This is a genomic window from Citrobacter sp. Cpo109 (assembly GCF_030332565.1).
Classification (GTDB): Bacteria; Pseudomonadota; Gammaproteobacteria; order Enterobacterales; family Enterobacteriaceae; genus Citrobacter; species Citrobacter portucalensis.
The window spans coordinates 173015-230685 of record NZ_JAOWHQ010000045.1 but is presented as its reverse complement, the minus strand read 5'-3'; the positions used below and the strand labels follow the sequence as shown (position 1 = coordinate 230685).

General features: G+C 53.0%; 57 protein-coding genes, 1 pseudogene and 1 riboswitch (2 of these 59 running past the window's edge). Of the genes and pseudogenes, 33 read left to right on the top strand and 25 right to left on the bottom strand.

Features of this window, described 5'->3' with window-relative positions; translation table 11 throughout:
- Positions 1–31, bottom strand: the 5' portion of a protein-coding gene (yghX, locus tag OGY71_RS05565) for a YghX family hydrolase (protein WP_126957693.1). It extends 857 nt beyond the left edge of the window; the window shows 31 of its 888 coding nt (coding positions 1–31); its start codon is at positions 29–31; the stop codon falls past the left edge of the window.
- 155 nt (positions 32–186) lie between these two features.
- Between yghX and OGY71_RS05560 the strand changes: the two genes are divergently transcribed.
- Positions 187–1227, top strand: a complete 1041-nt coding sequence (locus tag OGY71_RS05560; RefSeq protein ID WP_032945003.1) for an aldo/keto reductase — start codon at positions 187–189, stop codon at positions 1225–1227.
- 67 nt (positions 1228–1294) lie between these two features.
- Here OGY71_RS05560 and OGY71_RS05555 read toward each other — a convergent pair whose 3' ends face one another.
- Positions 1295–1798 carry an ESA_00282 family adhesion-associated protein gene (locus OGY71_RS05555; protein WP_003828365.1) on the bottom strand — a complete coding sequence of 168 codons (504 nt, stop codon included), beginning with the start codon at positions 1796–1798 and terminating at the stop codon, positions 1295–1297.
- A gap of 104 nt (positions 1799–1902) precedes the next feature.
- On the opposite strand from OGY71_RS05555, the gene OGY71_RS05550 reads away from it, so the two are divergent.
- Together OGY71_RS05550 and OGY71_RS05545 are read left to right on the top strand one after the other, a co-directional pair.
- A complete protein-coding gene (locus OGY71_RS05550; RefSeq protein ID WP_003828367.1) occupies positions 1903–2307 on the top strand; it encodes a hypothetical protein in 405 nt (134 codons plus the stop codon).
- Between the two features lies 1 nt (position 2308).
- A complete protein-coding gene (locus OGY71_RS05545) occupies positions 2309–2716 on the top strand; it encodes a hypothetical protein (RefSeq protein ID WP_003828369.1) in 408 nt (135 codons plus the stop codon).
- 76 nt (positions 2717–2792) lie between these two features.
- On the opposite strand, the gene exbD is transcribed toward OGY71_RS05545, so the two are convergent.
- Together exbD and exbB are read right to left on the bottom strand one after the other, a co-directional pair.
- The gene (exbD, locus tag OGY71_RS05540; RefSeq protein ID WP_003828370.1) at positions 2793–3218 is read right to left on the bottom strand and encodes a TonB system transport protein ExbD; all 426 of its coding nucleotides are present in this window, start codon (positions 3216–3218) and stop codon (positions 2793–2795) included.
- A 6-nt stretch (positions 3219–3224) separates the two neighbouring features.
- Complete coding sequence (gene exbB, locus OGY71_RS05535; RefSeq protein ID WP_003828371.1) at positions 3225–3959, bottom strand: tol-pal system-associated acyl-CoA thioesterase; 735 nt, start codon at positions 3957–3959, stop codon at positions 3225–3227.
- 250 nt (positions 3960–4209) lie between these two features.
- Here exbB and metC point away from each other — a divergent pair, with 250 nt between their 5' ends.
- Together metC and yghB are read left to right on the top strand one after the other, a co-directional pair.
- Positions 4210–5397, top strand: a complete 1188-nt coding sequence (gene metC / locus OGY71_RS05530) for a cystathionine beta-lyase (protein WP_286612952.1) — start codon at positions 4210–4212, stop codon at positions 5395–5397.
- A gap of 131 nt (positions 5398–5528) precedes the next feature.
- Positions 5529–6188 (top strand): DedA family general envelope maintenance protein YghB, encoded by a 660-nt coding sequence (gene yghB, locus OGY71_RS05525; RefSeq protein ID WP_003024510.1) that lies wholly within the window; start codon positions 5529–5531, stop codon positions 6186–6188.
- Between the two features lie 90 nt (positions 6189–6278).
- Here yghB and OGY71_RS05520 read toward each other — a convergent pair whose 3' ends face one another.
- Complete coding sequence (locus OGY71_RS05520; RefSeq protein ID WP_032934199.1) at positions 6279–7178, bottom strand: AraC family transcriptional regulator; 900 nt, start codon at positions 7176–7178, stop codon at positions 6279–6281.
- Positions 7179–7372: 194 nt separating this feature from the next.
- Here OGY71_RS05520 and yqhD point away from each other — a divergent pair, with 194 nt between their 5' ends.
- The 4 genes and pseudogenes from yqhD to OGY71_RS05500 all read left to right on the top strand — a co-directional run bounded on the left by yqhD (position 7373) and on the right by OGY71_RS05500 (position 11612).
- Complete coding sequence (gene yqhD / locus OGY71_RS05515) at positions 7373–8536, top strand: alcohol dehydrogenase (protein WP_286612950.1); 1164 nt, start codon at positions 7373–7375, stop codon at positions 8534–8536.
- A 104-nt stretch (positions 8537–8640) separates the two neighbouring features.
- Positions 8641–9468 (top strand): 2,5-didehydrogluconate reductase DkgA, encoded by an 828-nt coding sequence (dkgA, locus tag OGY71_RS05510; RefSeq protein ID WP_003828379.1) that lies wholly within the window; start codon positions 8641–8643, stop codon positions 9466–9468.
- Between the two features lie 188 nt (positions 9469–9656).
- Positions 9657–11112 (top strand): annotated as a pseudogene (locus OGY71_RS05505) (DASS family sodium-coupled anion symporter).
- Between the two features lie 44 nt (positions 11113–11156).
- The gene (locus OGY71_RS05500) at positions 11157–11612 is read left to right on the top strand and encodes an HIT family protein (protein WP_181510211.1); all 456 of its coding nucleotides are present in this window, start codon (positions 11157–11159) and stop codon (positions 11610–11612) included.
- A gap of 102 nt (positions 11613–11714) precedes the next feature.
- Here OGY71_RS05500 and OGY71_RS05495 read toward each other — a convergent pair whose 3' ends face one another.
- Positions 11715–13886 carry a YgiQ family radical SAM protein gene (locus OGY71_RS05495; protein WP_286612948.1) on the bottom strand — a complete coding sequence of 724 codons (2172 nt, stop codon included), beginning with the start codon at positions 13884–13886 and terminating at the stop codon, positions 11715–11717.
- Positions 13887–14085: 199 nt separating this feature from the next.
- Here OGY71_RS05495 and OGY71_RS05490 point away from each other — a divergent pair, with 199 nt between their 5' ends.
- A complete protein-coding gene (locus tag OGY71_RS05490; RefSeq protein WP_020996330.1) occupies positions 14086–15561 on the top strand; it encodes a TrkH family potassium uptake protein in 1476 nt (491 codons plus the stop codon).
- Between the two features lie 16 nt (positions 15562–15577).
- Here the strand turns inward: OGY71_RS05490 and ftsP are convergent, their stop codons facing one another.
- From ftsP to OGY71_RS05470, 4 genes are all read right to left on the bottom strand, one after another.
- Positions 15578–16990, bottom strand: a complete 1413-nt coding sequence (ftsP, locus tag OGY71_RS05485) for a cell division protein FtsP (RefSeq protein WP_008785819.1) — start codon at positions 16988–16990, stop codon at positions 15578–15580.
- A 71-nt stretch (positions 16991–17061) separates the two neighbouring features.
- Positions 17062–17799 (bottom strand): 1-acylglycerol-3-phosphate O-acyltransferase, encoded by a 738-nt coding sequence (plsC, locus tag OGY71_RS05480; RefSeq protein ID WP_003024540.1) that lies wholly within the window; start codon positions 17797–17799, stop codon positions 17062–17064.
- Positions 17800–17994: 195 nt separating this feature from the next.
- A complete protein-coding gene (gene parC, locus OGY71_RS05475; RefSeq protein ID WP_003828391.1) occupies positions 17995–20253 on the bottom strand; it encodes a DNA topoisomerase IV subunit A in 2259 nt (752 codons plus the stop codon).
- Between the two features lie 118 nt (positions 20254–20371).
- Positions 20372–20770 (bottom strand): YgiW/YdeI family stress tolerance OB fold protein, encoded by a 399-nt coding sequence (locus OGY71_RS05470; protein ID WP_003024544.1) that lies wholly within the window; start codon positions 20768–20770, stop codon positions 20372–20374.
- Positions 20771–20920: 150 nt separating this feature from the next.
- On the opposite strand from OGY71_RS05470, the gene qseB reads away from it, so the two are divergent.
- From qseB to OGY71_RS05450, 4 genes are all read left to right on the top strand, one after another.
- On the top strand, positions 20921–21580 hold the full coding sequence (gene qseB / locus OGY71_RS05465) for a quorum sensing response regulator transcription factor QseB (RefSeq protein ID WP_003828394.1): 660 nt from the start codon (positions 20921–20923) through the stop codon (positions 21578–21580).
- Positions 21577–22926 (top strand): quorum sensing histidine kinase QseC, encoded by a 1350-nt coding sequence (qseC, locus tag OGY71_RS05460; RefSeq protein ID WP_286612946.1) that lies wholly within the window; start codon positions 21577–21579, stop codon positions 22924–22926. The genes qseB and qseC overlap by 4 nt, the downstream gene beginning before the upstream one ends.
- A 109-nt stretch (positions 22927–23035) precedes the next feature.
- On the top strand, positions 23036–23617 hold the full coding sequence (locus OGY71_RS05455) for an NAD(P)H-dependent oxidoreductase (RefSeq protein ID WP_003828397.1): 582 nt from the start codon (positions 23036–23038) through the stop codon (positions 23615–23617).
- Between the two features lie 30 nt (positions 23618–23647).
- Positions 23648–23962 carry a putative quinol monooxygenase gene (locus OGY71_RS05450; protein WP_003024557.1) on the top strand — a complete coding sequence of 105 codons (315 nt, stop codon included), beginning with the start codon at positions 23648–23650 and terminating at the stop codon, positions 23960–23962.
- A gap of 106 nt (positions 23963–24068) precedes the next feature.
- On the opposite strand, the gene parE is transcribed toward OGY71_RS05450, so the two are convergent.
- From parE to nudF, 5 genes are read right to left on the bottom strand one after another with little or no spacing between them, the layout of a single operon-like run.
- The gene (parE, locus tag OGY71_RS05445; protein ID WP_003024571.1) at positions 24069–25961 is read right to left on the bottom strand and encodes a DNA topoisomerase IV subunit B; all 1893 of its coding nucleotides are present in this window, start codon (positions 25959–25961) and stop codon (positions 24069–24071) included.
- A 28-nt stretch (positions 25962–25989) separates the two neighbouring features.
- Positions 25990–26571: an esterase YqiA gene (gene yqiA, locus OGY71_RS05440; protein WP_003024575.1), complete on the bottom strand. Its 582-nt coding sequence runs from the start codon at positions 26569–26571 to the stop codon at positions 25990–25992.
- Positions 26571–27398: a 3',5'-cyclic-AMP phosphodiesterase gene (cpdA, locus tag OGY71_RS05435; RefSeq protein ID WP_003828400.1), complete on the bottom strand. Its 828-nt coding sequence runs from the start codon at positions 27396–27398 to the stop codon at positions 26571–26573. The genes yqiA and cpdA overlap by 1 nt, the downstream gene beginning before the upstream one ends.
- A gap of 24 nt (positions 27399–27422) precedes the next feature.
- The gene (locus OGY71_RS05430) at positions 27423–27845 is read right to left on the bottom strand and encodes a DUF1249 family protein (protein WP_003024582.1); all 423 of its coding nucleotides are present in this window, start codon (positions 27843–27845) and stop codon (positions 27423–27425) included.
- Positions 27842–28474: an ADP-ribose diphosphatase gene (gene nudF / locus OGY71_RS05425; protein ID WP_048225550.1), complete on the bottom strand. Its 633-nt coding sequence runs from the start codon at positions 28472–28474 to the stop codon at positions 27842–27844. The genes OGY71_RS05430 and nudF overlap by 4 nt, the downstream gene beginning before the upstream one ends.
- A 199-nt stretch (positions 28475–28673) precedes the next feature.
- Here nudF and tolC point away from each other — a divergent pair, with 199 nt between their 5' ends.
- The 3 genes from tolC to OGY71_RS05410 all read left to right on the top strand — a co-directional run bounded on the left by tolC (position 28674) and on the right by OGY71_RS05410 (position 32143).
- Entirely contained in the window at positions 28674–30152 is a 1479-nt protein-coding gene (gene tolC, locus OGY71_RS05420; RefSeq protein WP_126957673.1) for an outer membrane channel protein TolC, read from the top strand.
- A gap of 147 nt (positions 30153–30299) precedes the next feature.
- Entirely contained in the window at positions 30300–30977 is a 678-nt protein-coding gene (locus OGY71_RS05415; RefSeq protein WP_003024591.1) for a DUF1190 family protein, read from the top strand.
- A 5-nt stretch (positions 30978–30982) separates the two neighbouring features.
- Entirely contained in the window at positions 30983–32143 is a 1161-nt protein-coding gene (locus tag OGY71_RS05410) for a glutathionylspermidine synthase family protein (RefSeq protein ID WP_003828411.1), read from the top strand.
- 85 nt (positions 32144–32228) lie between these two features.
- Here the strand turns inward: OGY71_RS05410 and ygiD are convergent, their stop codons facing one another.
- Positions 32229–33017, bottom strand: coding sequence for a 4,5-DOPA-extradiol-dioxygenase (gene ygiD, locus OGY71_RS05405; RefSeq protein WP_003828413.1), 789 nt, complete (start codon positions 33015–33017; stop codon positions 32229–32231).
- Between the two features lie 147 nt (positions 33018–33164).
- Between ygiD and zupT the strand changes: the two genes are divergently transcribed.
- The gene (zupT, locus tag OGY71_RS05400) at positions 33165–33938 is read left to right on the top strand and encodes a zinc transporter ZupT (protein WP_003024600.1); all 774 of its coding nucleotides are present in this window, start codon (positions 33165–33167) and stop codon (positions 33936–33938) included.
- A 65-nt stretch (positions 33939–34003) separates the two neighbouring features.
- On the opposite strand, the gene OGY71_RS05395 is transcribed toward zupT, so the two are convergent.
- On the bottom strand, positions 34004–34180 hold the full coding sequence (locus OGY71_RS05395; RefSeq protein WP_003828416.1) for a hypothetical protein: 177 nt from the start codon (positions 34178–34180) through the stop codon (positions 34004–34006).
- A gap of 397 nt (positions 34181–34577) precedes the next feature.
- Here OGY71_RS05395 and assT point away from each other — a divergent pair, with 397 nt between their 5' ends.
- The 3 genes from assT to dsbI are packed head-to-tail and all read left to right on the top strand — an operon-like array spanning position 34578 to position 37758.
- Positions 34578–36374, top strand: coding sequence for an arylsulfate sulfotransferase AssT (gene assT / locus OGY71_RS05390; protein ID WP_003828419.1), 1797 nt, complete (start codon positions 34578–34580; stop codon positions 36372–36374).
- 23 nt (positions 36375–36397) lie between these two features.
- Positions 36398–37066: a thiol:disulfide interchange protein DsbA/DsbL gene (locus tag OGY71_RS05385; protein ID WP_063941833.1), complete on the top strand. Its 669-nt coding sequence runs from the start codon at positions 36398–36400 to the stop codon at positions 37064–37066.
- A 14-nt stretch (positions 37067–37080) separates the two neighbouring features.
- A complete protein-coding gene (gene dsbI, locus OGY71_RS05380; protein WP_286612943.1) occupies positions 37081–37758 on the top strand; it encodes a protein-disulfide oxidoreductase DsbI in 678 nt (225 codons plus the stop codon).
- An 84-nt stretch (positions 37759–37842) separates the two neighbouring features.
- On the opposite strand, the gene ribB is transcribed toward dsbI, so the two are convergent.
- A complete protein-coding gene (gene ribB, locus OGY71_RS05375) occupies positions 37843–38496 on the bottom strand; it encodes a 3,4-dihydroxy-2-butanone-4-phosphate synthase (protein ID WP_003828424.1) in 654 nt (217 codons plus the stop codon).
- A gap of 106 nt (positions 38497–38602) precedes the next feature.
- Positions 38603–38752, bottom strand: a riboswitch (FMN riboswitch).
- A 132-nt stretch (positions 38753–38884) separates the two neighbouring features.
- Between ribB and ubiK the strand changes: the two genes are divergently transcribed.
- Complete coding sequence (gene ubiK / locus OGY71_RS05370) at positions 38885–39181, top strand: ubiquinone biosynthesis accessory factor UbiK (protein ID WP_003828426.1); 297 nt, start codon at positions 38885–38887, stop codon at positions 39179–39181.
- A gap of 33 nt (positions 39182–39214) precedes the next feature.
- Here the strand turns inward: ubiK and glgS are convergent, their stop codons facing one another.
- From glgS to OGY71_RS05350, 4 genes are all read right to left on the bottom strand, one after another.
- Positions 39215–39421 carry a cell surface composition regulator GlgS gene (glgS, locus tag OGY71_RS05365; protein WP_008785836.1) on the bottom strand — a complete coding sequence of 69 codons (207 nt, stop codon included), beginning with the start codon at positions 39419–39421 and terminating at the stop codon, positions 39215–39217.
- Between the two features lie 296 nt (positions 39422–39717).
- Positions 39718–41151, bottom strand: coding sequence for a bifunctional D-glycero-beta-D-manno-heptose-7-phosphate kinase/D-glycero-beta-D-manno-heptose 1-phosphate adenylyltransferase HldE (gene hldE / locus OGY71_RS05360; RefSeq protein WP_003828429.1), 1434 nt, complete (start codon positions 41149–41151; stop codon positions 39718–39720).
- Positions 41152–41210: 59 nt separating this feature from the next.
- Complete coding sequence (glnE, locus tag OGY71_RS05355) at positions 41211–44051, bottom strand: bifunctional [glutamate--ammonia ligase]-adenylyl-L-tyrosine phosphorylase/[glutamate--ammonia-ligase] adenylyltransferase (protein WP_164562475.1); 2841 nt, start codon at positions 44049–44051, stop codon at positions 41211–41213.
- Positions 44052–44176: 125 nt separating this feature from the next.
- Positions 44177–45478: a CYTH domain-containing protein gene (locus tag OGY71_RS05350; protein WP_003828433.1), complete on the bottom strand. Its 1302-nt coding sequence runs from the start codon at positions 45476–45478 to the stop codon at positions 44177–44179.
- 241 nt (positions 45479–45719) lie between these two features.
- Here OGY71_RS05350 and OGY71_RS05345 point away from each other — a divergent pair, with 241 nt between their 5' ends.
- Both OGY71_RS05345 and OGY71_RS05340 read left to right on the top strand, forming a co-directional pair.
- Positions 45720–46340, top strand: a complete 621-nt coding sequence (locus tag OGY71_RS05345) for a TIGR04211 family SH3 domain-containing protein (RefSeq protein ID WP_003828434.1) — start codon at positions 45720–45722, stop codon at positions 46338–46340.
- 62 nt (positions 46341–46402) lie between these two features.
- Positions 46403–47638, top strand: a complete 1236-nt coding sequence (locus tag OGY71_RS05340) for a multifunctional CCA addition/repair protein (protein ID WP_206160155.1) — start codon at positions 46403–46405, stop codon at positions 47636–47638.
- Positions 47639–47747: 109 nt separating this feature from the next.
- Here the strand turns inward: OGY71_RS05340 and bacA are convergent, their stop codons facing one another.
- Both bacA and folB read right to left on the bottom strand, forming a co-directional pair.
- The gene (bacA, locus tag OGY71_RS05335; protein ID WP_003828439.1) at positions 47748–48566 is read right to left on the bottom strand and encodes an undecaprenyl-diphosphate phosphatase; all 819 of its coding nucleotides are present in this window, start codon (positions 48564–48566) and stop codon (positions 47748–47750) included.
- Positions 48567–48652: 86 nt separating this feature from the next.
- Positions 48653–49021 (bottom strand): bifunctional dihydroneopterin aldolase/7,8-dihydroneopterin epimerase, encoded by a 369-nt coding sequence (folB, locus tag OGY71_RS05330; RefSeq protein WP_003024659.1) that lies wholly within the window; start codon positions 49019–49021, stop codon positions 48653–48655.
- A gap of 106 nt (positions 49022–49127) precedes the next feature.
- Here folB and plsY point away from each other — a divergent pair, with 106 nt between their 5' ends.
- Positions 49128–49745 carry a glycerol-3-phosphate 1-O-acyltransferase PlsY gene (plsY, locus tag OGY71_RS05325; RefSeq protein ID WP_003828443.1) on the top strand — a complete coding sequence of 206 codons (618 nt, stop codon included), beginning with the start codon at positions 49128–49130 and terminating at the stop codon, positions 49743–49745.
- A gap of 31 nt (positions 49746–49776) precedes the next feature.
- Here plsY and ttdR read toward each other — a convergent pair whose 3' ends face one another.
- Complete coding sequence (gene ttdR / locus OGY71_RS05320) at positions 49777–50718, bottom strand: L-tartrate utilization transcriptional activator TtdR (RefSeq protein WP_286612940.1); 942 nt, start codon at positions 50716–50718, stop codon at positions 49777–49779.
- 213 nt (positions 50719–50931) lie between these two features.
- On the opposite strand from ttdR, the gene ttdA reads away from it, so the two are divergent.
- From ttdA to ureE, 8 genes are all read left to right on the top strand, one after another.
- A complete protein-coding gene (gene ttdA, locus OGY71_RS05315; RefSeq protein WP_003828445.1) occupies positions 50932–51840 on the top strand; it encodes a L(+)-tartrate dehydratase subunit alpha in 909 nt (302 codons plus the stop codon).
- On the top strand, positions 51837–52442 hold the full coding sequence (gene ttdB, locus OGY71_RS05310; RefSeq protein ID WP_003828447.1) for a L(+)-tartrate dehydratase subunit beta: 606 nt from the start codon (positions 51837–51839) through the stop codon (positions 52440–52442). Before ttdA ends, ttdB begins: the two co-directional genes overlap by 4 nt.
- 48 nt (positions 52443–52490) lie before the next feature.
- On the top strand, positions 52491–53954 hold the full coding sequence (locus OGY71_RS05305) for an anion permease (RefSeq protein WP_003828450.1): 1464 nt from the start codon (positions 52491–52493) through the stop codon (positions 53952–53954).
- A 123-nt stretch (positions 53955–54077) separates the two neighbouring features.
- Entirely contained in the window at positions 54078–54902 is an 825-nt protein-coding gene (locus OGY71_RS05300; RefSeq protein WP_196776262.1) for an urease accessory protein UreD, read from the top strand.
- A 10-nt stretch (positions 54903–54912) separates the two neighbouring features.
- Positions 54913–55215: an urease subunit gamma gene (locus OGY71_RS05295; protein ID WP_003024678.1), complete on the top strand. Its 303-nt coding sequence runs from the start codon at positions 54913–54915 to the stop codon at positions 55213–55215.
- 9 nt (positions 55216–55224) lie between these two features.
- Positions 55225–55545 (top strand): urease subunit beta, encoded by a 321-nt coding sequence (locus tag OGY71_RS05290; RefSeq protein ID WP_003828455.1) that lies wholly within the window; start codon positions 55225–55227, stop codon positions 55543–55545.
- Positions 55538–57241, top strand: coding sequence for an urease subunit alpha (gene ureC / locus OGY71_RS05285; protein WP_003828457.1), 1704 nt, complete (start codon positions 55538–55540; stop codon positions 57239–57241). Before OGY71_RS05290 ends, ureC begins: the two co-directional genes overlap by 8 nt.
- A gap of 9 nt (positions 57242–57250) precedes the next feature.
- Positions 57251–57671 carry the 5' portion of an urease accessory protein UreE gene (ureE, locus tag OGY71_RS05280; RefSeq protein ID WP_020996339.1) on the top strand. 38 nt of this gene lie beyond the right edge of the window, so 421 of the gene's 459 nt are visible here — the first part of the coding sequence; its start codon is at positions 57251–57253; its stop codon lies off the right edge, out of view.

The following is a 57671-nucleotide window of genomic DNA, read 5'->3' as shown; positions in this document are numbered from 1 at the left end:
GCGAAAAATCTTTGGCAGTCAAACGCGGCATCGTCGCACTCCTGATTGATGTTTTTTTAAGCAAAGCACAGTGACCTGTTTTTGCCCAGTTTTTCATCTCAGTGTGACCTGGTGAACGGGATATTCACCGTGAACCCGCTAGAATAGAAACGTTGTTTCGAAATTCACCTGCACTAAGGAGATCTCATGGCCTGGTTTGCCAATCCTGAACGTTACGAGCAGATGCTCTATCGCTACTGTGGGCGCAGCGGTTTGCGTTTACCCGCGCTATCGCTGGGTTTATGGCACAGTTTTGGGCACGTTCAGGCGCTGGATTCACAGCGAGCCCTGTTGCGTAAAGCATTTGATTTAGGCATCACGCATTTTGATTTAGCCAATAACTATGGGCCGCCACCAGGCAGCGCAGAAGAGAATTTTGGCCGATTGCTGCGCGAGGATTTTGCACACTATCGCGATGAACTGATTATCTCCACCAAGGCAGGCTATGACATGTGGCCTGGGCCATATGGTTCTGGCGGTTCGCGCAAATACCTGCTCGCCAGCCTCGACCAGAGTCTGAAACGCATGGGTCTCGACTATGTCGATATCTTCTACTCTCACCGCGTTGACGAAAATACGCCAATGGAAGAGACCGCCTCGGCGCTGGCCCACGCCGTGCAAAGCGGTAAAGCGCTGTATGTCGGCATCTCATCCTATTCCCCGGAACGTACGCAGAAAATGGCCGAGCTGATGCGGGAATGGAAAATTCCATTGCTGATCCATCAGCCGTCTTACAACCTGCTTAACCGCTGGGTAGACAGCAGCGGCCTGCTGGATACGCTGGAATCCAACGGTATGGGCTGCATCGCATTTACACCGCTGGCTCAGGGACTGCTGACGGGGAAATACCTTAACGGTATTCCGGAAGGTTCACGCATGCAGCGTGAAGGGAAAAAAGTTCGTGGGTTAACGGAAAACATGCTGACGGAAGAAAACCTTACCAGCCTGCGTTTGCTTAATGAGATGGCGCAACAGCGTGGACAGTCGATGGCACAAATGGCCTTAAGCTGGCTGCTAAAAGACAACAGGGTAACGTCGGTATTGATTGGCGCCAGTCGACCGGAGCAACTGGAAGAGAACGTTCAGGCGCTGGCGAATCTGACGTTCAGCGCCGAAGAACTGGCGCAGATCGATAAGCACGTCGCGGACGGTAAGCTGAACCTGTGGCAGGCCTCATCTGACAAATAACCGTAGGTAATCCCGTGCCGGGTGCAACGTTGTTCTTCCCGGCACGTAATACGGGCCAGCCAGCTCCTCACACCTCTTCTGCTTTGATTTCTGGGCGCTGATATTCCGGCCACACCAGCGCGACAAGTGCAGGATAGGCTTCCAGGCTGAACTCCCTGAAGCACTGACGTAAGTTAAGCACGTCCAGATCGGCATGCGGGACTTTCTCGCCACTCAGGCAGCGTTTTTTAATATTGTCGTAATATTTATACACCGCAGAGTTGAGATCGCTGCAACGCCGCTGTGCATCAAATAGCCCTGGCGTCTCATTCAGCTCCACCATTGTCATCCGTTTGATCGTCGAGTGGATAAAATCGATATATTCGTGATTGACACGCCAATACCAAACCGGAGTAATCGAATTCATCAGTACCGAGAAATGATCTTCACCCTCTTCTTTACTCAGTATTTCCGGCTGGTTTTCAGCGTATCCATTTTCTGCATTACGGTTTTTATTTGCACTGTGCATCAACAAAAGTACCCCGCAAGTCAGCAATAGCAGGGTAATAACAGAATAAAATATACTGTTCATATACTGGCTCCATTTTTTTTGATTTTAAAATTACGCCATGCTATTGTCAACGCGGCATGGTTTATTTAAAACAACATATCATTGGCATCAAAGGATATTTCAACATGCTTCCCGAGCATCTTGTTCCCTCGCGTTTTCACTTATCCAGCTCACCTGACAATACCACCTCTACAGATAATAGTGAAAATTTGACTCAGGGGAAGATAACATTAAGCGATTACGAATCCGATATTTTGATTAGCTCAACCGCTACCGGTCAGTCACGGAATATGCTATTTGAAGAGTGCGACCGCCATTTAAAAGAGCGTCTATTTCGTGCAGCAAAAATTGAGTCATTCTCTCGCCTGCTCAATTCACTACAGGCAGAAGGCGACATTAATGCACAAGAATTAAGTAAAATTTTGACTCAAAAAACAGCCATCATAAATGAACAGGGCAACAAAATTTGGCTTAATTTAATTACCCGTGAAACCAGCGATCCTATTTTTTATTCTCTGGAAGAGAAATAAAATGAAAGATGTTGAGGATAATAATGTTTATTTGGCTTTAGATAACCATAAAAGCGATGAGTTTGTCTTAAAGCAAAATTTAGCCGTGTTGATTGCCAATAAAAACACGACACTGGAAAGCGTTGCTCAGGAGATAGCCTCTATTCCCGCTGCACTGGTGCGGATGAAATGGCAAAATCGCCGTGAAATTTACTCGCTACAGGCTAAAGAAGAGATCTACGGTGCCGCGATCGAAGCCATTATGGAGCAGCAACCAGAACTGCGGGACAAAATCATGGCCCGACTGGAAAGCACCTACCAGCATATACTCGCGCGGGAAACGGCCACCTTACGCCTGACGCGAAAGCTGTCTGAAGGGAACTACGAACCCACCAGAATAACCACGGTCGCGTTAGATGAGAACAGATAAGAACAAGTGTGCGAGGGAGTTGAATCAGGAGAGGCACGCCGGGTAAGGCGGCAACCATTACCCGGCATGATGAGGATTACTTCGCTTTCACAGTCTCTTCGCCAACCAGACCAATCTTCAGGAAGCCCGCCTGATGCAGCGTATCCATCACCTTCATCATGGTTTCATAATCAACGGTTTTATCTGCCCGGAAGAAAATCGTGGTGTCTTTCTTCCCTTCAGTTAGCGCATTTAGCTCGTTAATCATGGTTTCATCCGTCACCTGATTGTTGCCAATAAACATACTCTTATCGGCTTTAACTGACAGGTAAACCGGTTTTTCCGGACGCGGCTGCGGCGTGCTGGTGGAGGCAGGGAGATTCACCTTCACATCTACGGTTGCCAACGGCGCGGCAACCATAAAGATGATCAATAAAACCAACATAACGTCGATAAACGGCGTCACGTTGATTTCATGCATTTCACCGTTATCGTCCAGGTTTTCATTAAAGCTCATTGCCATGGAACATTATCCTACACGTAATTTCTGCGCTGCACGTACCGGATGCGCGGATGCGCTCGCGTTCAGGTCCAGATCGCGGCTTTGCAACAACAGCACCTGTGCCGCGACGTCGCCCAGCATCGCTTTATAGCTGCCAATCTGACGTGCGAAAATGTTGTAGATAACAACCGCTGGAATTGCTGCGACCAGACCGATTGCGGTCGCTAACAGCGCTTCTGCGATACCCGGCGCAACAACGGCCAGGTTGGTCGTTTGGGTTTGTGCAATCCCGATGAAGCTATTCATGATGCCCCATACGGTACCGAACAGACCGACGAAAGGAGAGATAGCCCCGATGGTGGCCAGGTATCCGTTACCGCGGCCCATATGGCGACCTACCGCAGCCACACGACGCTCCAGACGGAAGCCGGTACGCTCTTTAATGCCTTCGTTATCTTCGCTGCCTTCTGACAGTTCCAGCTCGTTCTGCGCTTCGTTAATCAACTGTGCGCCCAGGCTTTTGCCATCGAATCCTGCGGCAATCTCACTTGCCTGATCTAAAGAGCGGGCTTCCGCCAGCAGTTGCTGTTCACGCTTAAGGCGGCGTTTCTGAGTAAAGAACTCAAGGCTCTTACTAAAGAAGATAGCCCAGGTGACCACTGACGCCAAAATCAGCCCAATCATCACGCACTTAACCACGATATCGGCGTGCTGATACATACCCCAGACGGAAAGATCCGTCTGCATCAAATTATTACCCACTCTGTATCTCCAGGACGCAAATCACAAAATCTGAGCGTAATCATATCAAAACGACGTCGAATTGATAGTCGTTCTCATTACTATTTACATATTGCCGCACCTTTGGTTTCTTTTCCTTGCGCTCACGCAGTAAAAAAGTCACCAGAAGCATTTTGAGATTATTTTCTACTGTATGGCCGTTCTGCAGGATGCGTCATCTTTGATTCATGGTAGTTTAGACATCCAGACGTATAAAAATAGGTAAGACAACATGGCAGATAAGCAACTTGAAACCAAACTCGTTCACGCAGGACGCAGTAAAAAGTACACGCTGGGCTCGGTAAATAGCGTGATCCAGCGCGCTTCTTCGCTGGTTTTTGACACCGTAGAGGCCAAAAAACAGGCCACGCACAACCGGGCGAACGGTGCGCTTTTCTATGGGCGTCGCGGAACCCTAACGCATTTCTCTCTTCAGGAAGCGATGTGCGAACTGGAAGGTGGCGCGGGTTGCGCGCTGTTCCCCTGCGGTGCGGCGGCCGTTGCCAACACCATCCTTGCCTTTGTGGAGCAAGGGGATCATTTGCTGATGACCAATACCGCCTATGAACCCAGTCAGGATTTCTGTACCAAAATTCTCGGCAAGCTCGGCGTGTCCACCGGCTGGTTCGATCCGCTGGTTGGCGCCGATATCGTTAAGCACATACAGCCGAACACGAAAGTCGTATTTCTGGAATCTCCCGGCTCTGTCACTATGGAAGTGCATGATGTTCCCGCTATTGTTGCCGCCGTCAGAAGCGTCGCGCCGGATGCAATCATCATGATTGATAACACCTGGGCTGCCGGGGTGCTGTTCAAAGCGTTGGATTTTGGCATCGATATCTCTATTCAGGCAGGCACCAAATATCTGATTGGTCATTCTGACGGCATGGTCGGCACGGCGGTATCTAATGCCCGCTGCTGGGATCAACTGCGCGAAAATGCCTATCTGATGGGGCAAATGCTGGACGCCGATACCGCCTATATGACCAGCCGTGGACTGCGTACGCTGAGCGTTCGCCTGCGTCAGCACCATGAAAGCAGCTTAAAGGTCGCCGAGTGGCTGGCCAGCCATCCGCAGGTCGCCCGCGTGAACCACCCGGCACTGCCCGGCAGTAAAGGCCATGAATTCTGGAAGCGTGATTTTACCGGCAGCAGCGGCCTATTCTCCTTTATATTGAATAAGAAGCTCAATAATGAGGAGCTTGCTGCGTATCTGGATCACTTCAGCCTGTTCAGCATGGCCTACTCCTGGGGCGGTTTTGAGTCGCTGATTCTCGCCAACCAGCCGGAACACATTGCGGGAATCCGTCCGCAAGGCGAGGTGGATTTCAGCGGAACGCTCATCCGTTTACATATCGGTTTAGAGAATGTTGACGATCTGATTGCCGATTTGGCCGCAGGATTTGCCCGAATCGAGTAAAATTGCCACAGATGGACATATATGCAGACACTTCTGGTGGAAAAGTCTGCAATTGTTGCGTCCGGGATCAAGGCATCCCGGGCAATTCAGGAGTACAATCCACACATAAACGCTGTTCCACAGGAAAGTCCATGGTAGTCATTCAAGATATTGTCTCCGCGCTCTGGCAACACGATTTTGCCGCACTGGCGGATCCGCACGTGGTGAGCGTGGTGTACTTCGTCATGTTCGCCACGCTGTTTTTAGAAAATGGCCTGCTGCCCGCCTCCTTTTTACCCGGAGACAGCCTGTTATTACTGGCAGGAGCGCTGATCGCTCAGGACGTGATGAGTTTTTTACCTACCATAGCTATTCTGACGGCCGCAGCCAGTCTGGGCTGCTGGCTGAGTTATATTCAGGGACGCTGGCTAGGCAACACGCGCACGGTGAAAGGCTGGCTGGCGCAATTACCGGAAAAATACCATCAGCGCGCAACCTGCATGTTTGACCAACACGGTCTGATGGCGCTGCTGGCAGGGCGTTTTCTGGCGTTTGTTCGCACCTTGCTGCCAACGATGGCGGGCATTTCAGGGCTTCCTAACCGTCGGTTCCAGTTTTTTAACTGGCTGAGTGGCCTGCTGTGGGTCACCGTCGTCACCAGTTTCGGCTATGCGCTGAGCATGATCCCGTTCGTTAAACGCCATGAAGATCAGGTGATGACCTTTTTAATGATCCTGCCGATTGCCCTGTTAACCGCAGGTCTGTTGGGAACATTGTTCGTGGTGATTAAAAAAAAATACTGTAGCGCCTGAGTATTATCCGTAGCCGGGGTAATCCCCGGCATTTTGCCTGATGGCGCGCAGCTTTATAGCCTACGGTGTACCTGTCAGGCCTACAAGAAATCAACTCCCCTGCATCATACGAATTCTTGCCGCATCTTCCCCCGGCGTTACGCCAAAGAAACGTTTGAACTCCCGACTGAATTGCGATGCGCTCTCATAACCGACGCGCATGGCAGCCGCACTGGCCTTCATTCCATCGTGAATCATCATCATCCGCGCTTTATGCAGGCGATAACTCTTAAGATATTGCAGCGGCGACGTGCTGGTAACCGCTTTAAAATTATGATGAAACGCCGACACGCTCATGTTCGCCTCTGCCGCCAGCTGTTCTACATTGAGGTTTTCGGTGTATTTGGTTTCAATCCGCTTCAGTACCCGGCTTATCAAACTGAAATGCGTCTGGCGACTGACCAGCGCAAGCAAGGCACCGCCACGCGGCCCGGTCAACACATGGTAGAGGATCTCGCGAATAATCTGTTTCCCCAGAATACGCGCATCCAGCGGCCGCTCCATTACATCCAGCAGGCGCTCTGCGGCACAGAGAATTTCGTCAGAGAGCGTCGCAGAGTTAATCCCACTGGCAGCCATGGCGGGCTGGAACAGTTCGTCTTCCCCAATGTCCATCAGCAGCTCCTGCAATTGCAGAATATCGACATTCAGGTAAATACCGGCCAGAGGAACCTCCGGCGTCGCATAGGTTTCACATTCAAAGGGTAAAGGTACGGTTAGCAGCAGGTATTCGTTGGCGTCATAGCGAAATATGCGCTCATTGATGTAACCAATTTTATGTCCCGAAAAGAGAAATATGATGCCTGGCTGATACATGACTGGTGTACGTGCCGCCGGCTCCGTACCGTATAGCAGGCGGACATCTGGCAGCAGTTCGTTAAGTCTATTTTCATTGCTTTTCAGCTGCTTAATTTTATCTGTCAGCAGAAGGCAGATCTCATCACGGTTCATGGAGCACCATTTCATCATCGGTTTTCGACCCTGACATAATGCGCAGATTTATCCGTTTTCTCCAGCAGTCTGTAGAAATGGGCAAGACATCGGCAGAAATGAGCATTGAGAGCAGCGCGGCGGGCGACCACAATGTTCATCATCCGGCAGACACTCTCCTGCCCTCTTTTATTACCCACCAAAGGGAACGAGCAATGAACAACTTTAATCTCCATACCCCAACACGTATTTTGTTTGGTAAAGGCGCGATTGCTGAGCTGCGCGATCAAATTCCTCAGGACGCTCGCGTACTGGTTACCTACGGCGGCGGCAGCGTGAAAAAAACCGGCGTCCTGGCACAGGTTCAGGACGCGCTAAAAGGCCTGGATGTGCTGGAGTTTGGCGGTATCGAGCCAAACCCGTCTTACGAAACGCTGATGAACGCAGTAAAAATCGTGCGTGATGAGAAAGTGACGTTTCTGCTGGCAGTAGGTGGCGGTTCAGTGCTGGACGGCACCAAATTCATCGCGGCAGCGGCACAGTACGCTGACGGCATCGATCCATGGCACATTCTGGAAACCCACGGCAGCGACGTAACAAGCGCCATCCCGATGGGCTCCGTATTAACCCTGCCTGCAACCGGCTCTGAATCTAACTCCGGCGCGGTAATTTCGCGTAAAACCACCGGCGATAAACTGGCCTTTATGACCCCGTTTGTGCAGCCAGTATTTGCCGTACTGGATCCGGTTTACACCTACACCCTGCCGCCGCGTCAGGTTGCAAACGGCGTTGTGGATGCTTTTGTTCATACCGTGGAACAGTATGTGACTTATCCGGTAGACGGGAAAATTCAGGATCGCTTTGCCGAAGGCATTCTACTCACGCTGGTAGAAGAAGGTCCGAAAGCCTTGCAGGAGCCGGAAAACTACAACGTGCGTGCGAACGTCATGTGGGCGGCAACCCAGGCGCTGAACGGCCTGATTGGCGCAGGCGTACCGCAGGACTGGGCAACGCATATGTTGGGCCATGAACTGACCGCAATGCATGGTCTGGATCATGCTCAAACGCTGGCCATCGTTCTGCCAGCGCTGTGGAATGAAAAACGTGATACCAAGCGTGCCAAACTGCTGCAATACGCAGAGCGTATCTGGAATATCACCGAAGGTTCCGACGACCAGCGCATCGACGCCGCCATTACCGCTACCCGCACTTTCTTCGAACAAATGGGCGTACCCACTCGCCTGTCTGACTACGGCCTGGACGGTAGCTCTATCCCGGCATTGCTGGAAAAACTGGAAGCACACGGTGGTACGCAACTGGGCGAACATCAGGACATTACGCTTGAAGTCAGCCGTCGGATTTACGAAGCTGCCCGCTAAGGTTTTTTAACCTCCGCCTTTCGTTTTTGGGTATTTATACCAGGCTTAAGTCACACCTAACTCACCGGGGGCTGCCCCGGTGACTGTAATCCAGGGGGGGAATTATGACCGGTCCAACCATTATCAAACTACAGGATGGTAACGTCATGCCGCAACTGGGCCTGGGGGTCTGGAAGGCAAGTAACGAAGAAGTCATCACCGCCATTCATAAAGCGCTGGAAGTGGGGTATCGCTCAATTGATACCGCTGCTGCGTACAAAAACGAAGAAGGTGTCGGCAAAGCAATACGCGATGCTGGCGTACCACGGGACGAGTTATTCATCACCACCAAGCTGTGGAATGATGACCAAAAACGCCCCCGGGAAGCCTTGCTCGAAAGCATGGAAAAACTCCAGCTTGATTACCTCGATCTATACCTGATGCACTGGCCGGTTCCGGCGATCGACCACTACGTTGAAGCGTGGGAAAACATGATCGACCTGCAAAAAGAAGGTCTGATTAAGAGCATCGGCGTGTGCAACTTTCAGATCAATCATCTCCAGCGGTTGATGGATGAAACCGGCGTACCTCCAGTGATTAACCAGATCGAACTTCATCCGCTTATGCAACAGCGCCAACTGCACGCCTGGAACGCAACGCATAAAATCCAGACCGAATCCTGGAGCCCACTGGCGCAGGGCGGCAAAGACGTCTTCGATCAAAAGATCATCCGTGACCTCGCCGAGAAATATGGCAAATCACCGGCGCAGATTGTCATCCGCTGGCACCTGGATAGCGGGCTGGTGGTGATTCCGAAATCAGTCACCCCGGCGCGTATCACAGAAAACTTTAACGTCTGGGACTTCCGCCTGGATAAAGACGAATTAGGCGAAATCGCGAAACTCGATCAGGGCAAACGTCTGGGGCCAGACCCGGATCAGTTCGGCGGTTAACCCCTTCCCTCCAGCCCGACACTCTCGTCGGGCCTTTACTGATTTGAAATATCAGGAAACAATTCACGCACATATATTGATGTATTTCTTGCAGTCACTGGAGCAGCATTACGCAACATAACCTGTTAATTATTAAATAAATATATTTATTCGATGAATATATTCACCATATCCATAGGTGCGTAAGCGTGACTGAGAAAAAAAGTAGCGGAGTCAAATGGCTCCCATTAATTCTTATAATATTCATTTCTGCCGGACTGTGGCAACTTACCCCTCCCTCGGGGTTAAGTGCGCCAGCCTGGCATTCGGCAATTATCTTCGTCGCGACGATTGCCTCTATCGTGGCAAAAGTTTTACCCATCGGCGCGGTCGGCATTATTGGGATTACGGTTTTTGCACTCGCCTATGCTGCCGGGGATAAAACCGCCAGCGGCGCTATCACCACGGCACTGAGTGAGCTGAACAGTTCACTTATCTGGCTTATCGTCGTGGCTTTTATGATTGCCCGCGGATTTATCAAAACTGGCCTCGGACGACGCATTGCGCTGCAGATGATCCGTCTGCTCGGCAAGCGCACGCTGGGACTCGCCTATGGTCTGGCTTTTGCCAGATCTGATCCTCTCCCCGGCAATGCCGAGTAATACAGCACGCTGCGGCGGCGTCATCTATCCGATTGCTGACTCTCTGGCACGCAGTTTCCATTCGAACCCGGAAGATGAGTCCCGCAGTAAAATCGGTACCTTTCTTATCACCTGTATTGGCAACGTCAACGACGTCACCGCCGCGCTCTTTATGACCGGCTATACCGGCAACCTGTTGGCGGTGAAACTGGCGGCCAATGCAGGCGTCACGCTGACCTGGGGCGGCTGGTTTATGGCGGCGCTGCTGCCATGCCTGGTGTCCTTACTGCTGGTTCCACTGCTGGTCTACTGGATCGTGCGCCCGGAAATTAAGCACACGCCGGATGCCCCGAATCTGGCGCGCAAAGAGCTGGCGGAAATGGGCAGTATGTCTCGCGGCGAATGGCTGATGCTGGCTACCGTCGGCGTACTGCTGGTGCTGTGGATTTTTGGCGATACGTTAGGCGTCGACGCCACCACTGCCTCGTTCGTGGGACTGTCCATTTTATTGCTAAGCGGCGTTCTGAGCTGGGAAGATGTGAAGAGCGAGAAAGGTGCATGGGACACACTGATTTGGTTTGCCGCGCTGTTGATGATGGCGAACCAGCTGAAAAAACTGGGCTTCACCACCTGGTTTGGCAATCTGATCGGCGATAGCCTGAGCAGTACTATGCACGGTACCAGTTGGGTGATCGTCCTGCTGCTGCTGAACGCCGCCTACTTCTATACCCACTACTTTTTTGCCAGCGGTAATGCACAGATTGCCGCGCTGTACGCCGTTTTCCTCGGCGTCGGTCTGCATCTGAATATTCCCGCAGCCCCCACGGCATTAATGCTGGCCTTCACCAGCAGTTTGTACTGCTCGCTCACCCAGTACACCCACGCTCGCGGTCCAATCCTGTTTGGTGCCGGGTATGTTCCAACGGGCGTCTGGTGGCGCACAGGATTTATCATCAGCTTGTTTAACCAGGCGGTGTTTATCACCGTGGGTCTGATGTGGTGGAAGGTGTTGGGTCTGTACTAAACTGACTGCGTCCAGACGAATCACCTTACCTGCGGAGAAAAGGAATGACCTGTATTTTCTGTCAAATAGTTGAAGGTAAAGCCCCCTGCCATAAGGTCTGGGAAGACGAGCATCATCTGGCTTTTCTGTCGATTTTCCCGAACACCGACGGTTTTACCGTGGTGATCCCGAAAAAGCATTATCCCAGCTATGCCTTCGATATGCCGCCGCAGGCACTGGCTGATCTGATGCTGGCAACCCAAAAAGTGGCTAAGAAACTGGATAAGGCTTTCCCGGATGTCAGTCGTACAGGGATGTTCTTCGAAGGTTTCGGCGTAGACCATGTACACAGCAAATTAAGCCCCATGCATGGCACTGGCGATCTAACCCACTGGAAACCGATTGAAGCGCGGCAGACTAAATTTTTCGAGCAATATGAAGGATATCTGTCGTCACATGACCACGAACGAGCGGATGATGCAAAACTGGCCGCATTAGCGGCCAGAATTCGTGAAGCATAAATACTGCGTCTTTCTACCGGATGGCGGTACAAGGAACTTATCCGGCCTACAAAACTGTGCTGTACGTAGGCCGGATTAGCTTTCACCATCGGGCAAGACAGATTAGCGCCCTGCCACTTTCCCGCGTTTTTTGTTTGCAGCAGGCGTCTGGCGCTGATGCGCCACCGGTGTGTGCTTGGTCAACGCCGGACGGGTATGACGGTTCTGGCGACGCGCTTCGCGCATCTCTTCCAGCGTAGGTGCCGGGACCAGACATTCGCGACGACCGCCGATCAGATGCTTTTTACCCATATCTTCCAGCGCCTGGCGGATTAACGGCCAGTTAGCTGGATCGTGGTAACGCAGCAGGGCTTTATGCAAACGACGCTGCTTATCACCTTTCGGCACCACCACATCTTCACTCTTATAACCAATTTTACCCAGCGGGTTTTTCCCGGTGTAATACATGGTTGTGGAGTTCGCCAACGGCGATGGATAGAAGTTCTGCACCTGATCCAGACGGAAACGACGTTGCTTCAGCCACAACGCCAGATTCACCATATCTTCGTCACGCGTACCTGGGTGCGCGGAAATAAAGTACGGGATCAGATACTGCTCTTTACCCGCCTGTTTAGAGTAGGTATCGAACAATTCCTTAAAGCGATCGTAGCTGCCCATCCCCGGCTTCATCATCTTCGACAGCGGGCCTTCTTCGGTATGCTCTGGCGCAATCTTGAGATAACCGCCAACGTGGTGGGTCGCCAGCTCTTTGATATAGCGTGGGTCTTCAACCGCGATGTCATAGCGCACGCCCGAAGCGATGAGGATCTTTTTAATGCCTTTCAAATCACGCGCTCGACGATAAAGGTTAATCGTCGGTTCGTGGTTGGTGTCCATATGCGGACAGATATCCGGGTAGACGCATGACAGACGACGGCAGGTCTGTTCCGCGCGCGGTGACTTACAGCGCAGCATATACATGTTTGCCGTTGGGCCGCCGAGATCGGAAATCACGCCGGTAAAGCCCGGAACGGTGTCGCGAATGGCTTCGATTTCATTGATGATCGAGTCTTCAGAGCGGCTCTGGATGATACGACCTTCGTGCTCGGTGATCGAACAGAACGAACAGCCGCCAAAGCAGCCACGCATAATGTTGATCGAGAAACGGATCATCTCATAGGCCGGAATGCGGCTGTCACCATACGCCGGATGCGGCACGCGTTTGTACGGCAGCGCAAAGACGCTATCCATCTCTTCGGTAGAGAGCGGAATGGCTGGCGGGTTGATCCAGATGTAGCGATCGCCGTGCTTTTGCATCAGCGCACGCGCACAACCTGGGTTGGTTTCGTGGTGCAGGATACGCGACGCATGCGCATACAGCACTTTATCGCCCTTCACTTTTTCGAAGGACGGCAGCAGCACGTAGGTTTTTTCCCACGGTTTCGGGCGCGGCGACTGTACGGTTACCGCTTTCGCTTCCTGCTTTTTCGGTGCGACCGGTTTGTTGTCAGCACACGGCAGATCTTCACCATACGGATGCGGGATCGGGTCAATCTTGCCCGGCGTGTCGAGGCGCGTGGAATCCACCCCACTCCAGCCCGGCAGCGCTTCTTTAACCATAATCGCAGTGTTACGCACGTCGCGGATCTGATCGATGGTTTCGCCCATCGCCAGACGATGCGCCACTTCCACCAGCGGACGTTCGCCGTTGCCGAACATCAGCATGTCGGCTTTGGAATCCACCAGAACAGAGCGGCGAACGGTATCAGACCAATAGTCATAGTGCGCAGTACGGCGCAGGCTGGCCTCAATACCGCCGAGAATAACCGGCACATCTTTCCATGCTTCTTTACAGCGCTGGGTATAGACCAGCGTGGCGCGGTCCGGACGTTTGCCCGCAACGTTGTCCGGTGTGTAGGCATCGTCATGGCGCAGTCGGCGATCTGCGGTGTAGCGGTTGATCATCGAATCCATGTTGCCTGCGGTCACACCAAAGAACAGGTTCGGTTTGCCCAAACGCATAAAATCGTCTTTGTTGTTCCACTCCGGCTGGGCGATAATCCCTACGCGAAAGCCTTGTGCTTCCAGCATACGTCCGCAAATTGCCATGCCAAAGCTGGGATGATCGACGTATGCATCGCCGGTAACCAGAATGATGTCGCAGCTATCCCAGCCAAGTTGGTCCATTTCGTCGCGTGACATCGGCAAAAACGGTGCCGGGCCAAAACAGGCAGCCCAGTACTGCGGCCAGGAGAAAAGGTCTCTGTCCGGCTGGATCAGGGATATTGCGCTCATAATGCTTCCAAAAATGGTAAAAAAATAATCAAAGGCCGAGGATTATACGCTGTATATCGGCAAGAAATGAAGTGGAGTCTGAACCAGACCAGTAGAAAGTTATATAAATTGTTAAATTTTACGACGATCATTTTTATCAATCATAATTAACACCATGCCAGCCAGCTGAGATAACTCTTTTTCGGCGGGGGATTTTTCATTGCGACTCAACGATTCACTGCATATTTCCCAGTTACGGGTTGTTGTTCACCTGTGCGGATTTCTGGTTCTTCTCTACAGCTTTTCTATGCTGCCACCGATGCTCATCGCTTTGTTAAATAAAGAGCGGAGCTTGTTCGCTTTTTTCAGCACATTTATGACTTTCTTCACCCTCGGCGGCGGGGCGTGGTTGGCAACCAAACATGCGGGTATTCAACTGCGCACCCGGGATGGTTTCGTCATTATCGTCCTGTTCTGGCTGTTGTTTTCATTTATCAGCGCGATGCCGATGTGGATGGACGATGGATTAAACCTCTCTTTTGCGGATGCCCTGTTTGAAGGAGTTTCTGGAATTACCACTACAGGCGCAACGGTGATTGATGACGTCAGCGCCTTGCCGAAGTCGTATCTGTACTATCGGGCTCAGCTCAATTTTATTGGCGGTCTGGGTGTTATTGTCCTCGCCGTAGCGGTATTGCCGCTGCTGGGTATTGGTGGCATGAAGCTGTATCAGTCTGAAATGCCGGGCCCTTTTAAAGAAGAGCGCCTCACGCCAAGACTTGCTGATACTGCACGTACGCTGTGGATGACCTATGTCATTCTGGGTCTGATCTGTACTCTGGCCTACTGGGCTGCCGGGATGTCGTTTTTCGACGCCTTATGCCACGGGCTGTCGACGGTCTCTCTCGGCGGATTTTCCACTCGCAGCGAGAGCATCGGCTTTTATAACAGCCATGCCATTGAGCTTGTCGCCGGGATATTTTCACTGCTGTCTGCATTTAACTTCACCCTCTGGTACGTTGCTATCGTGAAACGTACCTTCAAACCCTTTCGTCGTAATGCCGAATTGCGTTTCTTTTTGCTTATTGCGTTGGTGGTCACTCTGATCGCCACCTGGCAAGTTTGGCGGGCAGGTATGTACGGATTAACGGACAGCCTGGTGCATGCTTTTTTTCTGGCCAGTTCGATGCTGACAGATAATGGCCTGTCGACGGCGGATTACGCGCAGTGGCCTTCGCACACGATCTTCATGCTGCTCAGCGCCAGTTTCTTCGGCGGTTGTGTGGGTTCGACCTGCGGGGGGATTAAGGTGCTGCGCTTTTTGATTATGTTCAAGCAGTGCCGTCAGGAGTTACACCAGCTCGCGCACCCTCGCGCCCTGCTGAATATCAAAGTGGGCAATAGCGTGGTAAGCGACCGGGTGGTGCGTTCGGTATGGAGCTTTTTCTTTCTCTACGTTTTGTTCACCAGCTTTTTTATCTGGGCGCTCAATCTGATGGGCTACGATCTCTTCTCCTCTTTCGCCACCGTCGCCGCCTGCATCAACAATATGGGGCTGGGATTTGGCGTCACCGCCACGACATTTGGCACCTTAAACGAGGAAGCAAAGCTACTGATGTGCGCGGCCATGATCATGGGGCGTCTGGAGATTTACCCCATTCTGATCCTGTTCTCGCGCATGTTCTGGCGGGCGTAACGAATACACCGGCGCATTAAGGCGCCGGGTTCACCAACATCTGTCCGATTGAGCCACGATCCGCCATTTCCAGCGTCTGGCTATTAAAGTAGAACGGGAAATGGGCCCAGGAAGGCTGTCCGTAATAAACCAGTAATTCAACCTGGCCATCAACCCAGACAGTATCTTTCCAGCCTCTGTCTTCCGGGAACGGCATCGCGCCATTCACATTACGGATCAGGAACGAAACACCTTCAATATGGAAGGACTGGGGCATATCCGCCCGCACCGTCCAGCGCTCCCAGGAGCCCTGCTGGGCAGTAATATCCATACGATTGACGTCCCACAGCTGACCGTTGATGCCAGGATCGTCATCCAGACTGATATCACGGCTGCGAATCGGCGAACCGCTGAGGATTTCCGTTGGCAGCAGGCGCATTGGCAGGCTGTCAGTCACCAGCGGCAGAAGACCTGTCGGGCGCAACGTCAATACCAGCGTGGAGATGAGAATACTGGAAGGCTCAAAGAACCCGCGGATCCTGTCGACAATACTGGCCGCCTCACCGCAGGTGATAGAGACCTCATTACCGTTAGTCATATCCACCAAGATCTCACGACGCTCGCCCGGTGCCAGCGAGAGCTGCTTCACCGAAACAGGCGCAGGTAAAAAACCCTGATCGCCGGAAATCACATGCAGAGCACGGCCATCACTCATTTGCAGCTGGTAACGACGCGAGTTTGAAGCGTTCAGCAAACGCAAGCGCACCCAGCCACGGGAGACTTCGACATACGGGCTCTGCGCCCCATTGACCAGCAGCGTATCACCGACAAAGCCACCGCTGCCGGGCTCGCTGTATTCCGGCGTGCCAAAGTTGTCCAGCCGCTTGTCCTGGATAATGACCGGAAAATCATCCACGCCATAGTGGTTGGGAATAGACAGTGATTTACTCACTTCATCTTCAACCAGCCACATCCCGGCAAGACCGTTGTAGACCTGCTGAGCAGTACGATTTGGCGTATTAGCGTGATACCACAACGTGGCGGCATTCTGGCGAATCGGTAGCACCGGCGCCCAGTCAGCATTCGGGGACATCATGCGCGCCGGGCCGCCCATCAGCGGGCCTGGTACCTGCAACCCGGCGACGGTCATCGAGACATTTTCAGTCAGACGGTTGCTGTAGATAAGCTTGACGTCATCCCCTTTCCAGACACGGATTGTCGGTCCCAGATAGCGGCCGTTAATTCCCCAGACAGGTGCGCGCGTGCCTTGCGTAAAGGACCAGTGCGCACGTTGCAGCGTCATAAATAGCGGCTGCCCCCGGCGGGATTCCAGCAGCGGAGGCACGGGTAACGGTTGTTGCTGACCGGCAGCATTAGCCTTCAGCGGAACAGCACCTGCACACAGTGCGATCCCCGATGCCTGAATGAACTGACGCCGACTGAATGACATATAAACTCCATAAAAAACTGGCTATTAACACGCAGGAAGTCATTTCCTGTAAAAAACCCGAATTGCGCGGATTAAACCTTACCGGCGGCTTCCCGCTCAGCAACTTCTTTATCGAGTTCTGCGATTTTTTGTTCCATCAGCGTGCGGCAATGCGCTGCCAGTTCACGAACCTGATCTTTCCCAAAGTGGCTAATATCCACCGGCGGCAACATCTCGACAATCGCCAGACCATTATTGAGTCGATTGAGTTTTATCTTGTTCGAGGTTGTGGAAACGCACACCGGAATGACCGGGACACCTGCAGCAATCGCTGCATGGAACGCACCGGTTTTAAACGGCAGCAGACCGCGACCACGGCTACGCGTCCCTTCCGGGAACATCCAGATAGAAATGCGACGTTTTTTGAAATGATTCACCACGGCAGCAATGGTGCTGTGCGCTTTAGCGCGGTTGTTTCTGTCAATCAACAGGTTACCGGTTAACCAGTACAGCTGCCCGAAGAAAGGGATCCACAGCAGGCTTTTTTTACCTACTGTCACCGTCGGCGGCTGAACGATATTCGCAGCGGTAACCATGTCATAGTTGTTCTGATGGTTACAAATATAGATAGCATTACCATAGTTCTGCGCGTCTGCCGGCATGCGGCACTCGACCTTCAGGCCATAAAGGGGAGCCAGGCGGCCAAACATATGACCGAACGTTGCGACGTGTTTTGGATTTCGTGGGCTGAACAGACAGTATATGCAACCGAAAATACAGACCAGAACGCAGTAAATAACAGTAATAATTAAACGAAAAATATATAGCATAACAACCTCTAAGGCCTAAGAGCCTGGCATTTTACGTCACCTGATTCATCATGCGGTATCAGGTTAGGGCTTTGTTAAGGGCGGCTCTCTGGAAAAGCGTATTGTTAATCGCAACGCACGAATAAACAACGGTTTCACGGGAATTTTTAACGTTGGCTCTCCCTGGGCTTTAACAGGGAGAGCCGGACGGTAGCGTTATTCTTCGCTGTCGCCGTGACTGGCGCGTCGAGGCGAGTCAATCTCAATGCTGTCGATACGCTGCAGACCACGCATTAGCGTGCCGCGACGACCGCGCTCACCGGTCACTTTCTGCAACTCTTCAGGACGCAGTTTGATTTTGCGCTTACCGACGTGGATGGTCAGCGTGCTCTGCGGCGGCAGCACGTAAAGTTGCGCCAGACCATCCTCGCCTTTCGCCGCTTCCGCTGAAGGGATATTAATGATCTTGTTCCCTTTGCCTTTCGACAACTGCGGTAAATCGCTCACCGGGAACATCAACATGCGACCGGCCTGGGTAATAGCCAGTAGCATGTCGGTTTCATCTTCAATCACCACCGGCTGCATCACGCGCGCATTTTCTGGCAGCGTAATCAACGCCTTACCAGCACGGTTACGTGCGACCAGGTCATTGAAGGTGCAGACAAAACCGTAGCCCGCATCGGAGGCCATCAGCAGTTTCTGATCGTCGCCTTCCATCAGCATGTGCTCAACCGTCGCGCCTGGCGGCAGCGTGAGCTTCCCGGTCAGCGGTTCACCCTGACCACGCGCCGACGGCAGCGTAATCGGGTCGATGGCATAGCTGCGTCCGGTCGAGTCCACGAACACCACCGGCTGGTTGCTCTTACCCTTCACTGCCGACTTAAAGCTGTCGCCCGCTTTATAGCTTAATCCCGGTGCATCGATGTCGTGGCCTTTGGCGCTACGCACCCAGCCACTCTGGGACAACACAATGGTCACCGGCTCAGATGGCAGCATGTCGTGCTCGCTCATCGCCTTCGCTTCTTCGCGCTCCTGCAACGGAGAACGACGATCGTCGCCATAGGCGTCTGCATCGGCCTGCAGCTCTTTCTTCAGCAGGTTACTCATTTTACGTTCGGAAGCCAGAATGGCCTGCAACTGATCGCGCTCTTTCGCCAGCTCATCCTGCTCACCGCGGATTTTCATCTCTTCGAGTTTGGCAAGGTGGCGCAATTTCAGCTCAAGGATGGCTTCAGCCTGGGTTTCAGAAATGCCAAACCGCGACATCAGCTCAGGCTTAGGTTCATCTTCATGACGAATAATTTCGATTACTTCGTCAATGTTGAGGAACGCCACCAGCAAACCTTCAAGGATGTGCAGGCGCTTGAGCACTTTTTCCAGACGATAATTCAGGCGGCGACGCACGGTATCGCGGCGGAACGCCAGCCATTCGGTGAGGATCTCCAGCAGGTTTTTCACCGCCGGACGACCATCAAGACCGATCATGTTCAGGTTGATACGGTAGCTCTTTTCCAGATCGGTAGTGGCAAACAGGTGGTTCATCACCTGCTCCATATCCACACGATTAGAGCGCGGGACAATCACCAGACGGGTCGGGTTTTCGTGATCCGATTCGTCGCGCAGGTCGTCTACCATCGGCAGCTTTTTATTGCGCATTTGAGCAGCGATCTGCTCCAGCACTTTTGCCCCGGAAACCTGATGCGGCAGCGCGGAAATCACCACCGCGCCGTCTTCTTTCGTCCATACCGCACGCATACGTACGGAGCCGCGTCCGTTCTCGTAAATCTTACGAATTTCCGCGCGCGAAGTAATGATCTCCGCTTCGGTCGGGTAATCCGGCCCTTGCACGATATCCAGCAACTGATCCAACGTCGTTTTCGGCTGCTCAATCAGGGTAATCGCTGCTTTTGCCACTTCACGCAGGTTATGCGGCGGAATGTCCGTTGCCATACCAACGGCAATACCGGTCGTGCCGTTCAGCAGAATATTTGGCAGACGCGCAGGCAGCATCTTCGGCTCCTGCATGGTGCCGTCGAAGTTTGGCACCCAGTCCGACGTTCCCTGACCGAGTTCGCCCAGCAAGACTTCCGCATATTTAGACAGGCGTGATTCGGTATAACGCATCGCCGCGAAGGATTTCGGATCGTCCGGTGCCCCCCAGTTCCCCTGCCCGTCAACCAGCGGGTAACGGTAAGAGAACGGCTGCGCCATCAGCACCATCGCTTCATAGCAGGCGCTGTCGCCATGCGGATGGTATTTACCCAGCACGTCACCGACGGTACGGGCGGATTTTTTAAATTTGGCGCTGGCATTCAGCCCCAGTTCGGACATCGCGTACACGATGCGACGCTGAACGGGTTTCAAACCATCGCCAATAAACGGCAACGCCCTGTCCATGATGACGTACATGGAATAGTTCAGATAGGCGTTTTCCGTGAATTCATGCAGCGCCAGGCGCTCTGCCATATCGCTCATTAATCGTGGTTCCTCAACTTTGTACCCCTCTATTGAAGGGCAATATTGCCGCAGATACTACCCTATCTGGCGTGTTGAGTCACAAAGAAAAGGGCTGCGAATGCGGCCCTGATGGGGATTACTTAGCAACTTTGGTAATCTGTTTCACGTCGATTTCAACGGAGTTCCAGTCTTTATCCACTTCACCCTGGATTTCAACCACATCCTGCGGTGTGACGGTTACGCCGTTCCAGCGCTTGTGGTCGATATCCACATTCACCGTGCCGGTCGCATCTTTAAACACGTACAGGTCGTCGGAAATACGCTCAACGATGTTCCCACGCAGGGTAACCCAGGTGTCATCACGCAGTGATTTGGCGCTTTCTACCGTCGTGCTGCTACCGTTCGGGCCGACAAATCCGCCGTTTTGGCTCTGCGTGGTGGTTGTCGTTGGCCCAGAGAAGCCGCCCTGCTGAGCTGCCAGAACAGGTGCGGAACACAGTGCCATTACGGCAACCATTGCAGCTAATTTTTTCATCGTCATGTCTCCCTTTCATGTTGGTTTACGACTATTAAATAAGTTAATCCTTAACAAGTTCTTAAGGCAAAAAAAGATACTTTTTTTGCTGTACAGAGACTGTAGCCACAGGTTTACTGACTGCAAATGAGTTATCGCAGGGATGAACATATGCGTATTTTACTGATCGAAGATGACACGTTGATTGGCGATGGCCTGAAAACAGGTCTGAGTAAAATGGGTTTCAGCATCGACTGGTTTACCGAAGGTCGCCAAGGGAAAGAAGCACTCTACAGCGCACCTTATGATGCGGTAATCCTCGACCTGACGCTGCCGGGCATAGACGGACGGGACATTTTGCGCGAATGGCGAGCCAACGGAAAGCAGGAGCCTGTGCTGATTCTGACCGCTCGCGACGCGCTGGCAGAACGCGTTGAAGGCCTGCGCCTGGGCGCAGATGACTATCTGTGCAAACCCTTTGCGCTGATCGAAGTTGCCGCCAGACTGGAGGCACTGGTACGTCGTGCCAGCGGCCAGGCCAGCAACACATTGTGCCATGGCCAGGTAACGCTCGATCCCGGCGCGCTGGTCGCCACGGCGGCGGGTGAACCTTTGTCACTCAAACCTAAAGAGTTCGCGCTGCTGGAACTGCTGATGCGCAACAAAGGTCGCGTCCTGCCCCGCAAACTGATTGAAGAAAAACTGTATACCTGGGACGAAAATGTCTCCAGCAATGCGGTTGAGGTCCACGTCCATCACTTACGCCGTAAGCTCGGCAGCGACTTTATCCGTACCGTGCATGGCATTGGCTATACCCTGGGTGACGCATGAAACTCACACAACGCCTCAGCCTGCGAGTCAGGCTAACGCTTATTTTTCTGATTCTGGCATCAGCGACCTGGGCCGTATCCAGTTTTGTGGCCTGGAGGCAGACTACCGATAATATCGATGAACTGTTTGATACGCAGCTGATGCTGTTCGCCAAGCGGCTTAGCACGCTGGATATCAGCGATGTCACCACCTCAAGCACGATGGCCCGCACGCCAAAAAAACTGAAACATGGCCATATTGATGACGACGCACTGGCATTTGCCATCTACTCCACCGACGGCAAAATGGTGCTACACGATGGCGACAATGGCCAGGATATTCCCTACAGCTACAGCCGGGAGGGGTTTAGCGACGGCCAACTCAGGGGCGACAACGATTCCTGGCGCTTCCTGTGGCTGAATTCCGCTGATGGAAAATATCGCATTGTGGTGGGCCAGGAGTGGGAATACCGGGAGGATATGGCGCTGTCGATCCTTACCGCACAGTTAACCCCGTGGCTGGTTGCGCTGCCGCTGATGTTGCTGATCCTGGTGGTCATGCTGAGTCGCGAACTCAGGCCGCTAAAAAAACTGGCGCAAGCTCTGCGCTGGCGCGCCCCGGAGTCAGAAGAACCGCTCGACCCGAAAGGTGTGCCAAGCGAAGTGCGCCCGCTGGTTGAATCGCTTAATCAGCTGTTTACCCGTATCCACTCTATGATGGTCCGCGAACGACGCTTTACCTCTGACGCTGCTCACGAGCTACGCAGTCCGTTGACCGCGCTGAAGGTGCAAACCGAAGTGGTGCAACTGTCAGACGACGACCCGCAAACGCGGGAAAAAGCGCTGGTGCAGCTGCATGCGGGAATTGAACGCGCCACCCGACTGGTCGATCAGCTCCTGACGCTTTCGCGCCTCGACTCCCTCGATAATCTTCAGGATGTGGCAGAAATCTCGCTGGAGGAGCTACTGCAATCCGCGGTGATGGATATCTACCACCCGGCCCTGCAGGCGCATATTGACGTACGTTTGCAGATTAACGCACACAATATCACGCGCACAGGACAGCCGCTTTTGCTGAGCCTGATGGTACGAAATCTGCTGGATAATGCCATTCGCTACAGTCCGCAGGGGAGCATTGTGGAAGTGACGCTCAACGCCCGTAACTTCAGCGTCAAAGATAATGGTCCTGGCGTTGCGCCGGAGGTACTTACACACATCGGTGAACGCTTTTATCGTCCACCGGGACAAAGCGTGACCGGCAGCGGCCTCGGCCTGTCGATTGTCCGCCGTATCGCAACACTGCATGGAATGTCAGCCTCGTTTGGCAATGCCCCGGAAGGTGGCTTTGAAGCAAAAGTCAGTTGGTAATTGCGTTATTGTTGCTCACATAGCAAAAGACTTTGCACATTTTGCTAATTTCACCGCACCGCTGGTGGGAGTAAAATCGTCCTCAAACGTATTTCCTTGAGGACACAAAATGAGCAACATTCTAATTATCAACGGGGCGAAAAAATTCGGCCATTCTAATGGTCAACTGAATGACACCCTGACCGAGGTCGCGGACGGTATCCTGCGCGACCTCGGGCATGATGTTAAAGTCGTACGCGCAGACAGCGATTATGACGTAAAAGCAGAAGTGCAGAATTTCGTCTGGGCCGATGCGGTTATCTGGCAGATGCCTGGCTGGTGGATGGGCGCACCGTGGACCGTGAAAAAATACATCGATGACGTGTTTACCGAAGGTCACGGTACGCTGTACGCCAGCGACGGCCGCACACGTTCAGATGCCTCTAAAAAATACGGCTCCGGCGGGCTGATTCAGGGCAAAAAATACATGCTGTCCCTGACCTGGAACGCACCGATGGAAGCCTTCACTGAAAAAGACCAGTTTTTCCATGGCGTTGGCGTTGATGGCGTCTATCTCCCGTTCCATAAAGCAAACCAGTTCCTGGGAATGGAAGCGCTGCCGACCTTTATCACCAATGACGTGATTAAAATGCCGGACGTCCCGCGTTATATCGCAGAATATCGCAAGCATCTGACCGAAATTTTTGGTTAACTGGTAACCTGGAATTAGAAGGAGTTAACCATGCTTACCGTTATTGCAGAAATCCGTACACGTCCAGGTCAACATCACCGCCAGGCGGTACTGGATCAGTTTGCCAAAATCGTTCCGACCGTACTGAAAGAAGAAGGCTGCCACGGCTATGCGCCGATGGTGGATCATGCCGCAGGTGTGAGTTTTCAGACCACAGCGCCAGATTCAATCGTGATGGTTGAGCAGTGGGAAAGCATCGCGCATCTTGAAGCGCATTTGCAAACCCCGCATATGAAAGCCTACAGCGAAGCCGTGAAAGGTGACGTGCTGGACATGAATATTCGTATTCTGGAGTCGGGCATTTAAGATTGTCGATTTGCCGGGTGACGCTTAGCTATCCGGCATAAATCGCTTCGTCAGATGAAAGCCGGATAAGGCATTTTACGCCCGTCTCCGGCTTTTCTACATGCAATTACCCTTCGAGATCCGCCAGGTCGCCTTTCTCTTGCAACCAGTTTCGACGATCTTCAGAACGCTTTTTGGCCAGCAGCATATCCATCATTGCGTTGGTACGCTGATCGTCTTCATCATCGATAATGAGCTGCACCAGGCGACGGGTGTTCGGATCCAGCGTAGTTTCACGAAGCTGCATCGGGTTCATTTCACCCAGACCTTTAAAGCGCTGCACGTTCGGCTTGCCTTTCTTGCGCTTTAACTGCTCCAGTACGCCCGCTTTCTCTTCTTCCGTCAGCGCGTAATACACCTCTTTACCAAGGTCGATACGGTATAACGGCGGCAGCGCCACGTAGACGTGACCGTGTTTCACCAGCGTGCGGAAGTGTTTCACAAACAGCGCGCACAGCAGCGTGGCGATGTGCAGGCCATCGGAGTCCGCATCCGCCAGGATACAGATCTTGCCGTAGCGCAATTGGCTCAGATCGTCGCTGTCCGGATCGATGCCGATCGCCACGGAAATATCGTGAACCTCCTGCGAAGCCAGCACTTCATCGGAAGAGACTTCCCATGTATTGAGGATCTTACCTTTCAGCGGCATGATCGCCTGATATTCACGATCGCGCGCCTGCTTGGCCGATCCGCCCGCCGAGTCACCTTCGACAAGGAACAGTTCGGTGCGATTAAGATCCTGTGCGGTACAGTCCGCCAGTTTACCCGGCAGCGCCGGACCGCTGGTCAGCTTTTTACGCACTACTTTTTTCGCCGCACGCAGACGACGCTGCGCGCTGGAAATCGCCATCTCAGCCAGCAGTTCGGCTGACTGCACATTCTGGTTCAGCCACAAACTGAATGCATCTTTCACCACGCCAGAGACGAATGCCGCACACTGACGCGAAGAGAGGCGCTCTTTGGTTTGTCCGGCAAACTGCGGATCCTGCATTTTTACCGACAATACATAAGCACAGCGATCCCAGATATCTTCCGCCGACAGCTTCACGCCACGCGGCAGGATGTTACGGTATTCACAGAACTCGCGCATCGCATCCAGCAGTCCCTGACGCAGACCGTTAACGTGCGTACCGCCCTGCATGGTTGGGATCAGGTTCACATAGCTTTCGGTCAGCAGCTCGCCGCCTTCCGGCAGCCAGAGCAGCGCCCAGTCCACCGTCTCCGTCTCACCGCTGAAATTACCGATAAACGGTTTTTCCGGCAGCGTCGGTAGGCCATTCACCGCTTCGCTCAGATAGTCATTTAAACCATCCTGGTAGCACCAGCGCTGCTCGCTGTTGTTGACCTCATCCTTAAAAGTGATCTCAACGCCTGGGCACAGTACCGCTTTTGCTTTCAGTACGTGCGTTAAGCGCGAAACAGAAAAACGCGGGCTGTCAAAGAAGCTTTCATCCGGCCAGAAGTGCACGCTGGTCCCGGTATTGCGTTTGCCGCAGGTACCGACAACCTGTAAATCCTGCACTTTATCGCCATTCTCAAACGCGATGTTGTATACCTGCCCGTCGCGGCGCACGTTCACTTCCACACGTTTGGACAGGGCGTTGACGACGGAGATACCCACACCGTGCAGACCGCCGGAGAACTGGTAGTTCTTGTTAGAGAACTTGCCGCCCGCGTGCAGACGACAGAGGATCAGCTCAACCGCCGGAACGCCTTCTTCAGGGTGAATATCTACCGGCATGCCGCGTCCGTCATCAATGACTTCCAGTGACTGGTCGGCATGTAAGATCACGTCCACGCGTTTTGCGTGACCCGCCAGTGCTTCATCCACACTGTTATCAATCACTTCCTGTCCAAGATGGTTCGGACGGGTCGTATCGGTGTACATCCCAGGGCGACGGCGTACCGGCTCAAGCCCAGTGAGTACCTCAATGGCATCAGCGTTATAAGTTTGCGTCATGGTTTAAATAAGCAATTCGAATTGATCGTCAGAAACTGTGCAGTCCAAGGAAATCGACAATCGGGTTGAAATAATCTTCGAAGCCCGTGAATGCGTGGTTTCCGCCCTCAATAACTGTCTGACGGCAGGAGGCGTAATACGCCACCGCCTGGCGGTAGTCCAACACTTCATCGCCCGTTTGTTGGAGCAGCCAGATCAAATCCGGCGCTTCCAGCGGGTCAATCTGCATGACTTTAAGATCGTAAATATGGCGTGACTCTAGCACATATTGCTGCCCCGTGTAGGGGTTCTCGTTTTGACCGAGATAGTCGACCAGCAGTTCATAAGGCCGTACGGCAGGGTTCACCACCACTGCCGGCAGCATAAAACATTGCGACAGCCAGGTGGCGTAATAACCGCCTAAAGAGGAACCGACAATCCCCAGCGACTCTCCGCCATGTTCAAGAATGATCGATTCCAGCATCTCTGCGGCCTGCGCTGGATACGGAGGTAGCTGCGGCACGATCATCTCAACGTGCGGGTGGTGCTCCGCCAGCCAGTTTTTCAGTAAACACGCCTTCGCCGAACGAGGAGAGCTATTAAATCCGTGAAGATAGAGAAGCGTAGACATCAGTAGCCTTCTGAAGCGGTATCAGGGTGGAACCGATTACCCTGCAGACGACGTACCTGAGTCTGCAATGTTCCGTCGGCAAAAAGCTCCAGCGTCCGCCAGCCTGGGCTGATGGTATCCAATGTGAAGTTGGAACAGTGCGGTTTAAACTGCACGCAGGTCGACGGCGTCGCCAGCAGACGGCGACCGTTCCAGTCCAGATCCAGTTCCTGATGAATATGCCCGCACAATAGATACCTGGCGCGAGGATAATTCACCAGCACGTTATCCAGCTCAGCGGCATTACGCAGACTGTGCTGATCGAGCCAGCTGCAGCCTGCAGGCAGAGGATGATGATGCAGAAGCAACAAGGTATTACGATCTGGCGCATCAGCAAGTTTACGCTCCAGCCATTCGAGCTGGAATTCACTTAACTCACCGTGGGGAACGCCGAACACCTGGCTGTCCAGCAACAATATTTGCCACTGTTCGCCAATGAAAACGCGTTTGGCCGGGGAAATGCCCGCATCCTGCAGCGCGCTGTACATTGCCGGCTGAAAATCGTGATTGCCCGGTAGCCAAACGCAAGGCGCACGAAAACTTGCGATGCCCTCAGCAAAATGCTGATAAGCCGCAGCGGATTGATCCTGCGCCAAATCACCCGTCGCGACGATCAGATCGTACTCAGGCGACTCTGCATGTATTGCATCCAGTACGGATTGATAGCTGTCCCAGGTGTTCACACCCAGCAGCGTTTCATGCTTTTCGGCAAACAGGTGAGTGTCTGTAATTTGTAAGATCCTGACTCTGGCCTCACCAGCCAAAGGAAGGGTTAACAGGCTTTCCAAATGGTGTCCTTAGGTTTCACGACGCTAATAAACCGGAATCGCCATCGCTCCATGTGCTAAACAGTACCGTAACCAGTCGGCCAGAAACTGATTAATTTGATGCTTTTCGTCGCGTTGATGCAACTTTTTATTTGGATAATCATACCGCGCTTTGAAGCGAAAGATCTGCTGACTTGAACACACTTCAGCCACCCTTGCGTCATGATACAGGCGCACAGTCAATGACGGCAGGCTCCAGTAAGTGACGGCCGGTGCCGTTTGTTCGATCGCGACAAGCGTAGTGTATCGGGTCGATTCAACGATCGTTAACCGATATTGTGCGTTTGCTACCTGATAGCTCACTGTTTCACCGGCTGCATCATTACGTGGCAGCAGGCGGCGCAATTGCGAATAGTTGGTTTCGCACAGACGCATCATTTCAGGGAAGTCAGGTGTGTAACGCTTCATTTTTTCCACTCAGTTTTTAACTCTTGATAGTGCAGCTGTAACCATTGCAAGGCGATGACAGACGCTGCGTTGTCGATTTTCCCCTCTTCTACCCATTGGTAAGCCTGTTCCCGGCTTACCACATGAACACGAATATCTTCGTTTTCATCAGCCAGACCGTGTATTCCGCTCGCGGTCGTGGCGTCCACTTCGCCGACTAAAATAGACAGACGCTCACTGGTGCCACCCGGGCTTGCCAGATAGCTCAGAACGGGTTTCGTCCTTTTAACTTCCAGCCCGGCCTCTTCCATTGCTTCACGACGGGCTACATCTTCAACGGTTTCGCCCTCTTCGATCATTCCGGCTACCATTTCCAGTAGCCACGGGCTTTCGCTGGTATCAAATGCCGCAATACGAATCTGCTCGACCAGCACAACTTCATCCCGCTCAGGGTCAAAGGGTAGCAAGACAGCCGCGTGTCCGCGCTCAAAAATTTCGCGCGTTACCTCACCGCTCATCCCCCCGTTAAACAGGCGGTGGCGAAACCGATAAAGATCCAGTGAAAAAAAACCGCGGTATAGCGTTTCTCGTGCAATAATTTCTACATCATTTTTAGTGAAAGTCATTGGCAAGTTGTCTGGTTTACGCATTGTGCTGTCCTGAAACCAATAGTGATTAAAATGTGAATTTCAAGGTCGTTTGACTGATGTTTGAACGCCCTTGTGTTAAATTGATGCAAATTAACGCCGTATGGCACGTAACGCCAACTTTTTGAAGTGGCGGATTCTGCTAGAATCAGCAAATATTTTTACAATTTGATCAGCGCTAAATACTGCTTCACAACAAGGAATGCAAATGAAGAAATTGCTCCCCATCCTTATCGGCCTGAGCCTGTCGGGGTTCAGTACTTTGAGCCAGGCAGAAAACCTGATGCAGGTTTATCAGCAAGCACGCCTGAGCAACCCGGAATTGCGTAAATCCGCCGCCGATCGCGATGCTGCATTCGAAAAAATTAACGAAGCGCGTAGTCCATTGCTGCCGCAACTGGGTTTAGGTGCCGATTACACCTACAGCAATGGCTACCGTGATGCAAATGGCGTCAACTCCAATGCAACCAGCGCATCTTTGCAGTTAACTCAGTCTATTTTTGACATGTCTAAATGGCGTGCCCTGACGCTGCAAGAAAAATCAGCGGGCATCCAGGACGTGACCTATCAGACCGATCAGCAAACGCTGATCCTGAATACCGCCACAGCCTATTTTAACGTATTGAACGCAATTGACGTGCTTTCTTATACCCAGGCACAGAAAGATGCGGTCTATCGTCAGTTAGATCAGACCACTCAGCGTTTTAACGTTGGCCTGGTTGCCATCACTGACGTACAGAACGCCCGTTCACAATACGATACCGTGCTGGCGAATGAAGTTACCGCGCGTAACAATCTGGATAACGCGGTAGAACAGCTGCGCCAGGTGACCGGTAACTACTACCCGGAACTGGCTTCACTGAACGTTGATGGTTTTAAAACCAACAAACCGCAGGCGGTGAACGCGCTGCTGAAAGAAGCAGAAAACCGCAACCTGTCATTATTGCAGGCCCGTTTGAGCCAGGATCTGGCGCGTGAGCAGATTCGTCTGGCGCAAGATGGTCATTTACCGACTCTGAATTTGACTGCCTCTACCGGCGTTTCTGACACCTCTTACAGCGGCTCTAAAACCAACACCTCCCAGTACGACGACAGCAACATGGGCCAGAACAAAATTGGTCTGAGCTTCTCGCTGCCGCTGTATCAGGGCGGAATGGTTAACTCGCAGGTGAAACAAGCGCAGTACAACTTTGTTGGCGCGAGCGAACAGCTGGAAAGCGCGCACCGCAGCGTGGTGCAGACCGTGCGTTCTTCGTTCAACAACATTAATGCTTCCATCAGTAGCATTAACGCGTACAAACAAGCGGTTGTCTCGGCCCAAAGCTCTTTGGATGCGATGGAAGCCGGCTATTCCGTAGGTACACGTACCATCGTGGATGTGTTGGATGCCACCACCACGCTGTACAACGCCAAGCAGCAACTGGCGAATGCGCGTTATACCTATCTTATTAACCAGTTAAACGTCAAATCTGCGCTCGGTACGCTGAACGAGCAGGATCTGGTAGCACTGAACAATACGCTGGGTAAACCCGTATCCACGACTCCGGATACGATCGCGCCGGAAAACGCGCAGCAAGATGCCGCGGCGGACGGTTATACGTCCAACAGCGCGACGCCTGCGGCTCAGCCAACGGCCGCGCGTTCAACCAGCAGCAACGGCAACAACCCGTTCCGTAACTGATGCTGATGACGGGGCTTCGGCCCCGTCTGAACGTAAGACAACGTAAAGATCCGCCTCTTCTTCCGCATTCTCGCCTCTTCCCGCTTCAATTTCGACCAGTCATCCTCTATTCTGAGCAGAGTTACCACTGGGTACTGGAAGACATAAATGAAACGGACAAAATCTATACATCACGCCTCGTTCCGCAAAAGCTGGAGCGCGCGCCATCTGACTCCTGTCGCCCTGGCAGTTACCGCTGTGTTTATGCTCGCGGGCTGTGAAAAGAGCGACGAAACGGTTTCGCTTTATCAGAACGCTGACGACTGCTCTGCAGCTAACCCGGGTAAAAGCGCCGAATGTACTACTGCGTTTAACAATGCGCTGAAAGAAGCTGAACGTACCGCGCCAAAATACGCCACTCGTGAAGACTGTATCGCTGAATTCGGCGAAGGCCAGTGCCAGCAGGCTCCTGCGCAAGCAGGTATGGCGCCGACCGGTGAAGGCCAGGCTCAGGCGCAGAATCAAAGCAGCGGCAGCTTCTGGATGCCGCTGATGGCGGGCTACATGATGGGCCGACTGATGGGCGGCGGAATGGGCGCTCAGCAACCGCTGTTCAGCTCGAAAAACCCAGCCAGCCCGGCTTACGGCAAATACACGGATGCCAGCGGTAAAAACTACGGTGCAGCAACGCCGGGTCGCACCATGACCGTACCGAAAACCGCTATGGCACCGAAACCTGCCACCACCTCTACCGTAACCCGCGGCGGATTTGGTGAGTCTGTGGCCAAACAGAGCACCATGCAGCGTAGCGCAAGCGGCACCACCACACGTTCAATGGGTGGCTGATCGTCATGGAAAGAGTCAGTATTGTTGAGCGCCCGGACTGGCGCGACAAAGCCACCGAATACGGTTTCAATTTTCACACGATGTACGGCGAGCCGTACTGGTGTGAAGACGCGTACTATAAGCTCACCCTTGCTCAGGTCGAAAAGCTGGAAGAGGTCACCGCAGAGCTGCATCAAATGTGCCTCAAGGTGGTGGAAAAGGTCATCGCCAGCGATGAGTTGATGACCAAGTTTCGCATTCCGAAGCATACCTGGGGCTTTGTCCGCCAGTCCTGGCAGACGCAGCAACCGTCGCTCTATTCACGTCTCGATCTGGCATGGGACGGCACGGGTGAACCCAAGCTTTTAGAAAACAACGCCGATACGCCAACCTCGCTGTACGAAGCCGCGTTTTTCCAGTGGATCTGGCTGGAAGATCAGCTCAATGCGGGCAACCTGCCGGAAGGCAGCGATCAGTTCAACAGTCTGCAGGAAAAACTGATCGAGCGTTTCACCGAGCTGCGTGAGCAGTATGGTTTTCAACTGCTTCATCTGACCTGCTGTCGTGATACGGTGGAAGATCGCGGTACGATCCAGTATCTACAGGATTGCGCGGCCGAAGCTGAGATCGCTACAGAATTCCTCTATGTAGAAGATATTGGTCTTGGTGAAAAAGGTCAGTTCACCGACATGCAGGATCAGGTAATCGCTAACCTGTTCAAGCTCTATCCATGGGAATTCATGCTGCGTGAAATGTTCTCCACCAAGCTGGAAGATGCTGGCGTTCGCTGGCTGGAACCGGCCTGGAAGAGCATTATCTCCAATAAAGCACTGTTGCCGCTGTTATGGGAAATGTTCCCGGACCATCCGAACCTGCTGCCAGCGTACTTCGCCGAAGACGATCATCCGCAGATGGATAAATTCGTCGTCAAACCGATCTTCTCACGCGAGGGGGCTAACGTCTCCATTGTTGAGAACGGTAAAACGATCGAAGCAGTGGAAGGACCGTACGGTGAAGAAGGTATGATCGTGCAGCAGTTCCATCAGCTACCGAAGTTTGGCGACAGCTATATGCTGATTGGCAGCTGGCTGATCAACGATCAACCAGCCGGGATCGGCATTCGTGAAGACCGCGCGTTGATCACACAGGATCTGTCACGTTTCTATCCGCATATTTTTGTCGAATAATTGAGAGTGCCGGGTGGCGGCTCCGCCTTACCCGGCCTTCAGCATGAACTTATTGCCCGATAAGCGCAGTGCCATCGGGCATTCATCATCCAACCTGCACCGACAACATACTTAAACTTCCCATCTCAATACCATCTACCGGGATCGTGACAGACTCTTTACCGTCCCATGCCCCGAGTACATACAGCAGCGGCAGATAGTGATCCGGCGTCGGGTTTGATAACGATCCACCTTCATGATCGAGATAGTTCACCAATGGGTGCTGCTCAACCGGTCCCTGCCATGTCAGGTTTGCCTTAACATAATCATTGAATGAAGTCGCCCACGGATAAGGCGTGTTCTCACCGTGCCAGCGCGCAGTGCGCAGGTTATGCACCACGTTACCACTGGCCACCAGCATAATGCCCTCATCACGCAGCGCCGCCAGCTTACGGCCCATCTCAAAATGCCATGCCGCGGGTTTGGTGCTATCAATGCTCAGTTGCACCATCGGAATGTCCGCATTCGGATACATCTTGATCAGCACGCCCCAGGAACCGTGGTCAAAACCCCAGGCTTCTTTGTCCAGGGTCACAGGCACTGGAGCAAGTAAGTCAACCAGATGCTGCGCCAGTTCAGGAGAACCAGGAGCCGGGTAATGGGTGTCATATAATGCTTGCGGAAAACCGCCAAAATCGTGGATCGTTTTGGGGGCTTCCATCGCAGTCACACCCGTTCCACGGGTGAACCAGTGCGCCGAGACCACCACAATGGCTTTCGGACGCGGCAACGTTTCCCCCAGTTGCTGCCAGGCACGGGTATAAACGTTATCTTCCAGAACATTCATCGGGCTACCGTGGCCCAAAAACAATGCTGGCATACGAGTTGAAGACATGATGATATCCTTACTGAGGGAGTCATTTTGATACCACCACAATACGCTTATTCGGTTGATGAAGAACTCAGATAACCATGATGAAGATCATCAGTTATTTTGACGATCCAACCCGGACAGCAGATTGATAAGGAGTTTTATTTGTCGATGTCAGTACCTTTACTTCTGACTTTACTGGCAGGTGCCGCCACGTTTATCGGCGCATTTCTCGGCGTGTTAGGGCAAAAACCGTCTAACCGCGTTCTCGCCTTTTCTTTAGGCTTCGCCGCCGGGATTATGCTACTGATCTCCCTTATGGAGATGCTACCTGCTGCGCTGGCCGCTGAAGGTATGTCGCCAGTGCTGGGCTACGGAATGTTTATCGTCGGCTTACTGGGCTACTTTGGTCTGGACCGTCTATTGCCGCACGCGCACCCTCAGGATCTGGTACAAAAAACAACGCAGCCTCTACCCGGCTCTATTAAACGCACCGCGATTTTATTAACGCTCGGCATCAGCCTGCACAACTTTCCTGAAGGGATTGCGACGTTTGTTACCGCCAGTAGCAACCTTGAGCTGGGCTTTGGTATTGCCCTCGCCGTTGCATTGCACAATATTCCTGAAGGATTAGCGGTGGCGGGTCCCGTCTATGCCGCCACAGGCTCCAAACGTACGGCGATATTCTGGGCAGGGATTTCAGGTATGGCAGAAATACTGGGCGGCGTACTGGCGTGGTTAATTCTCGGTAGCCTTATATCACCGGTGGTAATGGCGGCAATAATGGCGGCTGTCGCAGGTATTATGGTGGCGCTGTCCGTCGATGAATTGATGCCGTTGGCAAAAGAGATCGATCCCAATAATAATCCCAGCTATGGGGTGTTATGTGGAATGTCGGTGATGGGGTTAAGCCTCGTCATCCTCCAGTCGATGGGAATCGGATAATCCAGAGGGCGGATGCCACTCTGCAAATTTACAGCATCCGCTCATCCATAGCAAAATATGAAGGACTAATCCTGTTCCTTAATCGCGCTGTTATCTTCACCAGAACGGCGAAAGAGTTTGTTTCGCGCTTCAAGTAAGGCATCTCTGTCCTGGCGGAATGCCCGACAATAACGTTTCATATGACAATAATAACCCACCGCAACGAGTGCAATTAATACAATCCAATACCAGGCAATAAACATTCTTCTACCCTTAAAATTTAACATCATTAAACATTTAACGTTAAAATTTTACACAACCTTATTCTGACATACTCATATAGTGGCATATTTCAGAAACAAATATATGATTTCGATCATATAAATCAGCGGCTAAGCTATTAGCCAAACTCGTTATAAACAATTAAAACAATGTCGACAAGATCACACTACGCAATAATAAATATTGTTCTTAAAATATCGCACTCATACTATCCAGAAAATAATAAAAATTAGCTCCTGCAGAATAATACATTTCATCAACATTAATTAATACATTGTGAAATGTAGCATTAGTAATACCATTTTATTTTATCAAAATAGTAAAAACATAATATATTCAGCAAAATTATATTTATAGGTAATATAAGGAGATATATCCATGTTTACACAATACCGAAAAACACTTCTGGCTGGGACTCTGGCACTGACATTTGGATTGGCAGCAGGAAACTCTCTTGCCGCTGGTTTTCAACCGGCCCAGCCTGCAGGAAAATTGGGTGCAATAGTAGTTGACCCTTATGGAAATGCCCCGCTTACTGCGCTGGTTGAATTAGATAGCCACGTTATTTCAGATGTTAAAGTTACCGTCCATGGTAAAGGTGAAAAAGGCGTTCCGGTGACTTATACCGTCGGCAAAGAGTCGCTCGCCACGTACGATGGCATTCCTATTTTTGGCCTTTATCAAAAGTTCGCAAATAAGGTAACCGTTGAATATAAAGAAAATGGCAAAACCATGAAAGATGATTACGTGGTGCAAACATCCGCCATCGTTAATCACTATATGGATAACCGCTCTATATCTGATTTACAGCAAACAAAAGTGATTAAAGTAGCACCGGGTTTTGAAGATCGCCTTTATCTGGTGAATACCCATACCTTTACCCCGCAGGGTGCAGAATTCCACTGGCATGGTGAAAAAGATAAAAATGCCGGCATCCTGGATGCGGGTCCGGCTGGCGGCGCACTCCCTTTTGATATCGCACCCTTTACCTTTGTCGTCGATACGGAAGGCGAATATCGGTGGTGGCTGGATCAGGACACCTTCTATGACGGCCACGACATGGATATCAACAAGCGCGGCTATCTGATGGGTATTCGTGAGACACCGCGCGGCACATTCACCGCCGTACAAGGCCAGCACTGGTATGAATTCGATATGCTGGGCCAGATTCTGGCCGACCATAAACTACCGCGCGGATTCATGGATGCATCACATGAATCGATCGAAACGGTCAATAACACTGTATTGCTGCGCGTAGGTAAACGCGACTATCGCAAAGAGGATGGTCTTCACGTGCATACCATCCGCGACCAGATTATTGAAGTCGATAAATCTGGACGTGTTGTTGACGTGTGGGATCTAACCAAAATTCTCGACCCGATGCGTGACGCGCTGCTGGGTGCGCTGGACGCAGGCGCGGTATGCGTCAACGTGGATCTCGCTCACGCAGGCCAACAGGCGAAACTGGAGCCAGATACCCCCTATGGTGACGCCCTCGGCGTTGGTGCGGGCCGTAACTGGGCTCACGTCAACTCCATTGCCTATGACGCTAAAGATGACTCCATCATTCTTTCTTCCCGCCATCAGGGTGTCGTCAAAATCGGTCGCGATAAACAGGTGAAATGGATTCTGGCACCGTCTAAAGGCTGGAATAAGTCGCTGGCAAGCAAATTGTTAAAACCGGTTGATGATAAGGGCAATGCGCTGAAGTGTGATGAAAACGGTAAGTGCGAGAATACTGATTTCGATTTTACCTACACCCAACACACCGCCTGGCTCTCCAGCAAAGGAACGCTAACCATCTTTGACAATGGCGATGGGCGTGGACTCGAACAACCGGCGCTACCAACAATGAAATATTCCCGGTTCGTCGAATATAAAATTGACGAGAAAAAAGGAACCGTTCAGCAAATTTGGGAGTACGGGAAAGAGCGCGGTTATGATTTCTACAGTCCTATCACGTCGGTAATTGAATATCAAAAAGACCGCGACACCATGTTTGGATTTGGTGGTTCTATTAATTTATTTGACGTTGGACAGCCAACCACCGGCAAAATCAACGAAATTGACTACAAAACAAAAGAAGTCAAAGTCGAAATTGATGTCCTTTCCGATAAACCAAACCAAACGCACTACCGCGCATTACTGGTTCGCCCACAACAAATGTTTAAATAGTATCGTTAGATTAAGGATTAATTATGTCATCTAAATGGATTACTTCATTATTTAAAAGCGTGGTATTAACGGCGGCGCTGGTAACACCATTTGCAGCATCGGCTTTTACTGAAGGTACTGACTATATGGTGCTGGAGAAACCGATTCCCAATGCTGATAAAACGTTGATCAAAGTATTCAGCTATGCCTGCCCATTCTGCTACAAATATGATAAAGCCGTGACCGGCCCGGTGTCAGAAAAAGTTGCCGATCTCGTCGCCTTCACACCTTTTCATCTCGAGACCAAAGGAGAATACGGTAAACAGGCCAGTGAAGTATTTGCAGTAATGATTGCGAAGGATCAGGCCGCAGGGGTCTCATTGTTTGACGCCAAATCACAGTTCAAAAAAGCCAAGTTTGCTTACTACACTGCCTACCACGACAAGAAGGAACGCTGGTCTGACGGTAAAGATCCCGCTTCATTCATCAAAACAGGGCTGGATGCTGCGGGTATGAGTCAAGCAGACTTCGAGAACGCCTTAAAAGAACCCGTAGTTCAGGAGACCTTGGAAAAATGGAAAGCGGCCTATGATGTTGCCAAAATCCAGGGGGTTCCGGCTTACGTCGTCAATGGTAAGTACCTGATCTACACCAAAAGCATCAAATCGATTGATTCCATGGCTGAGCTTGTCAGAGAGCTGGCGACAAAATAAACAGGGAACCGGCTATGGATTTTATCAAAGGATTGTGGCGAGACTTATGTACCGCACCGGTTGATACCCTGGTGAGATGGCAGGAGCGACGCTTTTTGTGGTTGCTAATGGCTTGTGCCATGGGTGGGTTAATTATTCTCGCGCACTCGTTCTTCCAAATCTATCTCTACATGGCCCCTTGCGAGCAATGTGTATACATCCGCTTTGCCATGTTTGTGATGGTTTTCGGTGGGCTGATCGCGGCAATAAACCCTAAAAACCTCATCCTAAAACTGGTCGGCTGCATTGCGGCATTTTATGGCAGCATTATGGGAATTAAGTTTTCAATCAAACTTAATAGTATCCATTATGCAGTACATAACCCGGACCCGGATTCACTCTTTGGTGTACAGGGATGTTCCACCGATCCGACATTCCCTTTCAATTTGCCGCTGGCAAACTGGGCTCCAGAATGGTTTAAGCCCACTGGAGATTGCGGCTATGACGCACCTGTCGTTCCCGATGGCGTAGCGCTCAGCAGTACGCAAAAGTGGTTTGTCGATCTGTACCAGCAGTCCGAAGGCTGGTATCTGCTCCCGCCATGGCATTTTATGAATATGGCGCAGGCCTGCCTGCTCGCCTTTGGTTTGTGTTTAGTGCTGTTGCTGGTAATGAGCGGAGCCTGGGCACTTAAACTGGCCAGAAAAAAATAACCAGGCCGCAATAACAAAAAACCGAAGCCAGAAAACTGACTTCGGTTTTTTTATCCCTACCACGGTTGTCGCGGTAGTCAGCAATTAGCTGGCTTTGCGCTCATGCGCCTGACGGTAAGCCACCAGGTCTTCGATAGTAACCACAGCCATATTATGCTTACCGGCAAATTCGATGCATTCTGGCGCACGCGCCATGGTGCCATCGTCATTGGTCAGTTCGCACAGCACACCCGCCGGTTTAAATCCTGCCAGCGTCATCAGGTCGATGGTTGCTTCAGTATGACCACCGCGGGTCAACACGCCACCTGCCTGAGCACGCAGCGGGAAAACGTGCCCCGGACGGTTAAGATCGGAAGGTTTAGCGCCATCCTTAATTGCCGCACGTACCGTAGTAACACGGTCTGCAGCGGAAACGCCGGTGGTTACGCCTTCTGCGGCTTCAATGGTCACGGTAAAACCGGTACCGTAAGCGCTGGTGTTGTTTTCCACCATCATTGGCAGATCGAGCTGTTTGCGTCGGTCTTCAGTGATGCACAGGCATACAATACCGCTACCGTGACGGATGGTCAGCGCCATCTGTTCAACAGTCATGGTTTCTGCCGGGAAAATCATATCGCCTTCGTTTTCACGGTCTTCGTCGTCAAGCACCATTACACCGCGTCCTTCACGCAGCGCAGACAGCGCATGTTCAACACGTTCGAAAGGCGTACCAAAAGAGGAAAGTAGCGTCTGATTCATGGTAAAAAAACCTCACTAAAATTATGGTTACCAGAATCAGGGCAGTCTTAGGAGTACCGTCTAAGCGGCAAAAAAATAACGTGAGCGGGTCCATGCCCGACTGGATCGTTACTCTCTCCCATCCGGACTCTAACCGTCGGCCCCGGAATTACACCGGATCTGCTGACCTTTTTGCCGTAACAAAAAGCGCTCGCGGGCTTTCAACATCAGTTGATTTACCGCCGGTGGGGAATTTCGCCCCGCCCTGAGAATAAGCGGGTTAACTATAACGCTATTGATTACCTTCATCAACGCCTTTACTCGTCTTAGCTTCACACAATTCTGGTTTATGCCTGTGCCAGTTCGCACTACAATAGGCAGCAACACGTACCAGTTCAGGGAAACCACAATGATTGACCCGAAAAAAATTGAGCAGATTGCTCGTCAGGTTCACGAGTCGATGCCGAAAGGGATCCGCGAGTTTGGCGAAGACGTCGAGAAGAAAATTCGTCAAACGCTGCAGTCACAGCTGACCCGTCTGGATCTGGTAAGCCGCGAAGAATTCGATGTACAGACTCAGGTTTTATTGCGCACGCGCGAAAAGCTGGCGATGCTTGAGCAACGTCTGACTGAGCTTGAATCACGTGATAAAACGGCAGAAATTAAACCTGCCCCCGCGATCCCGTCAGTCGATCCGCAAGAGTAAAAACGACAACGGGCCGCAAGGCCCGTTTTTCTGTTAGTGTTCCAGTTCTAGCTTCCTGGCTTCCGTCGCCTGCTGGCAGTACAGCGCATAGCGTTTGCAAAACCAGCTACGATGTTCTTCATCCATGTTCCCGGTTATCGCCTGGATATCAATGGGATGGCCCTCAGCCTGCATCCTGGCAAAACTACGGGCCAGGAAATCGAAATTGTTCAGTGAATACATATTGCTGTTCATGAGCATACCCTCCAGTTATTGAATATCTGCTAAGGCCATATGCTTTTTCTAATTTCAGTATTTCCCTGGATACGAAGTTATTCTGTACATATTGTGCGCAAAACTACTGCGCGGGTTCACAGTTTCCTATGAAATCTAAGAAGGCTTGAAGTATGGCGGGTATATCAGGGAAAGAGGCGCAGCGGCTGAAGAATAAAGCGAAAAAAAGCCGGATTGTGACGCGCAAACGTCTTATCCGGCCTGTAATCGGTACATCCTGTAAGCCTGAAGGAACTTCGCTTATCCGGCTATCAGGTCAGGGTTCACTTATCGCTGTCTTTCTGGATCTTCTTGATGATATTAGTCGTGGAGCAGCCATCTTCGAAGTTCAGCACCAGCACTTCACCGCCGTTCGCCCACACCTCTTCACTGCCCGCAATCTGCTCCGGCTTATAGTCGCCGCCTTTGACCAGCAGATCCGGCAGAATGCCAGCAATCAGACGCTGCGGCGTATCTTCTTCAAAAGAGACCACCCAGTCGACAGATTCCAGCGCGCCCAGTACGATCATACGCTGTTCCAGCGGGTTGACCGGACGCGTTTCACCTTTCAGACGTTTGGTCGAAGCATCGCTGTTGACCGCCACGATCAGGCGATCGCCCAGCTTGCGCGCATTCGCCAGATAGGAAACATGGCCCGCATGCAGGATGTCGAACACACCGTTGGTCATTACCACTTTCTCGCCGCGCTTGCGGGCGCTGGCAACGGCCTGTTTCAGCTCAGATTCGCTCATCACGCCAAAGCCAGTATCAGCCCGACCGCGCACGGCGTTTTCCAGCTCGATCGGTGAAACGGTAGAGGTCCCCAGCTTACCAACGACAACACCGGCTGCGGCGTTAGCAAAATAGCACGCCTCTTCCAGTGAGTTACCCGCCGCCAGCGTCGCCGCCAGCACGCCAATAACCGTATCGCCTGCACCGGTCACGTCATACACTTCCTGCGCCTGCGTCGGCATATGCAGCGGCGATTTGCCCGGTTGCAATAACGTCATCCCCTGCTCGGATCGCGTGATCAGCAGTGCGGAAAGGTCGAAATCAGCAATCACTTTCATGCCGCGTTCAACCAGTTCATCTTCGCTTTTGCACTTGCCCGCCACCGCTTCAAACTCAGACAGGTTCGGCGTCAGCAGCGTTGCGCCACGGTAGCGTTCAAAATCGGTTCCTTTCGGATCGATAAGCACCGGCACCCCAGCCTTACGCGCCAGAGCAATCATCTGCTGCACGCTTGCCAACGCGCCTTTGGCGTAGTCGGAGAGCACCAGAGCACCGATAGAACCCAGCGCCTGGTTAATACGCTCGTGCAGCGGCTGCGGATCCACACCTTCAAAACCTTCTTCGAAATCCAGGCGAATCAGCTGCTGATTGCGGGAAAGCACGCGCAGTTTGGTGATCGTCGGATGGGTCGGCACGGATACGAAATCGCATTTTACGTTTACATCCGTCAGCGTTTTGCTCAGCGCACGCGCCGCGTCGTCAATACCGGTCAGGCCCACCAGGCGCGAATTCGCTCCCAGAGAGGCAATGTTCATCGCCACGTTTGCTGCGCCACCGGGACGTTCTTCGATGGTATCCACTTTTACCACCGGAACAGGCGCTTCAGGTGAAATACGGCTGGTAGGACCGTACCAGTAGCGATCCAGCATCACATCACCGACAACCATGACTCCTGCACGTTCAAACTCTGGCAGAGTTACTTTCATTCCTGTCTCCTGAGAGATTCTCTGAGTGTCTTAAAATTTGCGCGCGATAATAGCACACTTCACTCGGCACCCAGCCACTTCTGCCAGCTGTCACGCACTAGTGTACGTTCAGCGTCGAAGTGCTCCGGCGCCACATGGCCCGGAAGTTCCTGCAATGCAAGATGGTGAAGTTCATCACGCAACGTCGTATAAGCACGGGTAAGCGCCAGCGCTTCCTGCTCGTCCATAATGTCGTTTTGCGCCAGTAATTCCAGAATGCGCACGTTATCCGACCAGCGCGTCAGCTTCGGTTTTTCATGCGCATAGCGCAGCACCAGATACTGCGTAATAAACTCAATATCTGTGATGCCGCCTTCATCCGCTTTGATATCAAAACGATCGCGATGCTTATTACCCAAATGGGCACGCATTTTCTCACGCATTTCGCGCACCTCGGTCTGCAAGGTTTTCCCATCACGGACGAGGGTCATGATATCGCGACGAATCGCATCAAACTGAGAGGTCAACTGCGGGTCGCCGTACACTACGCGAGCACGCACCAGCGCCTGATGCTCCCATGTCCAGGCTTCGTTACGCTGATAATCGGCGAAAGCGTCAGCTGATGTCACCAGCATCCCCGCCGCCCCTGACGGACGCAAACGCGCATCCACTTCGTATAAAATACCGGACGAAGTACGGGTACTAAAGAGGTGCATAATGCGCTGCGCCAGACGCAGATAGAACTGTCGCCCGTCAATCTCACGCTCACCGTCCGTCATCACGTCCATCGGACAGTCATGCAGGAAGATCAAATCGAGATCCGAGCTGTACCCCAGTTCCCAGCCGCCCAGCTTGCCATAACCGACGACGGCAAAACCACGCCCCTCGCGTTCGCTAAGATGAGTGGGTTGACCGTAGCGCGCGACCATCTGCGTCCACGCCTGCTGGACTACCGCATCAATAATAGCTTCCGCCAGCCAGGTTAAATGGTCGCTCACCTTCATCACCGGCAGTGTACCGGCGATATCAGCCGCGGCAATACGCAGTAGCTGCGTTTGCTTAAACTGGCGCAGAGCCTCCAGTTGCTGCTCTTCATCATCTTCAGGCACGCGCAGCAAATACTGGCGCAGCTCATCACGGTAGGCGTCCGTCGCGGTGGGTTGATACAGGGTGTTCGGATCCAGCAGTTCATCAAGCAACAGCGGATACCGCGCCAGCTGGCTGGCGACCATCGGCGAGGCCGCACAGAGCGAAATCAGATGCTTCAGCGCCCCGGGGAATTCGCTTAGTAGTTCCAGATAGGTCGTACGGGTAACAATCCCCACCAGCAGAGGGGTAATGCGCGACAGCGGGACTGAGGCGTCGTCACGCGTACAGACATCGCTCAGCAGATGCGGCATTAAATGGTCCAGCACCTGGCGTCCACGTGGGCCAATAGTGCGTTTATCCAGCTCTTTGCGGAAATCGGCTATCAGAGACAGCACGCGCCGACGATCGTCATCCGCCAGATGCGTCAGCACCGGCGTGGTGTCATCTTCCTGTAATGCATCCTGCCACAGTTCGCGCCACTGTTCTGAGAGCGACTCTTCCTGAGTTTCGGCCTCGTCATCGCCAATCAGCTCGTTAAATACCCGGCGTACGTTGTCCATATGATTGGCCAGCACATCAGTTAATTGCTGCCAGTCATCAACGTTCATCCCCCACGCCAGCCGCGCGCGATTCAGCTCATCGCCTGGCAGCGTTTGGGTCTGTTCATCATTGATGCTTTGCAGCAGGTTTTCCAGGCGGCGTAAATAGAGATAGGCTGCTCGCAGTTGTTCCGTATCGGTATCAGACAGCAGGTGCAGCGCATTGATGGCGCTAAGCGTCGGTAACAGCGAGCGGGATTGCAGCGACGGCTCGCGCCCACCGCGAATAAGCTGGAATACCTGCACGATAAATTCAATTTCGCGAATACCGCCCGCCCCCAGCTTGATGTTGTCTTTCAGACCACGGCGGCGCACTTCACGCGCAATCATCCCTTTCATGTTACGCAACGACTGGATCACGCTGAAATCAATATAGCGACGGAAAACAAAAGGCCGCAGCATGGCACGAAGCTCGCTGACGTAAGTGCCGTCGGCATCGCCCATAATGCGGGCTTTGACCATCGCATAGCGTTCCCAGTCGCGCCCTTGCTCCTGGTAATAATCCTCCAGCGCAGAGAAGCTCAGTACCAACGGACCGCTGTCGCCAAACGGGCGTAAACGCATATCCACCCGATAGACAAACCCATCCATTGTGGGCTGATCTAATACCTTGATGAGCCGCTGGCCCATACGGGTAAAGAACTGGGCGTTATCCAGCTCGCGGCGCCCGCCCTGTGTGCTGCCATGTTCTGGCCAGGCAAAAATCAGATCGATATCGGAGGAAAAATTCAGCTCGCCGCCACCCAGTTTCCCCATGCCTAAAATCAGCAGCGGCTGCGCCACACCTTCAGGATTACAGGGCGTACCCCATTCGCGACAGCAGGCGGCGTATAACCAGTCACGCGCGGCGACGATCAACGTTTCAGCCAGATGGCTTAGCTGCTGCAAAATACTCTCTTCGGTCACCAGCGACAGCGTCTGTGCCCAGGCGATACGCACCATAATGCGACGGCGAAACAGGCGTAACTCACGCATCAGCGTGTTTTCGTCACTAACGTCAGCCAATGCTTGCTGTAACCAGTCGGCATAGTGTTGCCATTCATCCGCCAGGGGTGGGGTGCTTTCCAGCTCAACCAGCCATTCGGGATGGGCAATAATGCTGTCACGGACAAAATCACTGAATGTAAGTACTGACTTCGCCTGAACGCTAAGCGAGGACTCAGATATTGCTGCTGGCAGCCGCTCAACAACGGTCGGCCAGTACTGCTGTAACGGTGAAGAGAGCTGCTTCATTTACGGGTTATCCTTTGAATGGTGCCGGATGCGTCTTTTCGCCTTATCCGGCCTACATGACAGTTACACACATCGCGTAGGCCTGATAAGCGCAGCGCCATCAGGCATCCCGGCCTCGGCCCTGATTATCGTTTTCCGCTGTGCAGCCAGAACGGTTCCAGTGCAATTGCCTCGTTACGGAAGTGTTCAATTTCAATATATTGGTTGGCCGCAATGGCGTGGCGCAAACCCTGCCAGTTGGCGATCCATTCTGATGCGATATTTTCATCGTAGTATCCCGCCAGCATCAGCATGCTATCAATGTTGCGCGTCAAACGAGGAAGCTGATCGGCGTACTGATCGCCCAGCGGCTGCGCAAAAGCGGTCTTCAGCTCAGCGGCATGGCGTGAAAGATGGGTATCCGAGAAACGCTTAAAGGAGTCGGCAATTTTTCCCTGCGCCTTCGCATCAAGGAACGGCTGCCATCCTTTGGTCACCAGCCATTCGGTCAGCGCCAGCTTGGCCATTGCCGTTTGCGTGCTGTAAACCGCCGAAACAGCAGAAACGTCCGACGAAATGATCGCTTCCGACTGGGTCAACAAATCACGTAAGTGAGCGCTCGCTTTTCGCGGCACATTACCGCCAAAAAGCATCAGAATGTGACGCACCAGGCCCATAGCCGCCAGCACCTCGGCTTTCGCCCCTTTAACGCCGCGCACCCACAGCTCTTCATGGTACTGCCACTGTGATAGTGCCAGCTCCAGCGCCGCTTCCAGCCCCTGCTCAATACTCGCTTTCGCCGGAACTTTCAAAATGCGTGTCGGTTTGAGTTCGCGCGGCGCATTCCCCTGAGCCAGGTGATAACCGCGCGCTGCTTTGCTCAAGCTACCCTGGCGTAAACCGGTTTGCGAAACCAGCTGGTTTGCCAGCTTCAGTACCGCACGGGTATCGCCGCTTAGCAGTTCAAGTTCAAGCTCACAGATAGGTTCTGCAAACTCGCCCGCTTTCACCTCCCCCAGATCGAGGGCCATTTCAATCCGGCTGCCATCAACATCAACCAACCATTTCTCACGGTAAAAATCGGTGCTGAACAACGGCTGCACTTGAGAAGCAAGTTCAGCAGGCAGCTCGCCATCAGGCCAGACTTCCGTTGGGAACAAGGTGAGGTCCAGCTCAGGCGCGTTTAGCGCAACGTTATATTCTGGCCGCTGGTGCAGTCCGCCCGTCACGCGTCCGGCAATTTTCATGGTCATTTCGTAATGACCATTTTCACCGCGAATACGCAGCCCCATATCGTGACCACGCAACCACGCATCCGGTGTTTCGTAGTAGATATTCAGCAACTGACTGGGCGCATGATGCTCTCCCCCCAGCGTATTCAGACGTTCACGTAGCGCATCTACAGCGTCACTATTGACGATAAATTTTAATTCGATTTCCTGGGCCATGGTCTTGTACTTATGGGTTATGTCACAGTTGAGAAAACTGACTGCGAACTAAGTTCGTTCTTTATGGTCAGTAGATAGTATTTTGCGCCAAATTGCCATGCAACGAGCAATTTGACGGGCGTAAAAGTTTCGAGTGGTGGCAAAAAGGACACAGATGATTCCGATTGATGTCGAATGCTTTGCGTAGAGACACTGATGCCACTACTATCGTTCCACTTTCTATGACAATAACGACAGCCTGATGCCAAAATTACGCCTGATTGGATTAACTTTACTCGCACTTAGCGCCACTGCAGTCTCTCATGCCGAAGAAAAGCGCTATGTCTCTGACGAACTGAACACCTGGGTCCGCAGCGGTCCGGGAGATAATTATCGCCTCGTGGGTACGGTTAACGCCGGCGAGGAAGTCACGCTATTACAGACTGATGCCAACACTAACTACGGCCAGGTGAAAGACAGCACCGGACGTACCGCCTGGATCCCGCTGAAAGAGCTGAACAGTACGCCGAGCCTGCGTACCCGCGTTCCCGACCTGGAAAACCAGGTTAAGACCTTGACCGATAAGCTCAATAATATCGATACCACGTGGAACCAGCGCACCGCCGATATGCAGCAAAAGGTAGCGCAAAGCGACAGCGTGATCGACGGGCTGAAACAAGAAAACCAGAAGCTGAAAAACGAGCTTATCGTGGCGCAAAAGAAGGTCAGCGCAGCCAACCTTCAGCTTGATGACAAACAGCGCACCATCATCATGCAGTGGTTTATGTACGGTGGCGGCGTGTTGGGTCTTGGTCTGCTGCTCGGCCTGGTTCTGCCACACATGATCCCAAGCCGTAAACGCAAAGATCGCTGGATGAACTGAATCGCCTTCTCCGCCACACTGACATATGATTAAGGGATCATAGTTTTCAAAAGGAAAGTGGCGTGAAGATTTATCTGGTCGGTGGTGCTGTTCGGGATGCGTTATTAGAGCTACCGATTAAAGATAAAGATTGGGTTGTTGTTGGCGCCACGCCGCAAGAAATGCTCGACGCGGGCTACCAGCAGGTAGGCCGCGATTTTCCCGTGTTTCTGCATCCGCAAACCCGCGAAGAGTATGCGCTGGCGCGTACCGAACGTAAGTCAGGCTCGGGGTACACCGGATTTACCTGCTATGCCGCCGCAGATGTCACGCTGGAGGCCGATCTTCAGCGTCGTGACCTGACCATCAACGCAATGGCCCGCGATGACAACGGGGAGATTATCGACCCGTATAACGGACGCGACGATCTGGAAAACCGTCTGCTGCGCCATGTTTCATCTGCCTTTAGCGAAGATCCGCTGCGCATGCTGCGCGTGGCGCGTTTTGCTGCCCGCTATGCGCACCTCGGTTTTCGTATCGCTGAAGAAACCATGACGCTGATGCGTGACATGACCATCGCTGGTGAACTGGAGCATCTGACACCAGAGCGGGTGTGGAAAGAAACCGAAGGCGCATTAACCACCCGTAACCCACAGATATTTTTTCAGGTCCTGCGCGACTGCGACGCACTGCGCGTCCTGTTTCCGGAAGTAGATGCTTTGTTTGGCGTTCCTGCCCCCGCGAAGTGGCATCCGGAAATCGACACCGGTATTCATACGCTGATGACGCTGTCGATGGCAGCCATGTTAAGTCCGGAAGTCGACGTGCGTTTTGCTACGCTGTGCCACGATCTTGGCAAAGCATTGACGCCTAAAGCGCTGTGGCCGCGCCATCACGGCCACGGCCCGGCGGGTGTTAAGCTTGTCGAACAACTGTGCCAGCGCCTGCGCGTACCGAATGACATCCGTGATTTAGCCAAACTGGTTTCCGAGTTCCACGACCTCATTCATACCTTCCCGATCCTGCAGCCAAAAACCATCGTTAAGCTGTTTGATTCCATAGATGCCTGGCGCAAACCGCAGCGCGTGGAGCAAATCGCCCTCACCAGCGAGGCTGATGTGCGTGGGCGAACCGGTTTTGAAGCGGCAGATTATCCGCAAGGCAGGCTGTTGCGCGAAGCCTGGCAGGTTGCGCAGGCGGTGCCAACGAAAGACGTGGTTGAAGCTGGATTCAAAGGTCAGGCAATTCGTGAAGAACTGACCCGGCGTCGCATCGCGGCGGTAGCCAGTTGGAAGGAGCAGCGTTGCCCGAAAGCGTAGACACTGCGTTGCCGAATGCGCTGTGCTTATCCGGCCTATAGGTTCGACACGGATATAACCCGTAGGCCGGATAAGGCAGAACGCCGCCATCCGGCACCACGGTAAGTCATCAGAAGAACACGACGTAAACGGCAGCCGCCACAATAAAGCGGTAAATCGCAAACGGAATGAACGAGATGCGTTTAATCAGTTGCAGGAAGGTTTTGATCGCCACCAGCGCCACGATAAACGCCGTCACAAATCCGACTGCAAACATCGGGATATCTGATGCGCTGAGGAAAGACCAGCTCTTGTAGAGATCCAGCGCCGTCGCGCCCATCATCATCGGCACAGCCAGTAGGAAGGAGAATTCCGAGGCCGCGTAACGACTCACGCCCATCAGCATGCCGCCAGAAATCGTCGCCCCGGAGCGAGAAAAACCCGGCCACAGCGCCAGACACTGGAAACAGCCAATCATAAACGCCTGGCGATAGGTCATATCATCCAGCCCCGGCGCACGCGGCTCCTTCGGCTTCAGGCATTCTGCGGCAATCAGCAGTACACCACCCACCACCAGCGCATACATCACGTTGATCGGGTTAAACAGCGATTTGATAGTGTCGTGGAAGATTAGCCCCAGTACCACGGCTGGAATCATCCCCAACAGGATATGTCCCAGCGTCAGTCGACCTTTGCCAGTGCCTTCATGCGGAGCCTTGCCGAAGTGAATACCGATCAGGCCAAACAGACGTCGCCAGAACATGACCACTACGGCCAGGATAGAACCTAACTGGATAACCACTTCGAATGTTTTTGCAGTGTCACCCTCAAAACCCAACAGGTGGCCAACAATAATCATATGGCCGGTACTGGAAACGGGTAAAAATTCCGTCAATCCTTCGACCACACCCAAAATTGCCGCTACCAGCAGCGAGTGCATATCACTCATTAATAAACCCCTAGATAGAGAAACCACGGCAAAAAAGAGCCGACGAAAGGACCCTTTTATACCCGTTTGTTTTAGAAATTATTAAATTAATTATTTTCTTTCAGATTATTGCCACGCTCAATGATAACCCCGACGTTCGCCGCACGGGCTACCGCGCCAGGTTTACTGAGTTTGATCCGTACCCAGGGAGAATTAAAGCGGCTAAGCAGCAGATCCGCCACCTCTTCCGCAACCCGTTCTACCAGCGCAAAGCGCCCACCTTCCACATGATTAACAACCGTTTGAGCAATATCAGCATAGCTCAGGCAATCAGCCACATCATCGCTTTTAGCCGATTTGCGGTTATCCCATGCCATTTCGATATCGAACACCAACCGTTGTTCGATCGTTTGTTCCCAGTCGTAAACACCAATAGTGGTGATTACAGAAAGTTGCTCTATAAATACAATATCCATCACGACCTGCCTGCTTTTTGGCTAACCCGGATACCACTTCCGGCGAAATATGCGTATTATCCACAGAAGTAGCGTTTTACACGACATTTTCAAAACGGAACAGCTTATGAGTGCAATCGCGCCTGGAATGATTATCTTCGCGTACCTCTGTGGCTCAATTTCCAGTGCTATTCTGGTATGCCGCCTTGCTGGATTGCCGGACCCGCGTGACAGCGGCTCTGGGAATCCGGGCGCGACAAACGTGCTGCGCATCGGTGGCAAGGGAGCCGCCGTCGCGGTGCTGATTTTCGACGTCCTGAAAGGTATGTTACCCGTCTGGGGGGCCTATGCGCTAGGCGTCAGCCCCTTCTGGCTGGGATTGATCGCAATCGCCGCCTGTCTGGGCCACATTTGGCCGGTATTCTTCGGCTTTAAAGGTGGGAAAGGCGTTGCCACCGCTTTTGGCGCGATTGCGCCGATTGGTTGGGACTTAACCGGCGTGATGGCCGGGACCTGGCTGCTGACCGTCTTATTAAGCGGCTACTCGTCGTTAGGCGCTATCGTCAGCGCGCTAATCGCCCCTTTTTACGTCTGGTGGTTCAATCCCCAGTTCACTTTTCCGGTGTCCATGCTGTCGTGCTTAATTCTGCTTCGTCACCATGACAACATTCAGCGTCTGTGGCGTCGTCAGGAGCCGAAGATCTGGACCAAGCTGAAGAAAAAACGCGAACGAGACCCCGAGTGATTTTATTGTCGGATAGCGACGCAACGGCGTCTTATCCGGCGTGGGGGATGTGATACCCCTCCACTGGCTTGCCTAATCGGTTCTGACACCACATCGCCAGAAATTCCACGCACACGCGCAGCTTCACGCTGCGATACAGCGGCTCCTGATAAACCGCCCAGATATTAGCGCTCTGCGCATAGTCCGGCAGCACACGCACCAGTTCACCGCTGGCCAGAAAAGGCTGCACATCCCATTCGGAACGCAACATAATCCCTTTTCCCTGTAGCGCCCACTGCAACACAATCTCACCGCTGTTAGAGGAAAGATGTCCCGCCACCTTGACCGACTTTTTCTCCTGACCATTGTCCAGTTCCCACACCCCGTGAGTCATATCTCGTTCTTTAGTGACCAGACAATCATGACGACTTAATTCCTGTAACGTCGTCGGCCCACCGTATTTTTGTAAATACGGTGGGGCCGCACACAATATTCTTTTGTTTTTCGTTAACAAATGCGCAATATAATAATCCGGAATCTCATCATTAATACGAATATCCAAATCTATATTATCCTGTGCCAAATCAATTTGCCGATCGTAAAGCTCAAAATGCACCTGTAATTCAGGGTAGCTATGCATCAATTCGGTAATTGCCGGTGCAATATAACTGCGCCCAAAGCCAAAACTACAGCCAATACGAATCATCCCTGCCGGGCGCGTTTTGAGTTGCGTGACGTCATCGACCAGATGCTGATAACTCGCGAGGATCGCCTGCGCATGTTCATAGCAACGTTGACCACTCTCCGTGAGCGCTACGCCACGCGCTGAGCGGCTTAGCAGCGTCGTCCCCAGCGTGGACTCTAGGATCTGAATGCGTTTTGTCACAAACGCCGGCGTTTGTCCCAGCGCCGCGGCTGCGGCGCTGAAGCTGCCGCTATGCACAATTTCAACCAACACCTGCAGGTCTTTCGCCAGGGGATACGTGTTCAGCATGATCGGTCTATCCGTAATGTTGTTCACCGCAGTGTAATTCTCTCATGCGTCTTAAACCCTGCCTTTGCGCAATTTTTATTGCCTTATCCGGACATCATTCACGAACTGTTAATTGGATATTCACAGTGGCAAATAATATTAATCCACATTTTTAGTGGTAGTTTGTGGCGGAGAATTTATTTCCAGATAAATAAAAGAACTGGAGTTAACAAGATGAGCAATCAAAATAACCAAAATGCGATAAATACGCTGACGAACATTGTCGCTGATTTTACCGCCATGATTTCTACCCGCATGCCCGATGACGTCGTGGATAAATTAAAACAGCTGCGTGAAGGCGAAACCTCGCCGATGGGTAAAATCATCTACCACACCATGTTTGACAACATGCAGAAAGCTATCGACCTGAACCGCCCAGCCTGTCAGGACACCGGGGAGATTATGTTCTTCGTGAAGGTCGGTTCCCGTTTTCCACTCCTCGGCGAACTGCAAAGCATCCTGAAGCAGGCCGTTGAAGACGCCACGGTAAAAGCGCCGCTGCGCCATAACGCGGTCGAGATTTTTGACGAAGTGAATACCGGCAAAAATACCGGTACCGGTGTGCCGTGGGTCACCTGGGACATCATCCCTGATAACGATGACGCGGAAATCGAAGTCTACATGGCAGGCGGCGGCTGTACGCTGCCGGGACGCTCAAAAGTGTTAATGCCTTCTGAGGGCTACGAAGGCGTCGTGAAATTTGTTTTTGAAAATATCTCCACGCTGGCAGTCAACGCCTGTCCGCCAGTGCTGGTGGGCGTGGGTATTGCCACCTCCGTAGAAACCGCCGCCGTTCTTTCTCGTAAAGCGGTGCTGCGCCCTATCGGCTCACGTCATCCGAATCCGAAAGCGGCCGAACTGGAACTGCGTCTGGAAGAAGGACTTAACCGTCTGGGCATTGGTCCGCAAGGATTGACCGGTAATAGCTCGGTGATGGGCGTGCATATCGAATCCGCCGCGCGCCACCCGTCGACTATCGGCGTTGCCGTCTCTACCGGCTGCTGGGCCCACCGTCGCGGCACGCTGTTGGTTCATGCTGACCTCTCCTTCGAAAACCTGTCTCACACCCGGAGCGCGTTATGAAAAAGATCCTCACAACCCCGATCAAAGCCGAAGATCTGGCAGACATTCGCGTTGGCGATGTCATTTACCTGACCGGTACGCTGGTGACCTGCCGTGACGTTTGCCACCGCCGCCTGATCGAACTGAAGCGCCCGATTCCTTATGACCTGAACGGCAAAGCCATTTTCCACGCGGGCCCGATCGTACGTAAGAACGGTGAAAAATGGGAAATGGTTTCCGTCGGCCCAACCACCAGCATGCGTATGGAAGCGTTTGAGAAAGACTTTATCGAACAGACTGGCGTCAAACTGGTGGTCGGCAAGGGCGGCATGGGACCGCTGACGGAAGAAGGCTGCAAGCAGTTTAAAGCGCTGCACGTCATCTTCCCGGCAGGCTGCGCAGTCGTGGCGGCAACCCAGGTTGAGGAGATCGAAGAGGTGCACTGGACGGAACTCGGCATGCCGGAGTCCCTGTGGGTGTGTCGGGTAAAAGAGTTCGGCCCGCTGATCGTTTCCATCGATACCCACGGCAATAACCTGATCGCTGAAAACAAAAAGCTGTTCGCTGAACGTCGCGACCCTATCGTCGATGAAATCTGCGAGCACGTGCATTACATCAAATAACCCTCCCGGAGAGGCGCTACGCCTCTCCCCTTTCGCAGGGATACAACAATGGCACCTTTAGCTGGTTGGTGGCGATACCTGGCTCCGCTGGTGGTCATCGCCATTATTGCTGTTCTGCCCGTTCCCACCGGTCTTGAGAGCCACACCTGGCTCTATTTTGCCGTCTTTACCGGTGTGATTGTCGGACTTATTCTGGAACCTGTACCGGGCGCGGTGGTGGCGATGATTGGTATTTCGATCATCGCCGTCCTTTCACCGTGGCTGCTGTTCAGCCCAGAGCAACTCGCGCAGGACGGTTTTAAATTTACCGCCAAATCGCTGTCGTGGGCGGTATCTGGCTTTTCAAACTCGGTCATCTGGCTGATCTTCGCGGCCTTTATGTTTGGTACTGGCTATGAGAAAACCGGACTCGGTCGGCGAATCGCGCTGATGCTGGTGAAAAAGATGGGGCACCGGACGCTGTTTCTCGGCTATGCGGTGATGTTCTCCGAACTTATCCTCGCTCCCGTCACGCCTTCCAACTCCGCCCGTGGGGCCGGAATAATCTACCCGATTATCCGCAACCTGCCGCCGCTGTATAACTCACAGCCCAATAGCGCCAGTTCACGCTCCATTGGCTCGTACATCATGTGGATGGGGATTGTCGCCGACTGCGTTACCAGCGCTATTTTCTTAACGGCAATGGCGCCGAACCTGCTGTTGATCGGTCTGATGAAAGGCGCGTCCCACACCGCGCTGAGCTGGGGGGACTGGTTCTTAGGCATGCTGCCGCTGAGCATTTTACTGGTGCTGATCGTGCCGTGGCTGGCGTACGTGTTATATCCACCGGTGCTGAAATCCGGCGATCAGGTGCCACGCTGGGCGGATGCGGAGCTAAAAGCGATGGGACCGCTCTGCGCTCGCGAGAAAAAGATGCTGGTGCTGATGGTCGGCGCGCTGGTGCTGTGGATCTTCGGCGGTGACTATATTGACGCCGCGATGGTCGGATACAGCGTGGTAGCGTTGATGCTGGTATTGCGCATCATTAGCTGGGATGACATCGTCAGCAATAAAGCCGCGTGGAACGTCTTTTTCTGGCTGGCCTCACTGATCACGCTGGCCACCGGGCTCAATAACACCGGTTTTATTACCTGGTTCGGCAAGCTGCTGGCAAACGGGCTGAGTGGCTATTCGCCGATGATGGTGATGGTAGCGCTGATCGTGGTGTTCTATCTGCTGCGTTACTTCTTTGCCAGCGCCACGGCCTATACCTCCGCCCTCGCGCCGATGATGATTGCCGCCGCGCTGGCGATGCCGGAAATCCCGCTACCGGTCTTCTGCCTGATGGTCGGCGCCGCCATTGGTCTGGGCAGCATTCTGACCCCGTACGCCACCGGCCCTAGCCCTATCTACTACGGCAGCGGCTATTTGCCAACGGTGGATTACTGGCGACTCGGTGCTATTTTTGGCCTGATTTTCCTCGTGCTGCTGGTGATTACCGGTCTGGTCTGGATGCCCCTCGTTTTACTGTAAAACCCTGGTGGGGCGACGTATTGTCGCCCCTTTATCCATAAGCTTCTCATATGATCGATTTCCCGATGCGCTGAGGCATACTTTTTTGTATGCAAACACCCTCATGCTGATAAGGGAAACGCTCTGGACACGGTTGCGCACGAGACACTCACACGGGGCTGGCAGGCCGAACTGGATCTGCATTTTACCTGCACCGGGCACAAAACGGTGCTCGCCTCGGCGCGTCATCATGGTCCACTGACGGTTCAGCGCCCATTTTACCCCGAAGAAAACGTCTGCCATCTTTATCTGCTTCATCCACCGGCGGGGATCGTCGGCGGAGATGAGCTCCATATCGCCGTAACGCTCGACGAAAACAGCCACGCGTTAATCACCCAGCCTGGTGCGGGAAAGTTTTACCGCAGTCGCGGACCGCAGGCATTGCTGCGCCAGCATTTTACCCTCGCGCCTCGTGCGACGCTGGAGTGGCTGCCGCAGGATACGATCCTCTTTCCCGGTGCCAACGCCGCTATTCAGACCGTTTTTCATCTGACATCCGCAAGCCGCCTGCTGGCCTGGGATCTGCTGTGTCTTGGCCGACCGGTTATGCAGGAGACCTTCAGTTACGGCACGCTGCAAAACCGCCTGGAAGTGTGGCGAGATGGGCAGCCACTGCTGATAGAACGCTTGCAGTTGCAGGAGTGGAATCTGAGCAGCGTCGCACATCATCCCTGGGTCGGTACGTTACTGTGTTATCCGGCCAGCGAGCACATGCTCGAGGGCACGCGGGAGCGGCTTACGGCGCTTGGCGATTACGCCGGGGCAACGCTTAACGATTCGCTGCTGACAATCCGTTTTCTTGCTAACGACAACCTGGTTGTCCAGCGCGTTATGCGCGACATCTGGCAATTTCTGCGCCCGCTGCTGACACACAAAGCGCCCGTACTCCCGCGAATCTGGCAAACCTAAGAGAACCCTAATGGAACTGACTCCCAGAGAAAAAGACAAGCTGTTGCTGTTTACCGCCGCGCTGGTGGCGGAACGTCGCCTGGCCCGCGGGCTGAAGCTGAACTACCCGGAATCGGTGGCGCTGATTAGCGCTTTCATCATGGAAGGGGCACGGGACGGGCAAACCGTGGCCGCGCTGATGGAAGACGGGCGTCACGTCCTGCGCCGCGATCAGGTGATGGAAGGCGTACCGGAGATGATCCCGGATATTCAGGTTGAAGCCACATTTCCGGACGGATCGAAGCTGGTCACTGTCCACAACCCGATCGTCTAAGGAGCAGCAATGATCCCAGGTGAATATCAGATCGCAAAAGGCAATATTGCGCTTAATCAAGGGCGGGAGATCTGCACAATCGTGGTGGAAAATCATGGCGACAGACCCATACAGGTGGGATCGCACTATCACTTTTACGAAGTGAACCCGGCGCTGCGCTTTGACAGGCTGGCCGCACGCGGCTTTCGTCTGAACATTGCCGCGGGCACAGCGGTGCGTTTTGAGCCGGGACAAAAACGCGAAGTCGAACTGGTGCGCGTTGCTGGTGCACAAAGGATCGTGGGTTTTCGCAGCGAAGTGATGGGCGCACTGGAGGCAGATAATGAGTGACATTTCCCGGCAGGCGTACGCCGACATGTTTGGCCCAACCACCGGCGATAAAGTGCGCCTGGCGGATACCGACCTGTGGATCGAGGTGGAACAAGACTTCACCACCTACGGGGAAGAGGTCAAATTCGGCGGCGGAAAAGTGATCCGCGACGGCATGGGCCAGGGACAAATGCGCGCCGATACATGCGTGGATCTGGTGATCACCAACGCGCTGATCGTCGATCACTGGGGGATCGTGAAAGCGGATATCGGCATCAAAAACGGCAGGATCTTCGCCATCGGCAAAGCAGGTAATCCCGATATTCAACCCAACGTGACGATCCCGATAGGCGTAGGAACTGAAGTCATTGCCGGGGAAGGCAAGATCGTCACCGCGGGCGGCGTGGATACGCATATTCACTGGATCTGCCCACAGCAGGCGCAGGAGGCGCTGGTTTCTGGCGTGACGACGATGATCGGCGGCGGTACCGGTCCGGCGGCAGGCACTCACGCCACCACCTGTACGCCGGGTCCGTGGTACATCACGCGTATGCTGCAGGCGGCAGACACGTTGCCGGTTAACATTGGTTTGCTGGGTAAAGGCAATGGCTCAAATCCAGACGCCCTGCGCGAGCAAATCAGCGCGGGCGCAATTGGCCTGAAAATCCATGAAGACTGGGGCGCCACGCCTGCCGCTATCGACTGCGCGCTGACCGTGGCCGACGAGATGGACATCCAGGTCGCGTTGCACAGCGATACGCTCAATGAGTCCGGTTTCGTTGAAGATACGCTGGCGGCAATTGGCGATCGCACCATTCATACCTTTCACACCGAAGGCGCGGGCGGCGGCCATGCGCCGGATATCATCACCGCCTGCGCGCATCCGAATATTCTGCCCTCCTCCACGAATCCGACGCTGCCCTATACCGTCAACACTATCGACGAGCATCTCGACATGCTGATGGTTTGCCACCACCTCGATCCGGATATCGCCGAAGACGTGGCCTTTGCCGAATCCCGTATTCGCCGGGAAACAATCGCTGCCGAAGATGTGCTGCATGACATTGGCGCGTTTTCCCTGACCTCGTCCGATTCACAGGCGATGGGGCGCGTGGGCGAAGTGATCCTGCGTACCTGGCAGGTGGCGCACCGCATGAAGGTTCAGCGTGGCCCGTTGGCAGAAGAAACCGGTGACAACGACAACCTGCGCGTTAAACGCTACGTCGCCAAATACACCATCAACCCGGCATTAACCCACGGTATCGCCCATGAAGTCGGCTCCGTTGAGCCTGGCAAACTGGCCGATCTGGTGCTGTGGTCGCCCGCCTTTTTTGGCGTAAAACCGGCGACGATCGTCAAGGGCGGGATGATTGCCTGCGCGCCAATGGGCGATATCAACGCCTCGATCCCCACCCCGCAGCCGGTGCATTACCGCATGATGTTCGGCGCGCTTGGCGCGGCGCGGCACCACACCCGGCTGACCTTTATTTCGCAGGCCGCTGACGCGCAAAACATCCCGCAGCAGGTCAATCTGCAAAGCGCTATCGCCGTCGTCAAAGGCTGTCGGACGGTGAAAAAGGTCGACATGATCCACAACGGCCTGCAACCCAATATCACCGTCGATGCTCAGACTTACGAGGTGCGTATTGATGGCGAACTGATCACCAGCGAACCGGCAGACGTTTTGCCGATGGCGCAACGCTATTTTCTGTTTTGAGGAGTGACGATGATCTACCTGACCCAACGCCTTGACCACGCTCACCGCGTTACTGCAAGCGTCACGCTGCCCATTGATGTTCGGGTAAAAAGTCGTGCCAGAGTGGCGCTGAATGACGGTCGCGAAGCCGGGCTGATGCTACCGCGTGGTTTGCTGCTGCGCGGTGGCGATCTGCTAAGTACCGAAGATGGCAGCGAAGTGATCGAAGTGATCGCCGCACCGGAGTCGGTTTCCGTGGTGCGCTGCGCCGATCCTTTCCTGCTCGCCAAAGCCTGTTATCACCTCGGCAATCGTCACGTTCCGCTGCAAATTCTGCCGGACGAACTGCGTTACCACCACGATCATGTGCTGGACGACATGCTGCGCCAGTTCAACCTTGAGGTGACCTTCGCCCAGTTGCCGTTTGAACCTGAAGCAGGCGCTTATGCCA

Coding starts and splice junctions, on each gene's coding strand:
- OGY71_RS05560 (WP_032945003.1), top strand. CDS start 187: ATGGCCTGGTTTGCCAATCCTGAACGTTACGAGCAGATGCTCTATCGC.
- OGY71_RS05555 (WP_003828365.1), bottom strand. CDS start 1,798: ATGAACAGTATATTTTATTCTGTTATTACCCTGCTATTGCTGACTTGC.
- OGY71_RS05550 (WP_003828367.1), top strand. CDS start 1,903: ATGCTTCCCGAGCATCTTGTTCCCTCGCGTTTTCACTTATCCAGCTCA.
- OGY71_RS05545 (WP_003828369.1), top strand. CDS start 2,309: ATGAAAGATGTTGAGGATAATAATGTTTATTTGGCTTTAGATAACCAT.
- exbD (WP_003828370.1), bottom strand. CDS start 3,218: ATGGCAATGAGCTTTAATGAAAACCTGGACGATAACGGTGAAATGCAT.
- metC (WP_286612952.1), top strand. CDS start 4,210: ATGGCAGATAAGCAACTTGAAACCAAACTCGTTCACGCAGGACGCAGT.
- yghB (WP_003024510.1), top strand. CDS start 5,529: ATGGTAGTCATTCAAGATATTGTCTCCGCGCTCTGGCAACACGATTTT.
- OGY71_RS05520 (WP_032934199.1), bottom strand. CDS start 7,178: ATGAACCGTGATGAGATCTGCCTTCTGCTGACAGATAAAATTAAGCAG.
- yqhD (WP_286612950.1), top strand. CDS start 7,373: ATGAACAACTTTAATCTCCATACCCCAACACGTATTTTGTTTGGTAAA.
- dkgA (WP_003828379.1), top strand. CDS start 8,641: ATGACCGGTCCAACCATTATCAAACTACAGGATGGTAACGTCATGCCG.
- OGY71_RS05500 (WP_181510211.1), top strand. CDS start 11,157: ATGACCTGTATTTTCTGTCAAATAGTTGAAGGTAAAGCCCCCTGCCAT.
- OGY71_RS05495 (WP_286612948.1), bottom strand. CDS start 13,886: ATGAGCGCAATATCCCTGATCCAGCCGGACAGAGACCTTTTCTCCTGG.
- ftsP (WP_008785819.1), bottom strand. CDS start 16,990: ATGTCATTCAGTCGGCGTCAGTTCATTCAGGCATCGGGGATCGCACTG.
- plsC (WP_003024540.1), bottom strand. CDS start 17,799: ATGCTATATATTTTTCGTTTAATTATTACTGTTATTTACTGCGTTCTG.
- parC (WP_003828391.1), bottom strand. CDS start 20,253: ATGAGCGATATGGCAGAGCGCCTGGCGCTGCATGAATTCACGGAAAAC.
- OGY71_RS05470 (WP_003024544.1), bottom strand. CDS start 20,770: ATGAAAAAATTAGCTGCAATGGTTGCCGTAATGGCACTGTGTTCCGCA.
- qseB (WP_003828394.1), top strand. CDS start 20,921: ATGCGTATTTTACTGATCGAAGATGACACGTTGATTGGCGATGGCCTG.
- qseC (WP_286612946.1), top strand. CDS start 21,577: ATGAAACTCACACAACGCCTCAGCCTGCGAGTCAGGCTAACGCTTATT.
- OGY71_RS05455 (WP_003828397.1), top strand. CDS start 23,036: ATGAGCAACATTCTAATTATCAACGGGGCGAAAAAATTCGGCCATTCT.
- OGY71_RS05450 (WP_003024557.1), top strand. CDS start 23,648: ATGCTTACCGTTATTGCAGAAATCCGTACACGTCCAGGTCAACATCAC.
- parE (WP_003024571.1), bottom strand. CDS start 25,961: ATGACGCAAACTTATAACGCTGATGCCATTGAGGTACTCACTGGGCTT.
- yqiA (WP_003024575.1), bottom strand. CDS start 26,571: ATGTCTACGCTTCTCTATCTTCACGGATTTAATAGCTCTCCTCGTTCG.
- OGY71_RS05430 (WP_003024582.1), bottom strand. CDS start 27,845: ATGAAGCGTTACACACCTGACTTCCCTGAAATGATGCGTCTGTGCGAA.
- nudF (WP_048225550.1), bottom strand. CDS start 28,474: ATGCGTAAACCAGACAACTTGCCAATGACTTTCACTAAAAATGATGTA.
- tolC (WP_126957673.1), top strand. CDS start 28,674: ATGCAAATGAAGAAATTGCTCCCCATCCTTATCGGCCTGAGCCTGTCG.
- OGY71_RS05415 (WP_003024591.1), top strand. CDS start 30,300: ATGAAACGGACAAAATCTATACATCACGCCTCGTTCCGCAAAAGCTGG.
- OGY71_RS05410 (WP_003828411.1), top strand. CDS start 30,983: ATGGAAAGAGTCAGTATTGTTGAGCGCCCGGACTGGCGCGACAAAGCC.
- ygiD (WP_003828413.1), bottom strand. CDS start 33,017: ATGTCTTCAACTCGTATGCCAGCATTGTTTTTGGGCCACGGTAGCCCG.
- zupT (WP_003024600.1), top strand. CDS start 33,165: ATGTCAGTACCTTTACTTCTGACTTTACTGGCAGGTGCCGCCACGTTT.
- OGY71_RS05395 (WP_003828416.1), bottom strand. CDS start 34,180: ATGTTTATTGCCTGGTATTGGATTGTATTAATTGCACTCGTTGCGGTG.
- assT (WP_003828419.1), top strand. CDS start 34,578: ATGTTTACACAATACCGAAAAACACTTCTGGCTGGGACTCTGGCACTG.
- OGY71_RS05385 (WP_063941833.1), top strand. CDS start 36,398: ATGTCATCTAAATGGATTACTTCATTATTTAAAAGCGTGGTATTAACG.
- dsbI (WP_286612943.1), top strand. CDS start 37,081: ATGGATTTTATCAAAGGATTGTGGCGAGACTTATGTACCGCACCGGTT.
- ribB (WP_003828424.1), bottom strand. CDS start 38,496: ATGAATCAGACGCTACTTTCCTCTTTTGGTACGCCTTTCGAACGTGTT.
- ubiK (WP_003828426.1), top strand. CDS start 38,885: ATGATTGACCCGAAAAAAATTGAGCAGATTGCTCGTCAGGTTCACGAG.
- glgS (WP_008785836.1), bottom strand. CDS start 39,421: ATGCTCATGAACAGCAATATGTATTCACTGAACAATTTCGATTTCCTG.
- hldE (WP_003828429.1), bottom strand. CDS start 41,151: ATGAAAGTAACTCTGCCAGAGTTTGAACGTGCAGGAGTCATGGTTGTC.
- glnE (WP_164562475.1), bottom strand. CDS start 44,051: ATGAAGCAGCTCTCTTCACCGTTACAGCAGTACTGGCCGACCGTTGTT.
- OGY71_RS05350 (WP_003828433.1), bottom strand. CDS start 45,478: ATGGCCCAGGAAATCGAATTAAAATTTATCGTCAATAGTGACGCTGTA.
- OGY71_RS05345 (WP_003828434.1), top strand. CDS start 45,720: ATGCCAAAATTACGCCTGATTGGATTAACTTTACTCGCACTTAGCGCC.
- bacA (WP_003828439.1), bottom strand. CDS start 48,566: ATGAGTGATATGCACTCGCTGCTGGTAGCGGCAATTTTGGGTGTGGTC.
- folB (WP_003024659.1), bottom strand. CDS start 49,021: ATGGATATTGTATTTATAGAGCAACTTTCTGTAATCACCACTATTGGT.
- plsY (WP_003828443.1), top strand. CDS start 49,128: ATGAGTGCAATCGCGCCTGGAATGATTATCTTCGCGTACCTCTGTGGC.
- ttdR (WP_286612940.1), bottom strand. CDS start 50,718: ATGCTGAACACGTATCCCCTGGCGAAAGACCTGCAGGTGTTGGTTGAA.
- ttdA (WP_003828445.1), top strand. CDS start 50,932: ATGAGCAATCAAAATAACCAAAATGCGATAAATACGCTGACGAACATT.
- ttdB (WP_003828447.1), top strand. CDS start 51,837: ATGAAAAAGATCCTCACAACCCCGATCAAAGCCGAAGATCTGGCAGAC.
- OGY71_RS05305 (WP_003828450.1), top strand. CDS start 52,491: ATGGCACCTTTAGCTGGTTGGTGGCGATACCTGGCTCCGCTGGTGGTC.
- OGY71_RS05295 (WP_003024678.1), top strand. CDS start 54,913: ATGGAACTGACTCCCAGAGAAAAAGACAAGCTGTTGCTGTTTACCGCC.
- OGY71_RS05290 (WP_003828455.1), top strand. CDS start 55,225: ATGATCCCAGGTGAATATCAGATCGCAAAAGGCAATATTGCGCTTAAT.
- ureC (WP_003828457.1), top strand. CDS start 55,538: ATGAGTGACATTTCCCGGCAGGCGTACGCCGACATGTTTGGCCCAACC.